Consider the following 57,671-nt stretch of genomic DNA (forward strand, 5'->3'; position numbering starts at 1 on the left):
GGCGACAAGTCGCTGATGGCCGCGACGATCCGGTTGGCCAGCTCGACCTGCCGACTGATGGCCGATGCGTCGCCTCCGCCGGCTGCACGCAGCGCCCGGCTGGCGAGCTCGGTGATGTGACGGGTCAGGGACTCGTGCGCATCTGCAGGGTCGAGCGTGCCCAGCTGGACGAGCTCGGGGTCCGCTGCGGACAGGTCCTTGGTGAGCCGATCAGTGACCAGATGCTCGTACAGCCCAGTGGGCGCGTCCCCCATGAGCCGAACGTAACCGGGCGGTCTCGATCTGGTGCATCCGACGCTCGGGTGAGGGACAGGTGCCTTTCGGTTTCGGGGCGACGCTCAAGCTCGGCACCCCTTTGGTCGACAGCGCCAACGTGAACCCAGCTCAGAGCGGAGGCGACGTGGGCGCTGTGAGCATGGAGCCATCCGACTTCTTCACGGGAGTGCTCGGCGAGGTCCTCGGAGAACTCATCGCGACCCAGTGGCTCCTGGGGCTCGTCGTGGTCTCGGCTCTCGCCGCCGCTGTCCGTGCTGCTCGTGCGGTGATCCACGGAGGCCGCCCGCGGGATCCGCAGCGCCGGTTCTCCCGGCCCGACAGGGCCGAGATCCTGGCGCGGGCTGGCAACCGGTGCGAACAGCACTCATGGCTGTATGGGCGGTGTCGGGAGACCGAGAGTCTGCAGGCGGATCACGTCCACCCGCACAGCCGTGGTGGAGTCACCGCCATCGAGAACGGGCAGGCCCTGTGCCGCTGGCACAACAAGCAGAAGTCGGCCCGTGTGCCGTGGAACTGGGAGCTCGCGCGCCTGGCGAAGCGCCGGGCTACCTACTTTCCGTCCGACGCGTCCAGGGTCGTCATCCGTCATCGCGCCTCTGCTGATCAGTCCACTGCGGCCTGAACGGCCCCAGCCAGTTCAGCCGGCGAGTGCCGCGCCCTGGAAGACCTGCTCCCGGTGCCACACAACGTGTCGCTCCGCCGGGAGAGCAGTTCCCGGACGGGGCCGCAAGCGGTGCCCGTGCAGCTCGTACACGGTCCGGCCCTGCGGCGTCCGGGCCGAAAAGCGGCGGGAGACGACCACGGCGAAGTTGTCGTCAAGGCCGAGCATCCCGCGGTCGAACAGCTTGTGGTGCAGGGAGCAGAGGGCGAGCCCGTTGTCGAGGTCGTCCGGGCCGCCCAGCTTGAACCAGCGGACGTGCGCCGCCTCGATGCCGACAACGCCGCCGCCGGCAGCGCCGTCGAAGCCGCAGAACGCGCACTGCCGGTCCCACGCCTCGATGACGGCGGCCGGCCACGTGCCGCTCCGTCGTCGCTCAGCGGGGCTCGTGCCACGGGTGAGCCCGCCGCCTTCACGCAACTCCGGATCCAGGCCGACCGCCACCAGGACGTCGGGTGCCACCGTCCCCGGGAAGTGACTCTCGACCAGTCCGCGTGCGGCCTCGGCGAGGAGCTCCGGACGGTCTCGTAAGGCTGCTTCCAGCGATGCCTCGAATCGCCCGGTCACGCCCCGGCGCAGCGGGCCGACGTTGTCCATGGGAACGTCGCGATCCAGCTGCCAGACCCCGTCGGCGCGTAGCCGGGTGAAGGGATACGCGGCGGTCTGAGCCCGGCCCGTCTTGGACGTCGGGCCGAACTCCTCGATGAGGTCGGCGAGCTTCTCCTCAGCCTCCGACCAGGGCAGATTGCTCGTCCCTGTGGCTGCCAAGCGGCCCAGCGCCAGGAGGACCAGAAGGGGCTTGTGCGGGGACCGCCGGCCGTCCTGTTGGTGCTGGCGGAGCGAAGACAACCGCTCGAGAACCTGTTGAGCGTCGGTCAGTGCCACGGCTGGCCACTATGCGGCACCGCGTCCTGAGGCTGTGCAACGGACACGGGTGCCGCGGTCTGCTACAGAGTCCGTGCCGTTGCAGCGAAGTTAGTCCCTCGTGGCCGCGAGCAGCTTCTCGACCCGAGCAACTCGAAGTTCGAGATCGGTGATGCGCGTAGAGACGTCGATCAACCGAGGCAAGACCAGGCGGCCAGCAGGTGGGTCGTGGAGCATCTGCTCGACGGAGTGGCGGAACACCGCTTCCTCGCGCAGCTCCAAGGCCTCCTTCCGAGGAACGCCACGGCTGCGCAGCGCCGGGTCGAGCACCTCGAAGGCGATCAACTCGGCGGCGTGCCTGCCGATGTCGTCGACGAGTAGATCGCTCTCCCACCACTGGACGTAGCGAACGTGCTCGATGTTGACGCCCACCGCCGAGGTGCCGGTCACGACGCTGCTGTCCCGTCGCACGAAGTGCTGAACCAGACGACTGTTGAGGTTCCCGGCGATACCCATGTAGGCCACCCAGGCGCGCTCCGTTTCGCCTCCGTACATCGCGTACAAGGCAGGGGTTCGGGGCACCTCCGCCCATTGAGTCACCCGCCGTGTCACTGCTGGCCTCTTCCGCTCATCGCCTCAGGTCCCTCTACCCCTGCGACGACCTCACGTATCCGCTCCGCGAGGTCGGCGTAGGGGATGCCAGCCCCGGCCAGAGCCTCGACGCGGGACAGACGCATGCTGCGCTGCCCCGTGCTGGCCACGACATGCTGCGGCAGCACCCAGAAGGACCACTGCCCGGCGTCGAGTGCGTCATACCGGTCGTGGTCGATGCTGGTGTGGACGGCGAAGACGTATGCATCGGCGTTGTAGGAAGTGGCCGCGCTGTAGCCGTCCGTCGACGACCACGTGCGTGCGCTGAGCCCGCCGAACACCACGGTCGACAGGCGGGACTGCTCCCACGCTTGCAGGTAGGCGCCGGACTTGACTTCCAGCCGGATGCCCTCCGGGGTCAGCACGTCGTAGGCGTCCCACTCGATGCGCGGTCTGCTGGCGGCGCCAACAGCGCGAGCCACGAGCAACTCGGCCAGCACAGACCGCACGGTGTTGGCTCGTAGGTCCGACATGCTCCAGGCCCAGAAGTCCCGTACCGCTGCACCGGCGCCAGTGATGTGCTCGTCTCCGTTGAGGAGTGTTGGCGTGGGTGGGCTTCCCCATGTCGTGCCGTCCATTCCGGCAGCTTCGTCAATGACGGGTCGCACACCTCCGTACCGCGCCGCAGAGGCCATGCCGGGAAGAAGAGCGGCCTCTCCCGTCACTTGCGGCGCATGACCCACGTGTCCAGGGCGGCCCTGTAGACATCGTCGTGGACAAGGGCGCAGCCGCGTATCGTACGAAGCGCCACGCACTTTCTGGTCACGTGCTCGGCGGGATGAGCTCAGCGGCCCTCGGCGTGGAGGCTTCGCCGGCGTCGGTGAACGTGACAGCCTCCGTGGGGCTCTGCACGCTGCACCACGGGGGAACGTTGCCGCACTCATCCCTGCCCGCCGCCGTCCGCTTGACGGAGGGCTGAGCCGTGTACCGCCTCGACGGGCGGCTGGTCCTCAGCCCCAGTGACCTGACCCGGCACCAGGAGTGCCACCACCTCACCGCGCTGAACCTCGCGGTGGCCGGCGGCACCCTGCAGCCGCTCGCCGAAGGCGTGAGCGATCAGACCGTGCTCGTCGCCGACCTCGGCATCGCCCACGAGCTGCGCTACCTGGAGTCGCTGGAGGAGCAGGGCCTCGAGGTCGTCCGCCTCCACCAGAGCCGCAGCGAGGCGGCCACGCTGGAGGCGATGCGCGCCGGCGTCGACGTCATCCACCAGGCGACGCTGTTCGACGGCACCTGGGGCGGCCAGGCCGACTTCCTCCTGAAGACGGCCACGCCGTCCGACCTCGGCGACTGGTCCTACGAGGTCGCCGACGCCAAGCTCGCTCGCCGCGTCAAGGTGCCGGCGCTGCTGCAGATGGCCACCTACGCCGACCGGCTCGCCACCCTTCAAGGCCGCGAGCCCGAGCGCATCTGCGTCGTCACCGGCGACGGCGAGTCCCGGCCGTGGCGGCTGGTCGACGTCGCCGCCTACGCCCGCCGCGCCCGCGCCCGGCTCGAGGGTTTCGTTGTCAACCCGGGCAGCACCGGCCCCGTGCCCATCGCCCACTGCGGCCAGTGCTCCTGGAAGGCGCGGTGCGAGGACGAGCTGCGCACCGGCGACGACCTCAGCCTCGTCGCCGGCATGCGCCGCGACCAGCGCGCCGCCCTCATCGGCGTCGGCGTCACCACGCTCGAGCAGCTCGCGAACGCCACAGACGACGTCCTGAAGGCCACGGGCATCACGAAGGGCACCCGGGAGCGCCTGCGCGACCAGGCCCGTGAGCAGCTCCGCGGCCGCCAGGCCCAGGCCCCGACCCGCACCTTGCTCCAGCCCAACCCCGCCCAGGGGCTCTCGAGGCTCCCCGCGCCCAGCCCCGGCGACCTCTACCTCGACTTCGAGGGCGACCCGCTCTCCGGCGACGGCCAGGGCCTGGAGTACCTCGCCGGCCTCGGCGACCGGCAGGGCCGCTTCACCGCCCTCTGGGCGCACGACGCCGCCGAGGAGCGCCGCATGGTCGAGGAGCTGATCGACCGGGTCATCGAAAGCTGGCAACAAGACCCCGGGATGCACGTCTACCACTACGCCGCCTACGAGGTCAGCGCGCTCAAGCGGCTCACCGGCCGGTACGGCGTCCGCGAGGCCGAGCTCGACCAGCTCCTGCGCGCCGAGCGGTTCGTCGACCTCTATCCCGTCGTCCGCCAGTCGATGCGGATCAGCAAGGAGTCCTACTCGATCAAGAAGGTCGAGGCCTTCTACGGACGCGAGCACACCGGCGACGTCGCCGACGCGATGTCCAGCGTCGTCGAGTACGAGAAGTGGCTGATCGACCGCGACCCCGCCCGCCTGCAGGCCATCCACGACTACAACCGCGACGACGTCGACTCCACCCGCGAGCTGCACGACTGGCTGGAGACCCAGCGCGCCGAGCTGGAGGCCGAGCACGGCGAGCTGCCGCGCCCGGTGCTGTCCGACATCGACGCGCCGAAGCCGCAGTCGGACGCCGAGGTCGCGGAGCTGGCGCTGGTCGACCAGCTGCAGACCAAGGGCCACGACCTGCTCGGCGACCTCGTGCAGTGGCACCGGCGCGAGGCCCGGCCCGGCTGGTGGGAGTTCTTCAGCCGCGGCGACCTCGAGGACGAGCAGCTCGTCGAGGACCGCACCGCGCTCGGCGGGCTCTCCGTCGCCGCCGAGATCGGCACCGACAAGCGCAGCAAGCTCTACGAGTTCACCTTCCCGCCGCAGGATGCCAAGCTCTCCGTCGGCAAGCCGGCCTTCGACGTCGACACCCAGGCCCGCATCGGCGAGGTGCGCGAGCTCGACGCCGTCGGCGGGCGGATCGTCGTCAAGAGCACCAAGCAGCCGGGCGCCGTCCGCGGGCTGGGCCCGGAGGGACCGCTCGACGACAAGCAGATGCGCGCGGCGATCGTCGCCACGGCGGACGACGTCCTCGCCGGCCGGCCGTGTCTCGGGCAGGTGCTGCTCGACCGCGTCGTCCCGGCCGACTGCCGGCGGCTGCCGGGGGAGGAGGCCGGGGACGCCGTCGTCCGGCTCGGGCTGGCGCTGGACGGGCAGGTGCTCGCCGTGCAGGGGCCGCCCGGGAGCGGGAAGACGCGGGCGGCGTCGCGGCTGATCCGGGCACTGCTGGACGCCGGCAAGAAGGTGGGCGTCACGGCGCAGTCCCACGCGGTGATCGGCAACGTGCTGCAGGCCGTCGGCCGGCCGGCGCTGCAGAAGTGCGAGGAGCACCAGGCCTGCGGAGCGCCGGGTGTGGAGTGGTCTAAGGACTCCGCCGACGTGGCTTCCCGGCTGCTCGACGGGACGGCGAACCTGGTCGGCGGGACGTCGTGGTTCTGGACGCGTCCGGATCTGGCCGAGGCGGTCGACGTGCTCGTGATCGACGAGGCCGGGCAGTTCTCGCTGGCCAACGCGGTCGCCGTGGCGCGTGCCGGGAAGTCGCTGGTGCTGCTCGGCGACCCGCAGCAGCTGGCGCAGCCGACGCAGGCCGTGCACCCGGGGGAGTCGGGGCTCTCGGCGCTCGAGCACCTGCTCGAGGGGCACCCGACCGTGCCGGAGGACCACGGCGTCTTCCTCGACCGCACCTACCGGATGCACCCGGCGCTGACCGCCTTCGTCTCCGACCTCGCGTACGAGGGCCGGCTGGAGTCCGCGGCCGACCGCGAGCGGATCGCGGTCGACGGCTGGGCCAGCGGCCTCGCCGTCCGGTTCGTGGAGCACACCCGCGCGGCCGCGGCGGCTTCGGACGACGAGGCCCGTGCGGTGGCCGAGCTGTGGCGGTCGCTGCAGGGCGTCGGCTGGGTCGACGCGGCGGGGGAGCGGTCGGTCATCGGTGCGGACGACGTGCTGGTGGTCGCGCCGTACAACAACCAGGTCGCCCGCATCCGCAGCCTGCTGCCGGACGGCGCGCGGGTCGGCACCGTGGACAAGTTCCAGGGCCAGGAGGCGCCGGTCGTCGTCTACTCGATGACGTCGACGTCGGCCGAGGACGCTCCCCGCGGCGTCTCGTTCCTCTACGACCTGCACCGGCTCAACGTGGCGGTGTCCCGCGCCAAGGCGCTGGCCGTGGTCGTGATGAGCGAGGAGCTGCTGGACGCCGCCATCCGGACGCCGGAGCAGCTGCGTCAGGTCAACGCCCTGTGCCGGCTGGTCGAGATGGCGTCCGTCGTCCGCTGACGTCCGGGTGAGAACCCAGCGAGTGGGTCGAGCCCGTCTCGAGGAGGGCTGACCGGCTCCACCACGAGGGGGAGCCGGTCAACCGGAAAAGATTGCGGCTTGGTGGCCGAGCGGGCAGCCGGCCAGATCAGAGGCGAGCGAGGAGTTCGGCCTTCTTGGTGTCGAACTCCTCCTGGGTCAAGATGCCGGCGTCTCTGAGTTCCCCGAGCTGCTTGAGCTGGCCCATGATGTCGGGCTGAGGAGCAGCGACCTGCGGTGCAGGCTGGCCCATGACGTGCTTGGCGTTCATCGCGGCCTTGACCTCCTCGGTCAGCCGGACGAGGTTCTCATCGGTCGGGATCCACTTGACGTGGACGCGGTTGCCCGAGGCATAGAACGTGATGTTGTGCCCCATCATGTTCTTGCCCTGCTCGAAAGAGGAGATGTTGCCGTAAGGGAACGACTCGAGGTCATAGCCGGTGAACTTCTTCGCGTAGAACACCACTCGCCGATCGGTGGCGACGAGGATTCCGGTGCGCACGGTCTCGCTACCCATGATCTTGGTCTCGTAGGTGCCTTGAACGGCGCCCTTGATGACCTCGCCCGGCTCAAGGTGCTCACGAGCCTGCTCGATCAACTTGTCCAGCTTCGCCATGGCGGTCCCCCGTGTGTTCAGGCGTGTGCATTCTCTGGGGGCATCTTCGTCCGGGAGACCCCGGAGCTTGAGTCGGGCACTCCCGCGGACGGCTCCCCGTGCCTCGCCGGTCGCAGCGACCACTCTCGTCAGACTGAGGGCTTGGCGAGGTGACGAGACACCCGTTTCTCCTGACTGGGCAACAGCCGCTCGCGTGCGCGCAGCTCCTTGATGCCCTGCCTCGACTCGTGACTGGGGGGTGTCCGGTCCAACACGTCGAGCAGCACGTCCGCGAAGGGCAGATCGGCCGGCACGGACCGCATCAGGATCAGCGCCTGGCGGAGATCCAGGAGCTCACGGGGATAGGTGTCCAGAGCAGCCCGCGCACAGCGCCCGTCAGGAAAGGGCAGGTCATCGTTGTGGACGGCGGACAGAAAGGCGGCCCCGCGTTCCAGCTCAGAGGCCTCCCCTCGTGCACGCGACACCGACCTCCGTGCACGGAACACCGTGTAGGCCGCGCGTTCCCACTCGACCGGCTCGGTCAACCGAAGGCTCTGGAACCGGAGTTCCCCGGGTAGCCGCCCGAGGTCTCCCAACCACTCGTGCGTTGCTCTCGAGAAGGCCCGGCCCGGCTCGTGCTGCCCTTGCTCCAGCTCGCTCGTGAGGACGGGACGGAGCTGGAGCCAGAGCCACTCGGGCATGGATGGCCAGCCCAGGACTCGCGGATCGACGCTCTCGTCGAGGAGCCGGGGGACCACGAGGGTCCGGGCCAGCTCGGTGACTCGTCGCTGCAACGGGCTGGTCGTCGCCAACAACGAGGCGATGTGCAGTAGTGCCCTGGGCGCGATGGCGCCTGCGCCGTCCACCCAGTCCAGCGCGTTCCGCAGGATCGTCTCGAGCTCGTTCTGCATGCCGGGCAGCAGGCCGGGGAGGGACGTGGGGACCGAGCGCCCCGTTCGCCGGTACTCGGCCGGGCCCGCCAACGCTTCGCGCAGGGGATCCACGCGGACCAGTTGCTCGACCAGGCTCTCGGACGCGTCCGGGGCGCGCCGGCTGATCGCGTTCGCGATCGTGTCCCAGTCAGCGTGCTCATGCAGCCGGTCGAGGAGCAGATTGATCGTCGAGACCTCCGCGTCGAGGGCGCGTGGCCAGCAAGCCAGCACGAGCTCGGCGGCGTCCTCGGCCAGCTCGTCCCAGGGCAGATCGTCGAGCAGCAGCACGGCCGCCCCAAGGGCCCACAGCGGCTCGTCGGTCGCCGACGCGCCGACTTCGTCAGCCAGCGCGTCCACGATCTCGGCGACTGCAGGCGTCAGCCCTGTCAGCACGACGGACTCCGCCAGTCGCGCCCACGGCCCTGCCACCAGCTCGCGACCATCGGGCAGCGTCCAGTGATCCACTCCACCGCGCAGCGGAGGCTCACCGTCCTGCAGCACGGCGAAGTGCGATCCCGGAAGGGCAGCGGCAGCCGCTCCGTCGGCGGCCGGCACCCCCACGATCGCGAACGGCTGGGCGGACCTGGCATCTAGGTCACGGGCCCGTTCGTACGAACTGAACGGCAGCTGCCACGCAGTCGCCGGCAGCACGAGAGACCCGACGAGGCGCATCCACTGCACGACCGACTCGGGATCGTCCCCTACGACGACGACAGGGCCACCCCCACCGACGAGGCGCCGTTCCACCGCTGCCAGCACCATGTCCCGCTGGTTGGGGTGCCGGCGCATGAACTCCTCGAGCGCCGCGTCGTCGAGCGCACCACGCGGGAGACGGGTGAGTGCTGGATCGGGCTGCGCGGTCTCCGCCTCCACCGGACCGAGCGGACGGAGCCAGTGGTCTGCGTGCCACAGATCCGCCGGTCGGAGGTAGGAGCCGTCGTCATCGTCCTCGTCGTCTCCTGGCTCCACGAGCAGGCCGTGGGCGAAGAAGTTCGCGCGACCGGAGTAGTCCGGCCCCGCCGCCACCACGTGACTGAGGCACACGAGTCGATCGTCGACGACGTCCAGGCGCAGACGTCGGGGCAGGGCGTCGACGTCGGCGCGGGATGCGAGCTCCGGCACGACCGGCGGGATGAAGCCGCCCGTGAAGCCAGCAGCCTGTCGCACCACCTCCTCAGACAGGGGCGCACGTCCGGGCACGGCGAGGACCGACTGGACCTTCCAGCCGGGGTGGTCGTCCCAGGGGCCCGGTCGCTGGGACGCCGTGTACGTGAACTGACCGCGCAGCATCGACCTCAGCGCCTCCGCGTCGGCCAACGACGGTCGACCAACCAGCGCAACGGGTCGGCGACCCGGAATGCGGACACCCCCGCGGCGGACAGCGTCGTCCCGCCGGCCGGTGCATGCCCCAGGGCGGACACGGCGAAGTACTCCGTCCGCGTGAAGGTGTTCTCCACCAGGTGCACGAACTGCGTGGCGCCCAGCGTGAGGAGGAGGCTCCTGGTCTCCTCGTGGACCTGACGGCGGTCGGAGGCGTCCAGGCGCAGGCTCTCCGCAGGGGTGGGGTCCTGCATGAGCGTGGACCCCCCGTTCAACAACCCGGTCACGTTGGTGCCCGGTGTCCGCACTGCCCGGTGGATGCCGTCGATCTTGCTCAGCGCGATCGCGACCGGGACGTCGATCCGGCTGCGACCGGTCCGCTGGCGGATCTCAGCGATCACGTTCTCCATCACGACCATGGGGTCACCGGCCCGAGGAGGCAGGGCGATCTGCCCGTCGAGCAGGTTCCGCACCTCCGGGAGCTGGAGCGGGTCGAGGAGGAACAGGATCGCGTCGGTCGAGGCCAGTGACGGCCCGTAGGGGCGGACGGCGCTCCGGTTCTCGACGTCCTCGCCGGCCACGTCGTACAGGGCCAAGGTGCGCTGCCGGCCGTTGTGCTCGTCCAGCCGTAGGACCATCGGCGCGAGCACTTCCGGGTTCTGCTCCGCCCGCACGGTCGACCCCACGGTCCGCCCGTGCTCGAACGGCTCCTGGAGCTGCCGTAGACGGCCGGCGCTGTGACTGTCCAGTGGTGCTGCCGACGCACCGTTCGCCCGCCCCCAGACCTCCTGGAGGAACGCCAGCAGGCTGAGGATGTACGTCGTCTTGCCGGTTCCCCGAGCCCCGACGACGGTCATGCTGACCGGGTCGCTGATGGCGCTCTCCGGCGGCAGGGAGGCGTGGCAGGCCCTGCACACGTGGTCCTCGGACAACGTGCCGCAGCGGGGGCACGCGGCCGCGGGTAGACGGCGATCGTCGACCTGGAAGAGCGGCCGGAGGTGCACGGCCTGCCCCAGGAAGGCCGATCGATTGGGGTCGGGTTCGGGAGCGCACGAGCCGGCGCAGCGGAAGAGCTGCGTGGCGTGGTCCTGCGTCGTCATGCACCGCACGCAACGCACGGCGGTCACACCCAGCGCGGGGGGAGCCGCGTCCGGCGTACGCGGTGTCATCGGCGGGTCGATCACGATGGGAGCAGCGTCCTGCAGATGCGCGAACAACCGGGTGTACCCGTCGGAGCGCACGGGGACCTCGCCGATGGTCACCCACTCGTTCTCCGGCAGCACAGCCCCGTCGACGGGCACCTGAGACGGCGTCTCGGGTGAGTCGTACACGTGGAGCGGGACTCGGTCGGCGCGGTGCGTGAGGGCCAGCCGGACGCCGCGCCACGGCCGGTCGACGTGCACCTGCAGACTGCGGCGTCGGCCCATCAGCCCGACCTTCTCGAACCGGTACCGCAGCACCCACCTGCCCGGGTACGTCAGAGGTGTGATGGGCCCGGTGGTCCACTCACCGGCGTAGATGACCGCCCCCCGGACGAAGAGTTCGCAGCCCTCCTTGGGCAGCTTGAGCGGCAGGCCGCCCTGACGCTCGTACTCGTCACGGGACACGCGGGTCGGCGGACTGCCGTCGGGGCCCACTCGACTGCCGCGCTCGACGAACGCGAACGTCGCGCCTTCCGGCCAGGCGAAGCGGAGGAGCTGCCAGGTGACGCGCTCGGTCAGCTCGAGCTCGGTGACCGGGCCCAGCAGGTTGACGACCGTGGCGGGACCGACGGCGGCCTGGTTCCCGATCAGCGTCACAGGGGTGTACGCCCGGCGTGCGCCGTGGGTGACATCGAAGGGCAGCCCGGCGATGGACGAGGTGCCCCCCTCATCGGCGACGGGTTCGCCGATGCGCGTTCCGAGCGCGAGACCGTCCAACTGGGCGGTCGTGATGACGCGGTTGGTCGCCGCGTGTTCCGGGACCGTGGACGACTGGTAGACGACCACGCGGCCGAGTGGCGGCGTGGGCCAGCGCAGTTCCACCCGGGCTCGCGGGCTCTCCCCGGTGACCTCGGCGGCGAGGGCAGCGACCGGCTCGGGGACGGCAGGGATCTCGGCGATCACCTCGAGGCCGGCCGACAGCGACTGGTCGCCGTTGCTGCTCACCGACTGGGTGAGCACGCGGTACTCGTAGCGGCGTCCGGGCTGGACGTCGGTGTCGCGGGCGTGGCCGGCGTAGGAGGGGATCTCCAGGGCGGCGTCGAAGCCTGCGGGCAGCGACTCCCGCTCGAGGCCGCGCATGACCCGGACGCGGTCGACGCCCGACGGCGTCGTCCAGGTCAGCACGATGGCGTCGGTGTGAGTGCTGACGCGCAGGTCCGCGACCTCGGGCACGACCCGCCCCGACGCGTGGTGGACCGGGGCCACGGCGACGAGGTCGTCAGCCTCCGGGGACACGTAGCTGAACACGGCGAAGAACGGGCCGCTGCCCACTGGCACCTGGGCGCGAGCGTCGTCGGTCAGCACGAGACGCGTGCCGGCGCTGGGCCGGACGGGAACGCCGGACGGCGAGCCGACGACGAGGTAGCGGAGGGCACCCCCGTCGGTGTCCAACGCCGGCCACGAGAGCTCGAGAGCACCACCCGGCACATGACGGAAGTCGACGGCGTGGTCCCGGATGGACCAGACGTCGACGTGGTCCGAGAAGACGTGGATGTCCTCGCCCTTCGGCTCCTCCTCGGCCTTCGGCTCCTCCTCGACGTCGAGCACGGGCGGCTTCGGGTCCTCCCGGACGTCGACGTCCTCCACGTCGTCCAGCGGCGTCTGAGGGTCCGCAGGGTCGGGCTCGTCGCTCGAGCGGACGGACGCGGCTTCTCCAGGAGCGGGCGCGGCAGCCTGCGACGGTGCTGCATCGGGCTCCACATCGCCCTGAGCCACGGGTGTCGACTCGGCGGTCGAGGCGCCCCTGCGCTTCTTGCGTCGAGAGGTGATGGACGTGGTCCGCTGGCCGGATGCATCCGTCGGCGCGACGACGGTCTCGTCCTCGGAGACCTCGCCCGCCCCGGGGACGACGGGGCGGTCAGCGCCTGCGCTCGTGTCGTCCTCGGTGGCAGAAGCGCGACTGCTGTGGATGACCCAGGCCAGCGCCTCGAGGGAACTCGGATCGAGGGTCAGTCCCTTGTCGGCGAGGACCTCCGCGAGGAGAGACGGATCGTCGGTCCGAGACTGGGCGACCAGCATGAGCGCGCCGTCGCTGGCGTCCGGCGCGATGCCGTGCTCGTCGCGAGCGGTGCGGAGCTGACGGTAGAGGGACGGAGCCACGGGCCGGTTCCTGTCGTGTTCGTGGGTGGGGATGCGCCAGAGCGCCAGTGCGGGGGTGTGCGAGCTGCTTGCTCAGGCGGACCTGGCGAGGGCCTCGACCACGGCGACCGTGGACAGGGCCGGCTCAGAGAGCACCACCGTGCCGCGCCGCTGGGCTCGGGGGGTCTCGCCTGTACCCGGAGCGACCAGGACGACCTGATGACGACGAACGGTCGGCGGAGCCGGTTCCTCATCGGGTTCCTGGTCGGAGATCGACACCACCAGGCCGGAGGGCGCCTGAGTAGTCACCCACTGCTCGGTGGTCCCTCGTACACCTGTGCGCAGGCCGATCTCCCGCACCCAGGCGCGGAGGAATGCTCCCGCGTCGTCGGACACGCCGAGCGGCCGCGGACCGTACGCGCGATCGCTGACGCCCACCACCTGCAGCTCGCGCTGGTCCGCCGCTCCCGCGACCGCCTGGAGCGCGGTCAGCACGCCTGCGACGGTGCCCGCGGCGAGACGCGGTCGCATCGACGCCGAGAGGTCGACGACGGCGGTCACCGTCTCTCCGCGGCGGACGAGGTTCTCGCGCCGCGCCAGGACCGCGGGCGCCTGGAGCGGAGCGTGGACGGGGATGGAGCCGCTCTCCTCACCTGAGCCGTCGACGAACGCAGCGTCGAAGGCCGCCGCGGTCCACTCCGCGCCCTGTCGGACGACCCGCAGCGCGAGCATCGGCGCACCGGGCACGGTGGTCATCCCGGGATGCTGGAGGACCTGCGCCGCGATCCCCGGTACGGAGCCGGCGACCTCGAGTCCCAACGAGATGCCGGCGGACGTGCGCGTCTCCACCACGAGGTCCAGTCGGCTGACCTCGTCACCCACCGCGGTCAGGTCCAGCAGCCACGTCCCGCGGGCCGCGTGCGGCTGAGGCCGCAAGCCGGTCACCGGCTCGCGAGGGAAGACGATCGCGGGTGCCTGCTCGGAGAGCAGTCGAGCGTTCACCTCGTCGTCCGGTCCGAGTCCCTGCCACTCGATGCGGCAGCGGGAGCCGACCAACACGTATCGCTGGTTCGGGGTCATCAGGACGGTCATCGGGCAGCTACCTCTTCCAACTGCCACGCCATCCACTGCGGCGGGCGACAGGACGTGTTGACGCGATGGCGGGGCAGGGTCACAGCTGGACCGTGATCCCCGTGGACGGTGGCTCCTGGATGCCGTGACCAGAAGTGGCCGGCTCCGGCTCAGCGCTGAAGTGGCCCACCTGTTCGAGCGTCAGCTGCCGCGTGGCGTCCAGCCGCGCGACGAACCGGTCCATGCTGGTCCGCTCCGCGCCCGGGAGTACGCCCAGCGATCGGGCGCCCTCCATCGACACGGGCACTCCGGCCGCCGCGATCGCCGTGTCCTGTACCTGGTTCGACAGCGCGGCCGCGCCCGTGGCGCTGAAGCCCAGAGCGTCGAGGCGGGTCGCCGGGACGAGGACCGGGGCGAGGAAGGCCTCGCCGGTGAGACGGCCCGGGACCGCGCCTGCGGTGACCTCCACCTGCGGGTGGAGCTCTGCCAGCGACCACTCGGCTGCCAAGGACCGCAGCCAACTGAGCAGCCGATCGTCCGCTTCGGCAGCGGCCTTCCGCTGATCGCCAGCGGTGCCCAAGGTGTCCACGAGCTCCGTGAGTGAGCCCTCAGCGGAGTAGCCGGTGTCGCTCCAGACCGTCCGGTGCTCCGGCCGGCCGTACTGCTTCGAGCGCGCAGCGAGTGCTCCCTCCACCCGCCGGTGCAGCTGCTTGCCGAGCCAGCCGATGCCCAGGTGGGCGCGCCGGGCCTCGTGCAACAACTGGCCCTGTGTCTCCGGGTCGAAGTGGGCGACGCCGATCGACGTGGCCAGCGGCAGGCAACCACTGAGCTCCGTCGGGTAGCCGTCTGGCTCGGCGGCGGTCGACGCGGTGCCGAACGGGTCGTGGACCACGGCACCTAGGGCGCGGGTCCAGAGCCGGCTCTGGCGGTAGAGGACGCCGAGGCGGTGCACCTCGCCGGCCACGTGCACCGAGCACTCCAGCGCCCACTGGCGTCGGCGGAGGGACTCCTCCTGCGAGTGCAGCCATTGGAAGAGGGCGCGCTGGTTGCGTGTGAAGACCCTCGTCGAGAGGCCGAGCCAGAGCAGGAAGAGCAGCACCGCGACAGCGGTGCCGAGCTCCCACGCGAACACGTCGTAGGCCACGAGACCACCGGCGACCGCCCAGAGGGCCACCAGAACGGCCAACGAGGCGAGGACGTACCGGCGGGTCCGGCGCTGGGCGTCCATCACCGAGCGTGGCGGCGCCCCCGTCAGATCAGCAGCTTCCCAGCGAACGGCCTCGGCGAGCGTGCGTCGCGCGCTCTCGAGCTCCTGGGCCAGTTCCAACCCGACCCGCCAGGCATAGCTGCGCTGCCGCCCGATCCAGCCCCCCAGCGAGTGACGAGCCCTGTCGATGACCGCGAAGCGGGACGGGTCGTCCGACGACCCGGCCGGGCGGCCCAGGTGCTCTCCGAGCAACCGGTGTGCCTGCACGGCCAGATACGGGTCGTCGAACTCGATCGTCAGCTGGCTCGTGCTGGGCAGCACCCCCACCGGCAGGCCGTGCGACTCGGTCGTCTCCGGACGCACGATCAGTTCAGGCCGACTGATCACCTGCCGGTCTGCCCCCAGCATCGGCATCTTGACCTGCGAGGGGACGTCCGAGCCATCGGCCAGGCTCACGCCCACGGCCGTCATCTCGGACCAGAACACACTGGTGTCGACGGCGGTGAACTCGGTACCGGGTGAGACGACGCCGGCCAGCTGCTGAGCTGAGTCGATCAAGGCCGCTACGTCGTCCTCGTGGTGCGAGGCGGGGGAGCCGTCCGGGCGCAGCCCGAGGACGACGACCTCGTAGGACGTCCCCTCCCCGAACAGTGCGGACGTGGCCGCTGCCGACAGGCGCTGTGCAGTTCGCCGGACGACCGCGTCAGCCCACGAGATCGGCGCCCTGCGCACGACTGTCCAGAGGAAGGAGAGGAACTGCCGCACCGCGTCGAACAGGCGGATGCGGCGCGGCGGCTGTGACTGGAACGGCGTGGGCGGGCGGAAGCGCGTGATCCCGGCGTGTGCGTCGACCACCGTGGTCGCCGCTGTCTCCGCCGTGGCGAGAGCGTGCACATCCGGGACCTCGGTCAGCCGGTCGCCGGAGACGGTCCGGGGCCGCGGCAGGGTCCCCTCGGCGCGGTACACCGACTCGGACAGCCCACTGAGGACGGCGCGCGAGTCGAGCACGCGAGCGTGGGCCCGAGCCACGACGACGTGGCGTCCCGGCCAGCTCGCGGATCCGTCGAAGGGCGCCTCGTCCATGGCCGACCAGAGACCGCCCACCACCGCGAGGCCGGAGGCGGCGTGCTGGGCCAGCTCGTCCCGGGGCACGGCTCGCGTCACTGCGCCCGGTCCCTGCCCGTCACGGGCCTGGAGCAGCACGTTCGGTCGCGACGTGAGCGTGGCCTCGACCGGGATGGACGTGCCGGAGGTGGCCGGTACGAGGAGGTTGACCAGCGGGTGCCCGCTGAGCCCGATCGCCTCGAGGAGTCCACGTGCGACCGCGTCACTGACCGGCACGGGCTCGCTGTCCGCGAACACCTGCAGCAGGACGATCCGCAGGCCGGTCACGCCGTTGAGCGCGAGCCAGGACTCGGCTCGGTGTGCTCGCATCCCGTCCTGGTCGAGCACCGACAGCAGGGCCGCGCTGGGGTCCTGGTCGACGTCGAGCCAGAGGGAGGGAGCGAGCAGCTCCAGCGTCGTCCAGTCGCGGACGACGTCCAGCACCTCGGCCACCGGCTCGTCCTGTAGCCGGCCGACGACGAGCGTGGCCAGCCGCTCGGGGGCCGTCACACCGGCACCTGGATGTACTCGGGGTTCACCGGGGGCAGCGGGCCAGCGCCGGTGTACACGGGCAGCTCGAGGTTGCTCAGGAGCTGCTGCGTCCCAACGACCAGCTGCCGGGCCAGTTCCCACTCCCGCGGGACGTCCCAGAAGTTGAACGGGGTGATGTCACTGAAGCCACCCCGCTCGCCGGGGAACTCACGGTCCTGAGGCAGCAGCTTGGTGGCATCCGCCTGCAACGCCTGGCACCACTGCTGCGCCGACGACAGGCGTTCCTGCACGGTCAACGCCGTCGGGGCAGCGCCCCGCGGCAGCTCGCCGCTGCGGCCCAGACCCGTGCGCAGCCAGGGGAGCAGCGTCTCGGACGGCTGGCGGTTCCGCGGATCCTGCAGGTGACGCCCGAGCTGGAACAGCGACTGGTACGGCCGGAGTGCGGTCAGCTGGGTGTCGCCGTCGCACAGCGCGATCGCCAGGGGCAGTGACTCGACGACCGCGCCGACCAGGCCCCAACCGGGGGCGTCGCGCTGCACGTTCTCCGCGCCCAGCAGGGGGTGAGGCAGCCGGGTCAGCTGCCGGTGCTCCTCCGACCACACGGCCACGCCGCCGTCAGCGACGGGCCCTTCCCCGGGGAGCAGGACCTCACCGGTGAGCCGGCCGATCAGCCACCCCGTCACCATGCACTGCACCCAGGCGCTCGAGACGGGTGTGAAGTCGATGAGTGACCTGCCGCGGCGCAACGTCCAGAAGGCGCTCCGCAGCTGCGGGGAGGCCGACTCGGTCCACTGCTTGCGGATCGGCTTCTGCAGCGACGAGAAGACGATCGGGTTGTACAGGTGGGCGTACGTCCCGATGATGTTGATCCGGTTGCGCGAGACCGCCGTCACCGCCTGCTCGAACCTCTCCACGGTCAGTGGCTCGACGGACTGCTCCGCCTTGAGCGACTCCACGAGCTGGGAGACCACGCCAGGCGAGCTCGCGAAGGGCAGCTCGCCGAACTGGTAGCCGACCTGGACGGGGCGGTCGTGGACCGCCCGCACCATCTGGGCATCGACTCCGACGAGGGGCGCAGCCAGGCGTAATGCGGCGTTGAACTTGGCGGTGAACGTCCGGGCGGTCTCAGCCTGCTCGAAGCTGCTCGCCCCGGGCCGGTTGAGGTAGGTGTCGAGCCCCTCGGCGATGAAGTTGCCGAGCACCTCGCCGCGACGGCCCACCCAGGCGCGTGCGCCGTCGAGGACTGCCTCGTGGTGGAGGTCGAGTTCGTAGCTGGCCGGACGCGACGGGCTCATCGCCGACAGGGCCTGCGGCCACCACTCCGATCGGCGTCCGATCCGTGTCGGGACGCCCTGGGCGTCCAGGCCACGCAGCCGGTCGGCGCTGCGCAGCTGTGTCCGGGAGTCGGCACGCAGCCAGGTGAGCACCTCGAAGAGGGCCAGCTCCTCGCTGCGTCCGGCGGACGGAGCCGCAGCGCCTCCGCCGTCGAAGCCGCTGAAGGTCTGGACCAGGTGGTCGGTGTACGAGCGCGGATAGCTGGTGATGTCCTCCAGGAGGACCTCGTTCTGAGCCGTGGCGAACCGGGACGGCACGTCGTCACCCGCCGGCCACTGCTGGACGAGGGTGGTCGCCACCGTGGCGACCGGCGCGGACCCCACCGACACGGCCTCCGCTGCCTCCAGCTCGGCCCGGCACTGACCGAGCGCCGTCGAGAGCGGCTGAAGGAGGTCGCCCTGCAGCTGCCCCAGGAGATCGCCGACCAGAGCGCCACTCCGGCGCAGCAGGACGTCGGCGTAGTGGGTGCGCACCTTGCCCGTTGCCTGGCCGATGGAGCCGTGGTGCGTGTCGATGGTGACCGTGATCGTCTGCAGTTCGGCGGTCACGTCCGCGGCGATCGCCTGCGGGGACTGGACGATCGACGACGCGTGGCTCAACTGCTCCGCCGCGTGCTGGAGATCGGCGGCGAACATCTGGAGGACCCGCTCCGCGGTCGGGATGCCACGTTCTCCGATCACCCGCACGGTGGCGGTCTCCAGGCGTGACTGGATCTCCGGGACCCAACGGACAGCTGCCAGCCGGAGGTCGGCGTCGACCCGATCCAGCACCTTCTTGTAGGACGAGACCACGAGGCTGGACAGGTGCTGGGCGAAGAAGTCGCCGCTGCCGGAGACCCCCGCCTGCAGCACCGGACCGACCGTGTCGCGGGTCAGCTCGGCGCTGAGCGCCTCGCGGAGGGGCTCGGACCACACGTCGTGCACGAGGCTGCGGAGCGACTGCCCGTTCCGGGCGTGCAGCTCGGGCAGTCCTGCCCAGGCGAGGAACTGGGGGTAGTACTCGGCCGCGTTCTCGCTGATCGCCTGCTGCGGGCTGCGCTGTCCCTGCTGGACGGCGAGGTCGACGTGCCCGCGTACGAGCCGCTCGACCCCCTGTCGCGACAGGCGCTGGGCGACGTACTCCGCGTAGCGGTCCCGGCCCAGCCCGATGGAGGCGAAGCCGATGGACCCGAAGACCAGCGGCTGGTTGGACTCGACGTCCGCCCCGCCCCGAGCCGGCTGCAGGCTCAGCATCGTCCCGTCCTGGACCGAACCGGCGATGACGCCGAGGTTCCCGATGGCGTACGCCATCAGCTGGGTCTGCTGCGCCTCGGACATGCAGAGCGCGGTCAGGGAGCGGGCGAAACCGCGGTAGATGGTGTCGGCCTTGCCGTCACCGAAGCGGGCGCCGCTGATGCCGTTGAAGGACCCGACGGGGAAGACCAGCTCCGGGCCGCGGCCAACACCAGAGGGACGGGGGACGCCGCCGTAGACGGACCACTCCGCCGACTCCCAGGGACGCTGGCGCGATGCCATCGCCGACATCAGTTCCGAGACGGTGCCGAGGGCATTGGCGTTGACGCCCGCGCGCTGACCGGGCTCGAGCTTGTCGAACACGTCGGGCGTGTAGAGGAACGCCAGCGACTCGGCGCGGAAGTTCGGCACCTGGGCGGCGACCGCCCGCAGCAGGTTGCAGACGTCGAGCGTCATGGATGCCCCGGTCCCGCCGGCGAGGGAGGAGACGACGAGCACCATGGAGCCCTGCGACGGTGCCGCAGGCAGGCCCAGCAGGCGCGCGACCTCAGCCAGGTCACGGTCTGCACTGCTCTGGTTGAGCCGCTCGGCGACCGGGACGAGCTTGTCGTAGACCATGCTCGCCCGCGCCAGTGTCAACAGCCGGCCGACGGCCCGGTACTGGCCGGCGCCGAGGGTGATCGGCGTCGTGACCCGGGCGGCATGCGGCCGCCAGCGGACCAGTTGGCGCAGCTGACTACCCGTCGGCTGGTTCATCAGGTTCGACTGCAGCGCACTGTCGAGGACCGCATAGCTGTCCGTCGGGCTGCTCACCGGGATGTACGTGCCGCCTAGAGCTGGAACGGTCGGCGGAAGACCCGCGCCCACGCCGTCGGGGGTCGGCGGGACGTCGACGTGGACGAACTCCCAACAGCGGGGGAGACGGTCCTCGGTCCAACCGTGCCGAGCGAGCTCCGAGCGGAGCTGGTCCATGAGGAACTGGAGTGTCTTCCCGCCCGAGCCACCGAGCCCGACGACACAGATCTTGTACACGTGAGTATCTCCTGGTGGTGGAACCGTCAGCGGTTGAAGGGGTCGTCGACCGCCGGTCGTGGCGGGGCCTCGACCGGGTTGGCGCGTGGCCTCGGAGGGATGAACGAGCTCGGACCGCCGGCTGCGAACGGATCAGCGGGCGCCGCACCGGCCGAGCCGTTCGAGCGAGGCTGCCCGAGGCCGAACGGATCGTCGGAACCGGCAGCCGGCGGCGCGGCCGACACCGTGGGCTCTCCCGATCGACGGGCCCGCGCGGCCTCCCGGAGGGACTCTGCAGCCGCCGGCGCCTCATCGCGGGCGCGGGCGATGACGTCGTCCCGCTTCTGCGGAGTGGCCGCGGAGTCCGAGACGATGAGGAGCTGAGCCGGCACATCGCTGTCCGCGGATTCGGCGTGCGCCCGGGTCATCAGCAGGGTCCAGCTGCCCTGGAGCGCGAGTGGTAGCCGTGCGCGCAGGGATCGCGGCGAGCGACCGCCCGGGGCTCCGGAGACGCCGACGCGACGCTCGTCGTCCACCTCGGCGAAGCCGGCGTCGGACAGTCGCCTGCCGGCCTTGGCGCGCACCGGGATCGACGACAGGCGGGTGCGACGACGCCCCGACTGCGCCGGCGGGACCAGGTCCCACCGGTCGGGCACGGTCAGGGGACTGCCGTCGGCGAGCCGGAGACCACCGGCCCCCACCCGCACGTCGATGAGCGCTGACTGGAGGGCTGCGGTGGGGAGGCGGGCGGCCCAGCGGCGGCCGAGGAGCAGCACCAGGACGGGGATGCCGATCCCGACCACGAGGGCCAGGACGAAGGCCAGGATGAACACAGACGTGTTCGCCACTCGCTCCAGTTGTGCCGTGAACGGAACCTGGACGATCCTGGCGCGACTGGTGTCCTCCAGCGGAGCTACGTGCACCTGGAGACTCCCGGCGAGGTCGCCTGAAGCCGACGTGTCCGACGAGAGCTGCAACTCGAGCTTGCCGGTCTGTCCCTCGGCGACCTCGAGGCAGCTCTTCTCGCTGCTTCCGTTCGCGGAGGTGACCGCCAGATCGTCAGGGGCGACGCCGAACGGATGCACTCCCAGCGTGAGTTGGTCTCCGCTCTCGACCCAGACACAGCCCGGACCGGTGACGTCGAGCGTGGCCGTCGCGGCCTCTTCGGTCGTCGCCGTGCGGAAGGCCACTTCGGCTGCGAGCGACGGGAAGCCGAACGCGGGGGCGACCGTGACCTGTTCCGTGCGCACCTGGGGCTTCAAGTCCAGGCCACTCACTGTCGTGACGGCGAGGCTGGTCCGCAGCTCGGCCGGTCCGGAGGGGAAGTCCTCCGGCACGGTCAACGTCCCGGGTGTCCGGAACCGCTCCGGCGTCAGGTCGGTGGCGAGGGATTCCTCGGTACCGGAGGCGGAGCGGAGGGAGACGTCGAGCCTGAGCGTCGGCGCGGGCTTGCCGAGTGCCGCCGGCTGCCCGTCGGAACGGACGAGGTCGAACACCGTCGACGCCACCGTGTCGCCGACGCGCCACTCGACCCTCTCGGGGTCGCGGATCGCCGCGAAGAGGTCGGCCTGGATGGTCAGCTGCGTCTTGCTGACGGCGTCCGGGTTGCGGCCGGTGGGGTCGACGAAGACGACCTGCCACGGTCCCGTCCAGTTGGCCCCACTGGCCGGCACCTGGACGTCGATCGCGAAGGCGCCGTTGCCATACCACTTGTAGGGGATGGTCAGTGCGCCTGTCGTCACGCTGCCCGTAGGGGCCGCCGCGGCGTAGGACAGCTTCACCCGGTCCGCACCCGGCGGCTGGATGTAGACGTCGATCCCGGCGGCGCTGCTCGTGCCGACCAGGTGGATGGAGTTGATGGAGCTGTCGAGCTCGAACGTGTGCGCCTGCTGACTGCAGACCTTCGCGACGCACACGCCCTTCTCGTCGACGGGCAGCGGGGGGTTGGCCGGGTCGCCGACGGCGTCGAAGGCGAGCACCAAGCCGGTGACGTCGGTTGCTGCCGTGAAGTACCCGTACGGCGGCTGCTCGCCACACCGCTCTGGCTTGCTCTCGGCGATGCGCTGCAGCAGGACCAGGTTGTCATTGCCCTCGGCGTTCAGGCCGAGGGCGATGAGGAGGATGCCGTCGCTGCGCAGCGCGTCCGTGACGCCGCCGGCCCTGCACAGCTCGTCCGTGCCGATCCGGATGACGTCTTTGACTTGCTCTGGAGACGTGAGGGGGATGTTCTCGGCACCGGGGATCGGCTTGGTCGTGCCGTGCTCCTGCCGGTCGGCCGCACTCACCCGGGGTGAGAAGTCGAACTGGCCGTCGGTGAAGAGCACGAGGGCCTGGCAGTGCCGAGCCGCTGCGGGCGCGCGGTGGTCGACGAGCATCTGGCGAGCCGTGGTGAGCGCCGTCCAGTAGTCGGTGTCGATCCCGTCCTGGCGGTCGGCGAAGTCGGCGATCGCCCGGGAAGCGGCGTCCACGGAGTCCGTGGTGAGCGGCTGCCAGCCGAGGGCGGGGCGGACCGCGGAGTCGAACCCGCTGACGGCGAGGTCGATGGCACCGCCTGAGCGGGCAGCAGTGTCGGCGAGTCGCGACAGCAGCAGCTGGGCGGCCGGGACCCGGACGTCGTTCGGATCGCTCCGGCCCAGACTCCTGCTCTGGTCGATCAGCAGGAGGACGTCTGCCTCGCCGGTCGCCGCGAGACAGGCGCCGAACTCCTGCAACGCCGCAGTGCCGGTTCCGGCGGGTGCTGCAGACGCCGTGCTGGTCGTCCCCAGCAGGACCAGCACGGCCCCGAACAGGGCCACGGCCTGTGCCCACCGTCGATGGGCGACGCGGGCCATCACGCGAACACCCCGAGGCGGGAGAACCAGTCGGCGAACAAGTAGCTGTGGGCCGCGGCAGCCAGCAGAGCCAGGAGGATCGCGGCGCGGCGGAGTCCGCGCACGGTGCCGTCGTGTCCCAGGTACCAGGCGCTGGCGCGACGGCCGGTGTCGATCAACGTGAAGGCGATCAGCAGTCCGGCCGTCGAGAAGGAGGCGACGGCCCACCCGGCCACGTGCCAGTACCAGGCGTCCAGCAGCAGCAGGGGCACGGTCAGCAGGGGGAGGGCGACCGCTGCTACCAGCAGCCCGACCGGCGGCTTCTCCGCCTGGCTGGACTGCCTGCTGGGGGCGGAGAACGACGCGCCTCCCAGAGGGTCACTGCTGCTCGCCGCTCCCGGAGAGCTCAGGCCGGGGAACGCGGGGCTGTTCAGGCCGGGGAAGGGACGGGCTTCACCGCCGAACCCGGGAAAGGGTGGAGTGCTCACCGCGCGGACACGACGGTCGATGCGTGCTTCCACCGGGACGTCCCGCGATCCGGCAGCGTGCTCCGCGGAGGACCTTCTAGAAGCTGGCCAGCTGGTGACACGAGTCCCCCTCTCTTTGCGGCAGGCCGGAGGGGCGAGAGGTCTGCCGACCACGGAACCGCACGGTTCCCCCTCCCCGGCGCACATGTCTTCTGTGCTCGTCGTCTCTATCGGCAGCCAGGGGCGGTTTCGGACCCGAACGATCCGTTGGTTTGGTCGCGTCGTCGCTCCGCTGACTGCCCACATGGCCCGGGCGGCTCAGCTCACGGCATCTCGATCGGGACGGCCGCGCGCTCGGTGCCGGCTGCGGAGAGCAGCTCGTCGACGGCGCGGTGCAGAGCCTCAGCGATCGAGCTCCCCGGAAGCCGCTCGGCGACCGCCCGCTCCACGCTCGTGTAGTACCAGAGCAGCTCGTCGCGGCTCGCGTTGAACGTCGACCAGAAGCCCTGCCCGTACCGGCGGACGTCGGCGGCGATGCAGAGCCCGTTGTGCGTCTTGTCGGCCGCGGTCACCAGCAGCGCGTCGAGCGGCTTGTGGGCGAGGCCGGCCACGTACGGGCGCTTCCGCTCGGGCCACGTCCCGCTGCGGTTGCCGTCGGCGTCCAGGCCGTCCGAGCACGCCCGCACGATGTCGGCGACGGCGTCCCCGAACCGCGACCGGATCTCGGCGAGCACGGCACCGCCGGTGCCGGCCGGTGCGTCCTCCACCGCGTCGTGCAGAAGGGCTGCGATCGCCTGGTCCTCTGACCCGCCGTGCTCCATGACCAGCGCGCTGACGCTCATCAGGTGCGTCATGTACGGCACCCGAGAGCCCTTGCGGAGCTGCTCCCGGTGGTGCCGCGATGCGAACAGCAGCGCCTCGTCGAAGCGCTCGGTCAGCGGGCCGGAGCCCATCGATCGGCGGGCCTCCAGAGACGTCGTCATGCCTTCTCCTTCCCATAGGGAACAGCGGTCTCCGTGGACTCGCCGTCCGAGCTCCAGCGGGACCGGGTGGGAGCGGAAACCCCCACCCGACCGCCTGGGGTCAGTGCTGCGCGTACGGAGCCGGCGCGTAGCCCGACATCGGCAGGCCGCCGACCTGCTGCGCAGGGATGGCCTGGCGGACGTCGGTCAGCGGCAAGGGAGTGCGGCTGCGGTCGAAGTCGGTGTGCTCCCACTTCCACTGCGTGATCCGCGGGCCGACCCAGAACAGGTAGATGCCGAGCGTGATGACGCTGAGCAGGAACCACTTGATCCAGTTGCCGAACAGCCCGACGGCCGAGCCGGTGAAGACCAGCGGGAAGCCGTCGATGTAGCTGTGCTTCGCACGCCACCGCTGGGTCAGGACCACCGCGAACGGGTAGCAGATGCCGAGCGTGCAGACGGTGATGAGGACGCCGAGGAGGGCGGTCCCCACGTAGGTGGCGGCGCCGCCGTCGAAGCGGAACCGGCCGGACTTGGACATGACGTACCCCCGTGGAGAGACGGTGATGGACTCCACCTCCATCGGCAGCTCGCCCCGCTCAGCGGAACCGAGCCGTCCCGTTGGTTCCACTGGCCTCAACGGGCTCGTGCGAGTCGTTCGAGCGCCTCGGCGAAGCTGCCGTTCCACAGCCCCAGGTGCTCCCACCGCTCGGCGACGTAGGCGGTCGCCTCCTCGACGGACATGCCCTCCTCGCGCACCAGCCAGCCGCGCAGGACGAGGCCGGTGCGCGAGGCGCCGCCGTGGCAGTGCACGAGCAGCCGGTGTCCCTCGGCCCGAAGAGCGGCCATGTCGTCGAGGACGTCGGCGAGGACGGCGTCCAGGTCGTGGTTGTGGTCGTTGTCCGCGATGTACGCCATCCGGTGCACGGTGTGCGGGAAGGGCTCGCCCAGCCGGCACAGCGAGATGACCGCGAAGTCCTCCTCGCTGTACCGGGCGCCGTCCAGGTTGCCGGCCCAGATGCCGGGGACGATCTCGCGCGGGCCGATCCGCGGGATGGCGCCGGGGTCGTACGGCCCGGCGTCCTTCCCGTCGAGCGCGGCCGCCAGCTGCTGCAGGTCGGCGAGCCGCCACACCTCCTCGCCGTGGCCGGGCACCCGGCCGTGGACGACCGACGCCCACCGCACCGGGATCCCGCCCATGCCGAACACCGCGCCGGCCAGCCCGCCGGCGACCGCGGCGACCGTGTCGGTGTCCCCACCCAGGTCGATGACCAGCCGCATCACCTCGGCGAAGTCCCGGCCGTGCCGCAACGCCCACACCGCCTGGCCGAGCGTCGGCCACACGGCGCCGTTGGACTCGGTCGCGTCCTCGGGCGACCAGTCCGGCGCGAGCACCGTCGCCCACCGCTCGCGGTGCTCGTCCGGCACCGCCATGAGGGCGAAGGGGATGAACGCCAGCGGGTCGTCGCCGTCCAGCGCCACCCGCACCAGCTCGTGGAAGATCGCGCAGCCCTCGCCGGCGGACGGGTCGCCGTGGGTGAGTGCCGAGATCCGGCGGGCGGCGTCCATCGTCGCCTCGCGGCCCTCGCGGGCGAACCGGATCGCGGCCGGCGTCGTCCGCATCAACGACCCGTTGCCGGCGGCGTGCCCGGACCGTGCGAAGTGCTCGGCGGCGGCGACGTCCCACGGCCGGCCGGAACCCAGCACGGCACGGGTCTGGTTGCCGACGTCCGGCGGGTCGCCGCCGAGCCAGGCGCGGAAGCGGCCGAAGAGGTCCGCCTCGTCCAGGCCGCCGCGCTCGACGAGGGACGTCGCGACGAGCAGCGCCATCTGCGTGTCGTCGGTGAACTCGCCGGGCTCCCACCCGAGCGCGCCGCCGCCGCACATCTCGGTGTGCGTGCCGCGGGCCGGCTCGGGGAAGCGGGCGGTGAACTGACCGGGCGGGCCGAACTCGAACGGGGCGCCGAGCGCGTCGCCGACGGCGGAGCCGACCAGCGCGCCGGCGACGCGGTGGGAACGGTGCATGCGCGGTGACATCCGGGCCTCCTCGTTAGCGCAACCTTGCGCCAAAACCAGATTAGACCAAATCTGCGCTAATGTCCACCACGTGTACCGCGACAGTTCGGGCAAGGCGCTCACCGACTACCCGCGGCCGTCGGTCGCCGTCGACACCGCCGTCCTGACCGTGCCGGACGACGACGCGCGACTCTGCGTGCTCCTCGTCCGCCGGGCGGGGGAGTCGCGCACGGAGGAGTGGGGGCTGCCCGGCACGTTCCTGCACGAGGGGGAGACCCTCGCCGAGGCCGTCCGGCGGTCGCTGGGGGAGAAGGCCGGCCTGACGCCGGACGTCGCTCCGCGCCAGCTGCACGTCTTCGACGAACCCGACCGTGACGACCGGGGCTGGGTGCTGTCGGTCGCGCACGTGGCCGCGCTGCCGTGGCGGGCGGTCGAGCCGGTGCTCGCAGCGTGGTCGGACGACGTGGTCGTGCGCTCGGTCGACGAGGTCCGTGGGCTGCTCTTCGACCACGACGAGATCGTGCGGCGGGCCGTGGCCGACATGCGGGCCGCATACGCCGCAGGTCCGGACCCCGACGGGCTCCTGGGCGAGCCCTTCACGATCCGCGAACTGCATCGTCTCCACGACGCGATCGCAGGTGGCCTGCCGTTCTCCGCGGACACCTTCCGCCGCGCGATGCTGCCGATGCTCGACGAGACGCAACGGAGGTCGGAGGGGACGGTCGGCAAGCCGGCGCAGCTCTATCTTCGCCGTCGCGCGTCAACCCGCTCGGACCACTGAAGCGCGGGCCGCGCTCAGCGGTCTCGCGACTCCTGTCGGTGGTACCTGCCACGATCCGCGCCCGGCCGTCACGGGGACGGTCGGTGAGATGGGAGTGGCATGGGGGAACGAGTCGGCGTCCAGGCGGGGCGGGTGTGCCCCGGGTGCGGACGGGAGGACTCGGTCCCGCTGGTGTGGGGCCTGCCCGGTGCCGAGGACTCCCGGCTCGCCGAGCGGGGCCTGGTCGCGCTCAGCGGCTGCCTCGTGCCGGAGGAACAGCCCGTCCTCGCCTGCCGATCGTGCGGGCTCGACTGGGGACGCGACGGCGACCCAACGACCGACGAGCAGGCGCTGGCCGACCTGCTGGACGTCCGGTACGCCGACGTCGTCCGCGCACTCGGTACCGGATGGCGTCGGGAGAGCGGCGCGGACGACCTGGTGCAGTGGTTCGTCAGCGGCGAGCCGGCGCAGGTCGCGGTCGGCGTGGAGGGTCCGTGGTTCGTGCTGGCCCGTCCGCTGACCCGCTGGGGTGAGCGGACGGAGCTGCAGTCGGCCGACCGGCACCAGTTCACCCGCGACGACCTCGTCTGGACGCCGGAGCTCGTCGCGGAGGCGGCGGAGGCCGTCGCCGCGCGCCGGCGCCGCTCGTTCCGCTGGTGCCGTTCGTGCCGCCGTGCCCACGCGCCCGAGTGGTTCGTCGGCGCGTCAGCGACCTGCCGGCAGTGCGCGGCGGTACTCGACGGCATCGAAGCCTGACACCGGTCGCCCCGAGGTCGTCGTCCCACCCGCGGACCGACGACCCCTCGGCCGACGTCTTCGGAGCGCTTGCAGGACGTGTGGAGGCCTCCGCCAGGAGGGCCGCGGTCCGGCTCAGCTCTCGGGCAGAGCGGCGCCGGGCTGCTCATCGGGCTCGGTGGGTCGCAGGTTTCTCTGCTTCCCCTCCATCCACGTGATGACGTCGTACACGCGGATCGCCGAGATCTCCTCCTCCAGGCCGCCCTCGCTCCGAAGGCGGAGAAGACGTTCGTGCAGTGCACCGTCATCCGCGCGGAGCTCGTTGCGCAGCGGCTCCCACTGGGCGAGCCGTGCGTCGGTCACGTCCCGCACGATCGAGTCGTAGATCGGGATCATCCGCGGGCGCTTGCGGGCGCACAGCTTGCTGGCGATGGTGGGCCCGACACCTCCCAGCCGATCCTGGAGTGCCCGGTTGAGCCGGCGCCCGGGCCAGCTGGCATCGATGGTCCGGTCCTCATCGACGAGGTCACGATCCGGGCCCAGCTCACGGAGCAGTTCGGCGAACGAGTCGGCTTCCTCCATCAGCAGTCGGTGAGCCGCCATCGGAGGGACGACGACGGAGAGGAACGTGACAGCGACGACGTCCTCTGCGGTGAAGCGGTCAGGGTCCTGCTCGCCGCCCCAGGCGTCGAAGTAGGAGCCGGTGTACGCGCTGCCTCCGTTCAGTCCGTAGTACGTGCGCAGGTACTCGAGCGCCCGGCTGTCATCCGCCGTCTGCAGTGCGCGGGGCAGTCGGTAGGTCATGCGGTCTCCTCGTGGGTGCGGCAGTGGGCCCGCTCGTAGCGGGTGGAGTACTCGGCCGACGGGGTGGCCGGGTGGTCGAAGAACGTGGGGTCGAGGGACACCAGCCGGTCAGGTCGCAGCAGTCGGGGGCCGCTCTCCGAGACCGCTTCCCCGAATCTCGGTGGGTTTGTCGGTCACACCCGCCTGGCGCGCGTCGGCCGGGGCAGCACGAGCACCACCCGCACCGCGTCGTCGCCCTCCGCTCGTCGTTGCTCCATCAAGAGAGCAGACCCAGCGCCTCACCGATCGGACGCGGTTCGGCGTCAGCCCACCCGCGCACCCAACGCGCGGTCCAGAAGACGTCGTCGTCCAGCGCGGCCGCGAGTGCGCGGGTGTAGGCGGGTACGCGCGGCGCGACGTCGGAGGCGGCACCGACTACGAGCGCCAGCCGGATCTGTGCGAGGTCGGACGCGCCCAGTCGGCTGACGAGCGCCGATCGGTACGCCCGCGCCCAGACCACGTAGTCCAGACCCTGCAGCACGAACAGCGGGTCGGCGTTCTTCTCGATCTTCGTCTCGGTGACGAGGACGTCGCCGTTGCCGTCGAGGCCGACCAGGTCGACATACCCGCGCGTCCACGGTCGGCCGCCGTCCGTCGGCCGCCAGGCCGGCACCTCGCGCATGGCCTGCTGCTCGATCCCGACCACGGAGGGGGAGCGGCGCAGCACCGACTGGAGCAGGTGCTCGTCGTCCCGGCGGATGGCCGAGTCCTCTCCGGCAGAACGCGCGGCGACGGCTCCGTCGACCACGTGGCGGATCTCCGCCAGCGCCCTGGTCGGGAGCGGACCGTCGAGCAACCACTCCTGGGGTGCCTGGTCGGCGGCGGAGTGGTGGATGCCCGCACGGACGCGGAGTCCAGCGCTGGAGCGGATGACGGACAGCACACGCTGTCCGCGGTGGTGCCACGACCGCTCGCTCTGGGTGTGGGCCGGGTCCAGGCGTTCGTCACTGGTCACCGAGTCGACGAGCGGTGTGACCCAGTCCGCCCGCTCTCCCAGGTACAGCGCGGTCGCGGCGCGGCGGAACTCGACATCGGGCTCGACGCCGCCGAGCGACTCGCGGACCGCCGCGATCGTCTCCCCGCGACTCCGAACGGGTGCGGGCGTCGCGGTGTGGCCGTCGTGCAACCAGAGCGTCGGCCGCACCTCCGGACGCAGCCAGGGGATCCGCTGGGCCGTCGCGTTCGACATGTACGCAGGCAGCGCCACGACGAGGCGCCGTTGGCTGGCCCAGGCGAGGCCGTACGCGAGGGCCAGCTCCGTGTTCCGCGCCTCCTGCTCGCCCGCGACGATCAGCAGGGTCGCGTCGTCGCCGAAGCAGGCGAAGCGGGCAGAGCCGCTCTGCTCGGGCACGAGTCGGTCGTCGATGGACGCGGCGATGCCTGCGGCGGGGGAGCCGTTGAAGGTCTCGCGCAACTCGGCGACGGTCATCATGAAGGGCTCCCGAGAGCGGGGGGACGCTGTCCGCAGCAGGCTCCCCGACGGGGAAGACCCGCGCGGCCTGCCGCGCCGAGGCGGAACCCCTGGGTCTCGTGTGCCGTCCGGAGTCCGGTGGAGCCGGTTGAGGCGGGGAGCAACCCCTGTGGCCCAGGCGTCTGCCGGGGTGGTGTCGGATCCGGCCTGCCCGGTTCCGGGACGCCGGCGTGTCACGGTCCCACCGCCAACCCGAGGAGCACACGGAGGCATGGCCGCTGCCGCGGTCACGGCACCGGCACCGGCACCTCGATCACCACCGCCCATACGGGGGAGTCCATGTCCCAGACCCACGCGCCAGTCGGTCCGCCGCAGATGCCCGAGCCGGCCCCGGCCAAGAAGCCCTTCTACAAGAAGGCCTGGTTCCTCATCCTGGCCGTCATCGTGGTCATCGTCATCGCCACCCAGGCCGGCGGCGGCGACTCGGCGACCACCGACTCGTCTGCCACCGGCGCTGCCGGCGCCAGCGCTGCGGCCGACGCGCCGGTGGACACGCCCGCTGAGGCGCCCGCCGACGCGCCTGCCGACACGGCTTCCGACGCTCCCGGCATCGGCCAGCCCGCTGCCGACGGTGACTTCAACTTCGTCGTCAACGGCATCGACTGCAGCGCCACCGAGATCGGCGACCAGTACCTCAGCACCACCGCGCAGGGCCAGTTCTGCATCGTCGACCTGACCATCTCCAACATCGGCGACGAGGCGCAGAGCTTCTTCGGTGACAACGCCACCCTGTTCAACGCCCAGGGCCAGGAGTTCTCGGCCGACTCCGAGGCGGCCATCTACCTGGAGAACTCCTCCTCCCTCTACGAGGAGATCAACCCGGGCAACACGCTGAACAGCAAGGTGGTCTTCGACGTGCCCACGGGTACGGCGCCGACCTCGATCGAGCTGCACGACTCGGCCTTCTCGGGCGGCGTGACCGTCAACCTGCAGTAAGCACCGCTCCCCACTGAGGGCCTCCCGCCGCTCCCGGCGGGAGGCCCTCAGTCGTCCTCGAGGCCAACGGCCCGGTACTCGCCCCATGGGGTGAGCAGCCGTGTCGCCGGTCAGCCTGGTGACGAGCGGGAGAGGACTACCGATCGGGTTCCGTAGCTCCATCAGACGACTCGCGCGGGCTTGACCCGTGCATCGGCGGAGACGTGTTCCGGGAACGGCTGCGTCGCGATCCGCTGCTGGAGTGGAGGTGCGCCGGGCGCCGTGTCCACGTGCCGGGCGTGGCCGAGCGTGCCGATAAAGAGGAGGCACCACCCCGCTGACCCAGGAGGTCTGCCGTGCCCAGGTCCACCGCGGCCCGGCCTCGCTCCGGGGCGAGCAGGAGCGGCCGCACGACGAGCGCCCGCACGACGAAGCGGACGCCGACGAAGCGGACGCCGCCGAAGCGGACACCGGCGAAGCGGACGCCGGCGAGGGCGAGCCGCCGCGCGAGGCCCCGGCGGGGCCTCCGAGCGGTCCTGCTCGTCGTGCTGGTGGCGATCGGCGTCGTCGCCTGGCCGGCACTGCGGCAGCAGCTGTCCGCGGTGCCGTTCCTCGACTCGATCGTCTCCGCGCTCCCGTCGTCGTCCCCGCCCGCCTGGCCGTTGACCGGGGTCCCGGTCGGCGCGGTCCCCGACCGGCCGGCGCTCGCGGTGAAGATCGAGAACTCCGTCGACGCACGCCCGCAGACCGGGTTGGACGCCGCGGACGTGGTCTGGGAGCAGGTGGTCGAGGGCGGCATCACCCGGTTCGTCGCCGTCTACCACTCCGCCCTCCCGCCCGAGGTCGGCCCGGTGCGCTCGATCCGGCCGATGGACCCCGCGATCGCCGCGCCGCTGGGCGGGCTGCTCGCGTTCTCCGGGGGTGTGCAGTCCTACGTCAGCGCGGCCCAGGACGCGGGACTGCAGGTGCTCAGCCAGGACACGGGCGCCGGCGGCTTCTCCCGGACGTCGACCCGCAGCGCGCCGCACAACGTCTACGCGGTGCCGCAGACCCTCGTCGACCAGGCCGACGCCGCGCATCGCGAGGCACCCGGCAACCAGTTCGAGCACGGCACGGACGAGCCGCCCACCGCCGTCGCCGCGGGGCAGCCGGCAACGGGTCTGGACCTCACACTGTCCCGGATCAGTTCCCCGCGGTGGACGTGGAACGCGGCGGACGGCCGATGGCTGCGCAGCGAGGGGAGCACCCCGGCCGTCGAGGCGGACGGGCGGCGGATCGGCGCCACCAACGTCGTCGTGCTGCGCGTCGACGTCGTCGCGACCGAGGCCCGGGACCCGGCGGGCAACCCCGTCCCGGAGACCATCCTGACCGGCACCGGCCGCGCCCTCGTCGCCTCCGGCGGGCACGCCGTCGAGGCCACCTGGTCCAAGTCGGGGACCGGGGACCGGGTGAGCCTCACCGGCGCGGACGGCGACCCGGTGCAGCTCGCGCCCGGGAACACCTGGGTCGAGCTGGTCCCCAACGGCGGAGGCGCGGTCGCCGCGGTGTGACCACGAGGACCCAGCCCGTCAGCGGACGGTTCCCCGCCCGCGGGGGTCGCTCTGTCCCTCCTCAGCGGTCCCGTGCCGGCGATGAGTTCCCCGGACTCCGGCGGTCTGACCGTCGTCGAACGCGCGAGGAGGAGCCACGTGGAGCAGCTGCTGCGAGTCCAGAACTTCACCGTCTCGAGTGACGGGTTCGGCGCGGGTGAGAACCAGAGCCTGGAGCGACCGTTCGGCCACGCCGATCCCCGCGCCCTGATGGCCTGGGCCGGCGCCACCGCGAGCTGGCCCAACCGCACCGAGCCCGGGGGGAGCCGTGGTCTCGACGACTACTTCACGCGGGACTTCACCCACAACATCGGCGCCGAGATCATGGGCCGCAACAAGTTCAGTCCCCACCGCGGTCCGTGGCAGGACCTCGAGTGGCAGGGCTGGTGGGGCGACGAGCCCCCCTTCCACACCCCCGTGTTCGTGATGACCCACCACGAGCGCCCCTCGTTCACGCTCTCCGACACCACGTTCCACTTCGTCGACGCCGACCCCGCCACGGTCCTCGCACGGGCGCGCGAGGCGGCCCAGGGCAGGGACGTCCGGCTCGGGGGCGGGGCCACCACCATCCGGGAGTTCCTCGACGCCGACCTCGTCGACACCCTGCACGTGGCGGTCGCGCCGGTGGAGCTCCGCTCCGGGGTGCGGCTGTGGAAGTCACCCGAGGAGCTGCTCGACCGCTTCCACCTCGACGTCGTGCCCAGCCCGAGCGGCGTGACGCACCACCTGTTCTGGCGGAAGTGACAGGGCGCCCCGGCCCCGCGGACAGCGGGACCGGGGCGCGTCAGGACACCTCAGGGACGGCGGCTCGTCCAGCCCGCCGCGGCGATGCCGACGCCGAACACGATGGTGCCCGGGATGATCCCCCAGCCCTCGACGGCCAGGGCGCCGGCGAGCACGCCGCCCACCGGCAGGGCGAGCAGCGACAGGGCCACCGGCGCCGGGAGCAGCCGACTGCGCAGCGCGCCGACGGCGATCAGCAGCGGGCCGAGCAACGTGGCGGTGCCGGCCAGCGCGGAGAACCACAGGGTCGCTTCCTCGATCGCGGCGAAGCCGTCGTGCATCGCCGGCGCGACGTAGGCCTCCGTGTAGCCACCGATCGGCATCAGCACCAGGCCGACCCACAGCACCGACAGGCCGATCGTGGCGACCCGGGACCGGCTCAACCGTGCGGCCAGCGCGCCGGCCCCGGCGGCGATCAGCAGGGCGCCGGCGCTGAAGACGACGTGCGCGGCCACCCAGGTCGCCGCGTGGTGGGCCGCCTCGTCGTGCTGCATCGGGTGCAGCGCGTTGCCGACGGCGAACAGCACGCCCCCGGCGGTGACGGCCAGCCCGCGCAGCGCGAGCGACGGGCGGTGGTCGGGGACGGCGGCGGTCGGGGAGACGGCGGCGGGCAGGGCGGTGGCGGTCATGGCACGTCCTCACGGTGAGTCGGAGTCCGGGGAACCCGGTCGGCGAGAACCGTGACCGGCCGCGCTTGCCGCGCCCTTGCAGTCGCGGCTGCAAGGAACCGGCAAGCGGACCGCGCGAAGGTCCGCGGCGACGGCCCACCGACCCGAAGGAGAACCGCGATGACCCGCTCCGGCCCCGCCCGCGTCCACCCCCGCACCGACGGCGACCCCGTGCCCGACGTCCTGGGCATGCGGCTGGCGCACCGCGCCATGCTCCGCGACGCCCGACGGCTCACCGACGTCGCCCAGCGGCTCGCTGCCGAGCCGACGACCGACGGGAAGCGCGCCGACGCCGTCGCCCGCTACGTCCGCGACTTCGCCGACTCGGTGCACCACCACCACAGCGTCGAGGACGAGGTCCTCTGGCCGGTGCTCGCCGCCTCCGCCGGCCCGCACGTCGACCTCACCGAGCTCTCCGACGACCACGCCGCCCTCGACCCGGCCCTGCACCGGCTGCGGGACACCGCCGACGCCTTCCGCGCCCGCCCCGGCGAGGACACCGCCACCGCCCTGGCCGTTGAGCTCGCCGAGCTGCGCGACACCCTCACCGAGCACATCGGCGACGAGGAGGCCTCGGTGTTCCCGGTGATCGAGAAGTACCTGTCAGTCGCCGACTGGGCCGCGGTCGAGGCCCGCATCCGCAAGCGGGCGAAGCTCTCCTTCGAGGCCCCCCGGGCGCTCGCCGTCGCCACCGACGCCGAGCGTGCCGCGATCGAGGCCGACGGCGGCCTGGCCCTCAAGGTCGTCCTCGCCCTCGTCGTCCCGACCTTCCGCCGCCGCGAGCGCGCCGTCTTCGGAGTCTGATCAGACGCCGACCGCGGCCAGCTGTGCGGCCAGATCCGCACGCACCCGCGCGGCACCGCGTCGCGCGGTGGCCGCGGCGCCGGCGTCCCCGAGGGCGTCGGCGACCGCGGCCAGCGCGTCGTCCACCGGGCCGACGACGAGCGTGCCGGAGTCCAGTCCGCCGATCCGCCCGGCCCAGGGCAGCAACTCGTCGCGGACCTGCCGCGCCACCGCGAGGTCACCGAGCCGCGCGGCGGCGTGCGCCCGCAGCGTCGTGGTGGCCAGCCAGTAGTAGTCGCGGCTGATCGGCCGGCGCACGGCCCAGGCCTCGCGCGCCTCGTCGACCCGCCCGGCGTCGAGCAGCCCGAGGACGACGGCGTCGGTGAGCGCCCCGGGCATCGCCGCGTGCAGCCACTGCAGCTCGGGCACGACGGGGGTGAGGTCGCCGCGGGCGAAGCCGGCCGCGAACCGGCCGATCAGCGCCATCAGCCCCCCGTTGGTCGCGCCGGTCTCCACCAGGTGCGCGGCCACCTGCTCGTAGCGCGCCTGCCCCTCGTCGTACCGGCCGGCCAGCACGAGCAGCGCGCCGGAGAAGACCTGCAGCGCGCCCAGCACGTGGCCCAGCTGGCCGGCGTCGGCCAGCGCGACGGCGGTGTCGACGTGCCGGCGGGCCGCCGCGAGGTCCGTGCGCGCCGCTGCGGCGAGGAACAGCAGCCAGTGCGCCACCGCCTGGTGGTCGGTCAGCCCCGCGGCGGCCGCGACCGCCCGCAGCTCCTCGGCCAGCGGCTCCCGGGCCTCGGCCAGGTCCGGGCCCAGCGCGGCGAAGGCCCGCACGTTGAGCGCGGCGCACAGCAGCCGGGCGGCGTCCGGACCGGTGGCGGCGCGGGCCAGCTCCAGCGCCTGCGCGCTGGCGGCGGCGGTCCGCTCGTCGTCGACGCCCTCCACCTCCCGCACCAGCGCCACCAGCAGCCGGCAGCGCACGTCGCCGGGCAGCTCCTCCCCGGCCGGCGTCTCCAGCAGCTCCAGCAGCGGGCCGAGCAGCTCGGGGTCCTGCGCGCCGTCGTCGCGGACCGTCCACACCAGCGGCGCATCCCAGGCCGCCAGCGCCGCGACCAACTGGTCGTCGCGGCCCAGCCGGCGGGCGATGCGGACGGCGTCCCGCTGCTGGACGCGGGCGGTCACCGCGTCGCCGGCGCGGGCGTGCGCGGGGATCGACGGCAGCAGGACGGCCAGCTCGTCCGCCGACCCGCGCCGGCCGGCCAGCTCCAGCAGCCGCAGCGCCGAGGCCCACTGCCGCGCCTCCTCAGCCGCCGCGCCCAGCCGGCCGGCCTCCCGTGCCGCCGCGGCCACGTACGGGACGGCGTCGGCGGCGGTGCGCGGCCCGGCGGAGGCGACCGCGTGGTGGGCGAGCGTGGCGGCGTCCACCCCGGCGGTCTCCCGGAGGACGTCCAGCGCGGCGGCGTGCAGCCGCCCGCGGCGCAGGAGCGGGGTGTCCTCGTAGAGCACGTCGCGCACCAGGGCGTGGGTGAACCGCACCCGACCCGGCACCGGCTCGTCGAACAGGCCGGCCAGCACCGCGGTCTCCAGCGCGTCGAGCAGCTCGTCCACGTCCCGCCCGGCCACGGCCGCCAGCACGTCCACGTCGGCCTCCCGGCCCAGCACCGCCGCCTGGCGGAGCGCGGTCACCGCCGGACCGGGCAGCCGCTCCACGCGGCGGCGCAGCACGTCGCGCAGCCCGGCCGGCACCCCGGTGCGCGCCGCGCCCCGGCCCTCCGCCGCCAGCAGCCGGGCCAGCTCGCGGACGTACAGCGGGTTGCCGTCGGTGCGCTCGAGCAGCAACCGCAGTTCCGCGGGCCCGACGTCCTCGAGCCCGGACTGCCGGGCCAGGACGGCGACGCCGTCGGCGTCCAGGCCGCGCAGCTCCAGGTGCCGCGCCCCGGCCGAGGCCAGCGCCGCGCGGGTGGCCGACAGCGCCTCGCCGGCCTCGGTGTCGCGGTAGGTCGCCAGCACCAGCAGCCGCTCGCCGGCGAGGGAGTCGACGACCTGGCGCAGCAGCTGCAGGGTCAGCTCGTCGGCGCGGTGGACGTCGTCGAGCACGACCACGAGCGGCTGCTCCCGGGCGGCGGCCCGCAGCCGGTCGGCGACCGCGCGGGCCAGCCAGAAGGCCGTGCCCTCCTCCAGCGGAGCGGCGCCGAGCGCGCGGGTGATCTCCGTCCAGGGCCAGGCCGGGGGAGCGCCGTCGACCTCGGGACAGCGGCCCTCGGTCACCCGCCAGCCGCTCTCGCGCAACCGCGCCGCGGCGGCCTCCACCAGCGTGGTCTTGCCTGCGCCGGCCTCGCCGGCGATCCAGACCATCCGCGCGCCCTGGGCGGCCAGGTCGAGCAGCAGCCGCAGCTCGCCGGCCCGGGCCGGCGCCGGCGGCGGCGGAGCGGGCGCGGGTGCCGCCGGCAGCGCGACGTGCGGGGCGGGCAGGTCCAGTGCCGGCTCCTGCGCGAGCACGGCGGCCTCCAGCTCGCGCAGGCCGCGGCCGGGGTCGATCCCGAGCTCCTCGGCCAGGTGCTCGCGGGCGCGGCGCAGCACGGTGAGCGCGTCGCCCTGCCGGCCGCTGCGGTAGAGCGCGAGCGCGAGCAGTCGCACGGCCTCCTCCCGAGCGGGGTGGTCGTGCAGGTGGCGCTCCAGTTCCGGGACGACGGAGGCGGCGCGCCCGAGCGCCAGGTCGGCCTCGGCGCGCAGCTCCACGCCGACCAGCCGCAGCTCCTCCAGCCGGGCCACCTCCGGCGCGGCCCACGCGGCGTCGGCCGACTCGGCGTAGGCAGGGCCGGACCAGCAGCCCAGCGCCTCCTGCAGCAGCTCCCGGCGGGCGGTGGCGTCCGGCGTGGCGTGCGCCCGGGCGACCAGGTCCTCGAACCACCAGGCGTCCACGGCCTCGCGGGGGAGGTGCAGCCGGTAGCCGGGTGTCGCGCTGACGATCACCGTGGCGCCGGTCCGCCGTCCGGAGGCCGGCTCCAGGGCCCGCCGCAGCCGGGAGACGTGCACCTGCAGGGAGGCCAGCGCCTTGGGCGGCGGCTCGCCCTCCCACAGGTCCTCCACCAGCCGGTCGGCGGAGACCACCTGCCCGCCGGCGAGCACCAGCCGGGCGAGGACCGACCGCTGCCGCGGCCCGCCCAGGACAGCGAGGTGCCCGGCGACGGTGGCCCCCACCGGACCGAGCACGGACACCGCGATCGGCGGGACCTCGGGCAGGGCAGCATCCATGGCGGGCAGAACCTAACCGGTGCCGGGCCTCCCGAGGGTCGCGCCTGTCCGGCAGGTGACCTTCGAACCTGGTCCCGTGCCGTGCCCGTTCCTACGGTGACGGGGCATGGCGAGCGCTCCGTTGCTGGTCGCGGTCGACGACGACCCCGCCCTGCTGGCCGACGTCGAGCGCGAGCTGCGCAACCGGTACGCGTCGGACTACCGCGTCTGCTGCCTGAGCTCGCCCGACGAGGCGCGCCGCACGCTGGACGAGCTCGCCGCGGCCGGCGAGGAGGTCGCCCTGGTGCTCGCCGGGGAGACACTCGCAGGCACACCGGGCACCGAGTTCCTGGCCGACGTCCCGGGGCTGTTCCCGCACGCCCAGCGCGGGCTGCTCCTCCCGTGGGCCCGTGTCGGCGACCCGGCCACTGGCGACGCCGTGTTCGAGGCGATCGCCCGCGGCCGCATCGACCAGTGGGTGATGCGACCGGCGGCGCCGCCCGACGAGCAGTTCCACCAGGCGGTCTCGAGCTTCCTGCTCGCGTGGGCCGAGGCGCGCCGCCGAGCGCCCCACACGATCGACGTCGTCGGCGAGACCTGGTCCGGACGCGCGTACGAGCTGCGGGACGTCCTCGGGCGCTGCGCCATGCCGCACCGGTTCTGCCTGGCCGGCTCCGAGGAGGGCCGCGCCATCCTCGCCGACGCCGGGCTGGACAAGCGGCTGCCGCTGCTCGTCATGCCCGACGGTCGGGTCATGGAGGACCCCACCGACATGGACATCGCCCGGTCGGCGGGGGAGACGATCGATCCCGCGGGGGACCGCTACGACCTCGTGATCGTCGGCTGCGGCCCGGCCGGCCTGTCAGCAGCGGTCTACGGCGCCTCCGAGGGGCTGCGCACCGTCGTCATCGACTCGGGCAGCATCGGCGGGCAGGCCACGGCGAGCTCGTCGATCCGCAACTACCTCGGCTTCCCGAGGGGACTCAGCGGTGCCGACCTCGCCCGCCGCGCCTACCAGCAGGCCTGGGTCTTCGGCGCCCGCTTCGCCTTCATGCAGACGGTCACGGACCTCGCCCGGGAGGACGACGGCGTCGTCCTGACCCTCAACACCGGCGGGGTCGTGGTGGCCCGCGCGGTCGTCCTCGCGACGGGGGCGAACTACCGCCGCCTCGGCGTCGAGTCGCTCGAGGAGCTGCGCGGCGCCGGCGTCTACTACGGCGCCGCGGCCTCCGAGGCGCCGCTGGTCGCGGGGGAGGAGGTCTACATCGTCGGCGGCGCGAACTCCGCCGGGCAGGCCGCCCTCCACCTGGCCCACTACGCCAAGCGCGTCACCCTCGTGGTCCGGGCCGCGAGCCTCGCCGCCGGGATGTCGCACTACCTCGTCCGCCAGGTCGAGGAGACGCCGAACATCGAGGTCCGGACGTCGACCGAGGTCGTCGACGGCGGTGGCGACGGCCGCCTGGAGCACCTGGTGCTGCGTGACCGCGGGACCGGTGAGCGAGAGACGGTGCCCGCCTACGCGCTGTTCCTGATGATCGGCGCGCGGCCGCACACCGAGTGGCTGCCACCGGCGGTCGCCCGCGACGACGCCGGTTTCGTCCTCACCGGGCCCGACCTGAGCGACGACGCCGTCCGGGCGCTGGGACGCCGACCCATGCCGCTGGAGACCTGCGTGCCCGGGGTGCTCGCGGCCGGCGACGTCCGGCACGGGTCGGTCAAGCGCGTGGCCTCCGCGGTCGGCGAGGGCTCCATCGCCATCCAGTTCGTCCACCGCCTGCTCGCCGTGTGACGCCGAGCGGTCACCGCCGAGGAGCCGTGCCCGAGCGCAGGCGCTCGGCGATCGGCTCGATGTCGTCCAGTTCTCCGGACGCGACCGCGATGGCGAGGTCGTACGCCTCGTCGTTCGACAGCGTCAGTCGCAGGCCGTTGACGCCGTAGAAGGCGATGGTCGCGGCCAGTGAGAGTCGCTTGTTGCCGTCCACGAGCGGGTGGTTCCGTGCGAGCGAGTGCAGCAGGGCCGCTGCCTTCTCGTGGATGGTGGGGTAGGCGTCCTCGCCGAACGCGGTGGACCGCGGTCGGGCCGCAGCGGAGTCCAGCAGACCGACGTCTCGCAGGTCGACCTCGCCGATCGCTCGCCCGGCGACGTGCAGGAGGTCGTCGACGTCCAGGAAGATCACTGGCCGAGACGCTCCAGCGCCTCGGCATAGCGGGGGAGTTCCTCGTCGAGCACGCGGTCCAGGAGCTCGCGCTTGCTGTTCCGCTCGATGTAGTCGCGGACCGCCTGCCGCGCGACGTCCTGCATCGACCGGCCCTCGAACTCGGCCCGGCGGCGGAGGGCTTCGGTCTCCTGGTCGTCCAGGCGCAGGGTCATGGCCACGATCGGATGGTATCGCTTGTGATACCACGCTCGACGGATCAGGACGGCGGCTGTGCGCCCACCACGCCGGCGACCACCGCGGCCGCCGCGTGCCCCCTGCGGACGGCGTCCAGCACCGACTCCCCGGCGCACCAGCCGGCCAGCACGCCGGCGGCGAAGGCGTCCCCGCAGCCGGTCGTGTCCCGCACCGACGCCAGGGGCTCGACCGGCACCTCCGCCGTCCCGGAACGGGTCAGCACCCGCGTCGGCCGGTCACCGGCGTGCACCAGCCTGAGCCCCGGCGCCCACGCGGGCAGGCCGCCGTCCAGCCCCAGCACCGACGCCTCGGCGGCGTTGGCGAACAGGACGTCGGGTCGCAGCCCGGCCAGCAGTTCGCCGTACTCCTCCACGCCCGACTCGCGGATCCGGGTCGCCGCGGCGACGTCGACGCTGACCGGCACCCCGGCGTCGTGCGCCAGCGACGCCGCGGCCCGCAGCGCGACGGGGAAGCGCAGCAGATCGTAGCCGTCCAGGTAGAGGACGGCCGCGTCGGCCACCCACTCGCGGCGGAGGTCGGCCGGCTCCAGCCCGCCCTCCCCGCGGTCGGCGAGCAGCGTGCGCTCGCCGTCCAGGTGGACCAGCACCGTCGTCAGCGGCGTCCGGCCGCGGCGCACCACCGCCGTCTCGACCCCACGCTCGGCCAGCCGCGCGAGCAGCCCGTCGGCTACCGGGTCCGCACCCGCCCAGCCGGCCAGTCGCGCCGGCATCCCCAGCCGCGCGAGGTTCGCCGTCACGTTGGCCGGTGCGCCGCCCGCGGACGTCGTCCGCACCACCCGCTGCTGCCCGCCGGTCACCAGCGGTCCGGACAGCTCCAGCACCTGGTCGGCCACCAGCTTGCCGAGCGCCACGACCGGACCTGCGCCTGGGGGACGGGGCCAGCGCGGGACGTCCACGGGGACAGACTGCCCCGACCGCCACTCGCCGACAGCCCCCGACGACGGCCGCACCGTGGGACCCTCCCTGTCCGGAGGGAGCTCCGCGCCCTCCGCAGCCGAGGTGATCGCCGATGTCCGGATCGTGGACCGCGCCGGGCCGGCTGCTGCGAGCACCGGCCGGCCTCGCGGCGTGCCTGCTCGCCGGGTGCGCCGCTGCCGGGGGCAGCGGGGCCGAGCCCGGGCCCTCCCCGGAACCGGCGCCCGACTGGTCCGACGCCATGTACAGCGTGACCTGCGACGGGATCGTCCCGGGCGGCTTCCGGGCGGACCTCGACGGCGGGGCCGCGCGTGTGCCCGCCGACGCGAGCCGGAGCCCGTACTACGAGTACTACGACGTCCGTTTCGTGGCCAGCGCGAGTGGTGACGTCGACGGGGACGGCGAGCCCGACACGGTCGTGCTGCTGCAGTGCTCCCCGCAGCCGTCCAACGGGATCCTCGACGAGGTCCAGGTGTTCGCCGCCGACGGGGAACGGCTCGCGGTCCTGCCCAGCCCGCGCACGCTGCAGGAGTCGACGGTCCTGACGCCGCTCTACGACCCGACCGCGCTGTCGGTCCGGGACGGCGACATCGTGGCCGGGATGTGGGCCTACGCGCCGGAGGACAACCGTGCCGAGGGCCCGTCCATCCCGATCACCGTGCGGTGGCACTGGAACGGCCGCGACTTCGTCCGCGTCTCGTAGCCGAACCTCACAGCCACGCCTCGATCTCGTCGAGCTGGGCGTGCGTGAGCCCGACGCCCAGGGTCGGTGCGACCACCAGCACGTGCGGGTGGGCGGCCAGCCACTCGCCGGTGTCGGCGGCCTGCTCGGCGAGGTCGTCGTCGATCCAGACGATGCGTCGTCCCGGCTCGGCCTCGGCGACGACGCGGGCACAGGCCAGCTTCCACCAGTCCGTCGCCCTCCCGAGCGGCCCGCGGAAGCCGGTGGGCGCGGCCCCCTCCCGGGCGTGCACCCTCAGCCCGCGCGGGAGCCCCATCGGCTCGGCCAGCAGCCGGTCGGCGTCGCAGGCCCAGGTCGTCAGCCACTGGATCTCCACCCGGCCCGACTCGTGCAGCTCGCGCAGCCGGGCGGTGACCGTCGGGTCCCACGACAGCACGAAGCCGTTGAACGTCCCGCGTCGCCAGCCCTCGGGGAGGTCCCTGCAGGCCGCGTTGAGCACGCCGTCGACGTCCAGCAGCAGGATCGGCACGTCTCCACTCGCGGCCATGGCCACCGTCGTACCCGAGCGCGGCCCCTTCCTGGCGTCGCGCCCGGCTGACCCGTCGCCGTCCGTCACCTCGACGGCAGAGCGGGCACCCACACGGGCGACTTCGCCGTCCGGGACGTTCGGCACCCCGGCGAGCGGGGCAGCGAGGTGGTTCGCTGACTGTCCGCCGGTCGTCCGGTGGAGCACGGAACCAGGGGGAGCCAGTGTCCGACCACCTCGAGTCACACCCGGGTTCGAGCCGCGTCGAGACGCCGATTCCCTGCCGCCGCCTCGCCCGCGGCCACGCCCCGCACCCGGCGCACGTCCGGCTGGCGCAGGCCGACGACGCCCACTGGCAGCCGGTCGTCGTGATGGGTGCCGTCGGGGACGTCGTCACGCTGGCCGTCGGCGACGAGCTGCAGCGGCACCGCAACCACGACACCGGCCACCTGGCGGACCTGGTCCGCGAGGCGGGACCCGAGGCGTTCGTCAACACCCGCCTCGGACTGCTGTTCCTGCACTCCTGGCCGCGCGACGCCGGCTCGGTCTTCTCGCTGCAGCCGGCCGACCAGCCGCCGGTGCCCTGCCGCCACTAGCGACAGGACACCGGCAGAGCAGGTCAGGCGATGCGGCGGGCGCCGGCGTAACTCGGCATGTAGCTCACGTTGTCGACCCTCACCGGCTGCCCCGGCCGCAAGGCGTGCACCATCTTGCCGTTGCCGATGTACATCGCGACGTGCGAGACGGGGCGGTAGAAGAACAGCAGGTCACCTGGCTGCAGGTTGTCGCGGGAGACCGCCACCCCGGCGCCGGACTGCGCCCGGGCGGTGCGCGGGAGCCCGACGCCGGCCGCCCGGTAGGCGAACGAGGTCAGGCCGGAGCAGTCGAACGCGTTGGGGCCGGAGGCGCCCCAGCGGTAGGGATCGCCCACCTGGGCGAGTGCGGTGTTCACGGCGCTCTGCGCCGCCGGGCTGGCGACCGCCGCGGCCGACACGGCGGTGGTGTCCGGGGCGGCCGAGGCGGTGGCGGGTGTGAGGGCGATCCCGGCGCCGGCGATCGCGGCGACCGCGATCCCACGGATGGTGCGACGGGCTGAGGACGTGCGGGCAGTCGTCATCGACGACGGTTCTCCTGTTCCATCCGTCCGCCTACCGGGTTAGCTGTCGGGTTCGGGCGGGAGGTCGCCCGGCACGGCAACAGGCCGTGTTTCACCCCTGTGCTTCGGTGGGTCCCCGGTCCGGGCGCGGCAGTGGCCACGCCCCTGTTCGGCGGGGTCCGACGGGTGTCGCCACGGTTTCGGCAACGGGGGCCCGTCGGGACCGCAGAGGACGCTAGACGCACGCGCGCGGCCACGCCGGGCGAGCGCCGGCGCGAGGGCGCCCGGGCGAGACGCGGGCCGACACGCGCGCGACACGCAGTCCCACCACGTCGGACACCGGGACCAAGGTCCCGTCGCTGCTGGCAATTGGGCAGGTCAGCGAAGTCAAGGGCAGTTGGACCCCATGCGGAGTGCCCTGACCGTCCGTAGGGACGACCCCACGTATCGCCACGGGAACCTCGGTGGTTGGCCGGGCCGTTGGGCGGGCACGATCAACGCAACCAACCGAGGAGGAACCACATGGCCGGCATGATCCGGAAGCTCGTGGCGTCGGGGATCGCGGCGAAGGTCATCCAGGAGGCCCGCAAGCCGGAGAACCAGGCGAAGATCAAGAAGTTCATCGCCGACTACCAGGCCAAGCAGAAGGGCGGCGGCAAGGGCTACGGCCGGGGCCGCGGCTACTGATCCACCGCCCGGCAGCGGCCCCTCCCGGATCCCCGGGCAGGGGCCGTTGCCGCATGCTCTGACCTGCGCCGCCGAGCTCGCCCGGATGAAGCCGACCGCGATCCTGGTCAACACCTCGCGCGGCCCGATCGTCGACGAGGCCGCCCTCGTCCGGGCCCTGCGCGACGGCCGCATCGCCGGGGCAGGCGTCGACGTCCACGACCGGGAGCCGCTGCCCGCCGACGCCCCGATCCGGACCGCGCCGAACACCGTCCTCCACCCGCACCTCGGCTACGTCACCCGCGCCACCTACGAGGTGTTCTTCCGCGACGCCGTCGAGGACGTCGCCGCCTTCCTCGCCGGCTCCCCGGTCCGCGTCCTCGCCCCCGCGTGAGCGCCGCCCGCCCCGGGTACCCACCCCCGCACCCAGGACGAGGAGGTCCGGAGATGACAGAGGGCAACATGACCGGCCGCCCCTACGGGGGCGCCAACGAGGCCACCGGCGGCAACCCGGGCGAGCGCGAGGAACCCGACCTGGTCGGGCCGCCGTCGCAGCAGGAGGAGCCGCGCGCAGCCCAGGGCGGCACCATGGGGACCGTCGACCCCAGTGTGCCCGGCAGTGACGGGCAGCCGCGCCCGGCGGAGCCGCCTCCCGGCGCCACCGGGAGCTGACCCCCGGTCAGCCGGAGGAGCGGGACAGCCGGCGGACGTCCGCCTGACTACGGCCGGCCGGCGTGGGGGACGTCGACCTCGGTCGCCAGCAGCACCGCCTCGCGCACCGGCGCGCGGTTGTGCTCGTAGAAGTCCGGCGCGCAGCACATCAGCAGCGTGCGGCCGTCGTCCCCGCCGAGCATGCAGGCGTACACCCCGAGCCCGGACGGCGCGGAGATCTCGTCGACCACCCGCCCGCCCTCGGCCACCCGCACCAGCCGGCCGCCCACCGCGTCGGCGGCCCAGATCAGGCCCTCGGCGTCCAGCGCGCAGCCGTCCGGGGCGACCACCAGCTGACCGAGCACCTCGTCGACCGTCGTCCCGGTGACCTCGGGGCCCAGCGACGCCCAGACCCGCCGGTTGGTCAGCGACCCGTCGGCGCCCAGGTCGAAGGCGGTGTACCGGTTGCCCAGCGTCTCGCCGACGACCAGCGTGCCGCCGTCCGGGGTGATCACCGAGCCGTTCGGGAACTGCAGCCCGTCGGCGGCGACGCTGACCGTGCCGTCCGGGTCGACCCGCTTGAGCGACGCGGTCGCCGCCGCGCCGCCGCCCATCAGGTCGAAGCCGAAGTCGCCGACGAACACGTGCCCCTGCGCGTCCACGACGAGGTCGTTGAGGTGCCCCCCGCAGTGCCGGGCGAGGTCGGCGTACGTGCTGAGCGACCCGTCGGCGTACCGGAGCACGCGGCGGTCCTTCATCGACACGACCACCAGCGAGCCGTCGGGCAGCCAGCCGAGCCCCGACGGCTGCTGCTCCACCTCGACCACGACCGTCTCCGCGCCGTCGGCGGCCACCCGGCTGACCGTGTGGCGGTAGAAGTCCGACACCCACCAGGTGCCCTCGTGCCAGCGCGGGCCCTCGAAGAACCCGCCGCCCTCCAGGACCGTCCTGAGCTGCCGCTCTGCCATGGTCGGGCACCCTAGGGGGACCCGACCCCCTGGAGGAGTACCGCATGCCCGACCCCGTGATCGCCGTCGTCGGAGCCACCGGACAGCAGGGCGGCGCCACCGCCCGCGCGCTGCTGGACGCCGGCGCCCGGGTCCGCGCGCTGGTCCGCGACCCGGCGAAGGCCCACGACCTCGCCGACCGCGGCGCCGAGCTGGTGCGCGCCGACCTGCAGGACCCGGCGAGCCTCCGGACGGCGTTCCGCGGCGCCCAGCGGGTGTTCGCGATGACGACCCCGTTCGGCGCGGGCGGCCCGGAGGTGGAGGTGGCCCAGGGGATCGCGCTGGCCGACGCGGCCGCCGACGCCAGCGTCGAGCACCTGGTGTTCACCTCCGTCGGCGGCGCGGAGCGGTCCACCGGCATCCCGCACTTCGAGAGCAAGCGCCGCGTCGAGGAGCACATCGCGATCCTCGGCCTGCCGGCGACGATCGTGCGGCCCGTGTTCTTCATGGAGAACCTGCCGTGGATGGTGGCGGCCGACGGCGCCGAGGTCGTCGTCCGGATGCCGCTGCCGGCCGGTGTGCCGCTGCAGATGATCGCCGTCGCCGACATCGGCGCGGTCACCGCCGCCGTGCTCGTGGACCCCTCGCGGGTGCCCGGCGGCAGCATCGAGATCGGCGGCGACGAGCGGACCGGCGAGCAGATCGCCGCGGCCTTCGGCGAGCGCGCCGGGCGGCCGGGCCGCTACGAGGCGCTGCCGCTGGACGGCCTCGACGAGGACTCCCGGGCGATGTTCGCCTGGTTCGCGCACCCGCCCGCCTATCGCGCGGACGTCGCGGCGACCCGCGCCCTGGCACCGGGCCTGCGCGACCTGCCGGCCTGGCTGGCCGGCGGCGGCTGGAGCGGCTGAGGCCGGCGCCGCACGTCCATCCCGACGCTCGAGCCCGGGCGCCGGGCGAGCCGGTTCTGCGACGATCCTGACGTGGGCTCTGCGCGTCAGGGACTCGTGGAGTGGATCGCCGCGCCCAGGCGGGCCGACGTACTACCTCAGTGGACCGAGCGCCTGTCCGTCGTCATCCCCGCAGCGCTCGTGAGCGTCGGTCTCGGGATCTTCGTCCAGGCGTGGTCCGCGCACATCGGGTTCTACGAGCAGTTCGGTCTCCGGCCCGAAGAGATCGGACTGGACTACACGATGGTCATCACCCAGGCCGGGACGGCTGCCGTGATGGTGACGGGTCTGGTCCTCATGATCGGGCTGTTCTTCCATGCGCAGGCGTCGTGGTTCTTCGCGAAGCGGCGCAGCAGGATCGCGCTCATCCGCATCGGCGTGGCCGCGGTCGTGATCAGCGCGTTCCTGGGCCTGGTCATCGCACCCTTGACGGTCGGCACTGAACGGCAGGTCCTTCTCTTGCTGTGGACCTCACTCGATCTCGTCGTGGTCGCAGGATTCCTGTTCTGGGGCTACACCACAGGACATCGGGGCCTGTCTCTGACGCTGGCGACGCTCGTGTTCGCCGGTGGACTGGTGGTGGCGTACCACACCGGCGTGTCGACAGGTCGCACCCTCATCCGTGATGCCAGTGCGGCGGTCCAGCAGAGCCAGGACATTCCGGTCATCGCCCCGCCTCCTCTGGTCAGGCTCGTGTCCTGGCCGACCGTGGACGTGGAGGTCTCCGTTCCCGCAGACGCGTCGCCGCCACGTCGGGGGACTGATCTGGAGTCACCGAGGGCGGTGGGCTTCTATCTGCTGGGCTCCAGAGACGGTTCGTTCGTCCTCTGGGACGTGTGCCTCGACACGATCGTCTTGATGCCAGGGGACACGACCGTGCTGACCCATCGCGACGAGAGCGTCGGAGTCAGAGCCGTGGCTGACCAACGAACCGAGGCCGACCAACAAACGGGGGGCAGCGGCTTCGCAAGCGGCGGCGGAGGCGGCTTCTCCTGTGGTGGCGGGGCCGGCATCTAGGACGGCGTCTCGACACGGAACTCCGTATGCGGGAGCTCGTGCTCTGCCCACGGTGGTGGGCAGAGCACGAGCTCCCGCAGGAGGAGGTGCCGCCTGGAGCGCTCAGTCGCCCTTCACGTTGACGATCTGCCGGAGCGTGTGCCGGATCTCGACCAGATCGGCGGCGTCGGCCATGACGACGTCCACCGGCTTGTACGCGTCCGGGTGCTCGTCGAGGAACGCGTCGGAGCGGCCCCAGGCGATGCCCGTCATGCGCCGGTCGAGGTCGGCCCGGGTGAACAGCCGCCGCGCCTGGCCGCGGGAGTGGTTGCGCCCCGCCCCGTGCGGCGCCGACATCAGCGACTCCGGGTTGCCCTTGCCGACGACGACGTAGGACGCCGTCCCCATGGAGCCCGGGATCAGCCCGTCCTGCCCCCGCCGCGCGGAGATCGCACCCTTGCGCGAGAGCCACACCGAGCGGCCGTAGTGCTCCTCGCGCTCGGTGTAGTTGTGGTGGCAGGAGATCTCCACCTGACGCTCGACCTCGGTGGTCAGGAACCGCGAGACCTGCTCGGCGACGCGGTCCATCATCTCCGCGCGGTTGAGGGAGGCGAACCGCTGCGCCCAGTGCAGCGCCTCGACGTAGGCGTCGAACTCCGGCGTCCCCTCCTCGAGGTAGGCGAGGTCGCGGTCGGGGAGGTCGAGCCTGCGGGCCCGGGCGATGTCCTGCGCCACCCGGATGTGCTTGGACGCCAGCCGGTTGCCCACCCCGCGCGAACCCGAGTGCAGGAACAGCCACACCCGGTCGGCCTCGTCCAGCGACACCTCGATGAAGTGGTTGCCCGAGCCGAGCGACCCCAGCTGCAGCGGCCAGTTGTGCGCGACGCCGTCGGCCTGCGCCACCCCGGGCAGGTCTCGCAGCTCGGCGACCCGCGCGGCCGCCGACTCGCGCAGCTTCTTGTTGTAGCGCCCGGCCGACAGCGGGACCGCCCGCGAGATCTGCTCGTGCAGCACCGACAGGTTCCGGCCGCGCACGTCGTCGCCGGTGAACTGGGTGCGGACGGCGTTCATCCCGCACCCGATGTCCACCCCCACCGCCGCCGGGATGATCGCGCCGTCGGTCGGGATCACCGACCCGACCGTCGCCCCCTTGCCCAGGTGCGCGTCGGGCATGAGCGCCATGTGTGGCTTGACGAACGGCATCGACGCCGTCCGCTCGGCCTGCAGGCGCGTGGTCGGCTCCAGGATCGACGCCCAGTTCAGCAGGCGGTCGCTGATCTTCTCCACCGCGGTGCCCTACCCCGGCCGGGGACCTCCGTCCCGTCCGCCACGGACCTCCGGACGCCGCGCTGCCGCGCCCGCGGGGCCAGCATCGGGACGACGACCGATGGAGGAGAAGAGCGATGACGACGGCACTGGTGGTCCACGAGTCCCTGTTCGGCGACGGCCGCACGATCGCCCGCGCGATCGCCGACGGGCTGTCCGCGCGGATGCCCGTGACGGTGGCGGCCGCGCAGGACGCCCCCACGATCCTCGGCCCGGAGATCGGGCTGCTCGTCGTCGGCGGTCCCAACCACGTGACCGGCATGGCCCGCCCCGCCACCCGCGAGGGGGCCAACCGCGACTACGGCCTGCACGTCGACCCGCAGGCGGGCCTGCGCGAGTGGCTGGAGGAGGTGCACATCGACGGCCCGGCCATCGCCGCGGCCGCCTTCGACACCCGCATGGACCACCCCAAGGTGGTCACGAAGCTCGACCACGCCTCGAGGACCGAGGAGAAGCTGCTGCGCCACCTGCACTGCCGGATCGTCGCCCCGGCCGAGCACTTCTACGTCACCTCGGTGCAGGGGCCGCTGCTGGCCGGGGAGGAGCAGCGGGCCCGCGAGTGGGGCGCCACGCTCGGCGCCCAGTGGGAGGCCCGGCTGGCCGCCGCGAACGGCTGACGACGACCGTCAGTCCCGCCCGCGGTCGCCCTTGTCCTTGTCCTTGTCCCTCCCGCGGCGGTCGCGCTCACCGTCGTCGCCGTCCTCGTCGGTCGGCTGCGGCTCGGTCGTCGGCGCGGCGGTCGTCGGTGGCGGCGGCGGGGCGACCGCGTGGGTCACGGCGATCGTCGTGCCCACCGGCACCTCGCCGACCGGGTCCAGCGCCATCACCCGCCCGGCGGGGACGTCGGCCGTCTGCACCGGCCGCAACTGCACGACGAGGTCCAGCCCGGTGAGCTCGGCCTGCACCTGGGCCACCGGCCTGCCCACGTACTCCTCGGCGGTCAGCCGCACCTGCACCACGCGCGGCGCCGGCGGGGTCGTCGGGGGAGCGGACGTCGTCGGTGCGGCGGGCGGGGGTGTGGTGGCGCTCGCGGGCGCCGGGTCGCCACTCCGCGCGGCGAGGAACACCGCGCCCGCGACGGCGGCGACCACGACGAGGGCCACGAGCAGCGGCACCAGCAGGCGCCGCGGCCGGCCGCCGTCCTCGTCGTGCACCTCGGGGGCGCCGGCCACGGGCGGGACCGGGCCGACGTCGGCAGCAGGCACGGCGCCGGCGGCGGGCACCGCGGGCAGCACCCGCGTCGTCGGCTCCGGGCCGACCGCCGGCATCACCAGGGTGTCGGCGCGGTCCGGCTCGGCCGCGGCCGGCGGCGCCCGGTGCCGCCCCGGGGAGTGCTCGGCGACGACGTCGTCCACCGCGGCCAGCAGCGCCGCGCCGTCCGGGATCCGGTCGGCCGGCTCCTTGGCCAGGGTGCGCTCGACCAGCCGGCGCACCGGCTCGGGGACGTCGTCCGGCAGCGGGTCCGGGGTGTCGCGCAGCTGCCGGAAGGCGACGTCGACCGGGTCGGGCCCGTCGACCGCCCGGCGGCCGGCCAGGCACTCGTAGGCCACCATGCCCCAGGAGTAGACGTCGCTGGCCGCGACGGCCCTGTCGCCCCGCACCTGCTCCGGCGCCAGGTACTGGGCGGTGCCGACGACGTGGCCGGTGCGGGTGACCGCCGCGTTCGCCGCCGACCACGCGATGCCGAAGTCGGTGATCTTGACGGTGCCGTCGGGGGCGACGAGCACGTTGCCCGGCTTCACGTCCCGGTGTACGACGCCCGCCGCGTGGGCGGCGGCCAGCCCTGCGGCCACCTGGCGCAGGATCGCCAGCGTCCGGTCGGGGGTCAGCCGGCGCTCCCGCTGCAGCACCGCCGCGAGCGGCTCGCCGTCGACGAGCTCCATCACGAGGTAGACCAGCCGGTCGCCGCCGGCCAGCTCGGGCTCGACCTCGCCGTAGTCGTGCAGGACGGCGATGTTCGGGTGCGCCAGCCCCGCCGACAGCCGGGCCTCGGTGCGGAAGCGGGTGAGGAAGACGGTGTCGCCGGTGTACTCGGGGCGCAGCACCTTGACCGCGACGGTGCGGCCCAGGACCAGGTCGCGGGCACGCCAGACCTGCCCCATCCCGCCGGTCGCGATGGGGGAGAGGAGTTCGTAGCGGTCCTGCAGAACCGAGCCCGGCAGGTGCATGTCCGCAGCGCTCAGCCCGGGTCCACGAGGCGCAGCGGCGGGGGAGAGGCCAGCCGCTTCTCCAGGGTCACCCGGTGCCGGCCGTCGGACTCGTGCCGGAAGTCGAGCCGGTCGACCAGCGCCTGCATGAGCAGCAGGCCGCGGCCGCCGTCCAGCGGCCCCCGGTCGGTGGCCTCGGGCAGCGCGTCGGGGTCGAAGCCCTCGCCGTCGTCGAACACGCTGATCCGGCACATCGCGTCGTGGATGGCGACCTGCACCTCGTACTCGGCGTGCTCCCCGGCGTGGTGGACGACGTTGGCGCACGCCTCGGTGAGCGCCAGCGTGACCTCGTCGACGATGGTCCGCTCCACGCCCAGGTGCTCCAGGGCCTGCCGGCACAGCCCGCGCACGAAGGGCACGCTGGTGCTGTCCACCGGCAGGCGGACGGTGAAGGCTATGTCCATCCCGGGCCGTCCATCCGAGGGCTGTCCGTCCGTGCGCTGTCCATCCGAGTTCCCCCTCCGTGCCCGATGGCCCTTACCCTGCAGTAGCAGGGCGACGACGACGAGGGGACCGAACCGTGCTGTTCGAGGTGGAACGGACGACGGTTCTCGGGCGACCGGCGCTGAGAGTACGCGGCGAGCTCGACCTCGCCACCGCCCCGCAGCTCGGTGCGGCAGCGGAGTCACTGCTGTCCCAGCAGCCCCGTTCCGTGGTCGTCGACCTGACCGAGACCACGTTCCTGGACTCCTCCGGAGCCCGGCAGCTGGTCCACCTCGCGCGGGCGGCACGGGCCGCCGACGTCGCGCTGCAGGTGGTCTGCCCGCGTGACAACCGGCCCGTGCGGCTGGTCGTCGAGCTCCTGGAGCTGCAGACCTCCGTGCCGATCGTCGAGTCGGCCTCGCTCACCGAGGGAACGGCCGGCCCGTAGGGTCGCGGCGGTGACGTCGACCGTCCCCCAGCCCGCCCTCCCCGACGACGCCCTGGCCCGCTGCGCCGACGAGCCGATCGCCGTCCCCGGTGCGATCCAGCCGCACGGCGCGCTGCTGGCCGTCACTGAGCCCGACCTCGCCGTCGTCGTCGCCTCGGCCAACGCCGCCGACCTCCTCGGCCGCGCGCCGGCGTCCCTGACCGAGCTGCTGGGCCCCGCCGACCTCGACCGCCTGCGCGCGGGGCTGGCGGGGGACCTCGCCGAGCTCAACCCGCTGCGGGCCACCGTGGACGGCGTCGAGCTCGACGTCGTCGTCCACCGCGCCGACGGGCTGCTGCTCACCGAGTGGGAGCCGGTCGAGGGCGCCGGGCAGGCCGGCGCGGGCTGGCACCGCCGGCTGCCCGCGGTGCTGCAGCGGCTGTCGGCGACCACTGGCCTCGATGAGCTGACCGCGGTGCTGGCCCACGACGTCCGTGAGCTCACCGGCTTCGACCGAGTGATGGTCTACCGCTTCGACGCCGAGTGGAACGGCGAGGTGGTCGCCGAGGACCGCCGCGCCGACCTCGAGCCGTTCCTCGGTCTGCGCTACCCGGCCAGCGACATCCCCGCCCAGGCGCGTGCCCTGTACGCGGTGAACTGGCAGCGGCTGATCCCCGACGCCCGCTACCGCCCGGTGCCGCTGGCGCCGGCGGCGAACCCGGCCACCGGCCGCCCGCTGGACCTCTCCGGCTCCGTCCTGCGCAGCGTCTCGCCGGTGCACCTGGAGTACCTGGCCAACATGGGCGTCGTCGCCTCGATGTCGGTGTCGCTGATCGACCGCGGCCGGCTGTGGGGCCTGGTCTCCTGCCACCACTACGCCGGTCCGCACCGCCCCTCCTACGCCGACCGCGTCGCCGCGGAGTTCCTGGCCCGCACCGCCTCGCTGCTGCTGCACACCGCCGTCGAGACCGTGGACCGCGACGAGGTCGTCGGCGTGGCGCAGCGGCAGGCGCAGCTGGTCGCCGCCGCCGGCCGCACCCCGCGCGACCCCGCCGCCGCGCTGACCAGGGGCGGGGTCACGGTGCTGGACCTGCTGCCCGCCGCCGGTGCCGCGGTGCGGCTCGGTGGGCGGCTGCACCTGCTGGGCAGCACCCCGCCGGCCGGCCGGGTGCCCGGGCTGGTCACCGCCCTGCTCGCGACTGGGGAGCCGGCCACCGACGCGCTGGGCCGGGTCGTCCCGGCCGCCGCCGACGTCGCGGACACCGCCAGCGGCCTGCTCGCCGTGGAGATCGGCGGCGGCAGCGGGGACTTCCTCGCCTGGTTCCGACCCGAGACGCCGCGCGAGGTCACCTGGGGCGGCAACCCGCACACCGCCAAGACCGTCGAGACCGACGCCGGGCCGCGACTGAGCCCGCGCCGCTCCTTCGCCGCCTGGAGCGAGACGGTGCGCGGGACGGCCACGCCGTGGCGCGCACACGAGGTCGCCGCCGCGCAGGCGCTGACGGCCCACCTCGCCGGGTCGGCGCTGCAGCGGGCGGGGGAGGACAACCGGCTGGCCGCCGTCCTGCAGCGCACGCTGCTGCTCGAGCAGCTGCCGAAGGTGCCCGGGCTGGCGCTGGCCGCGCACTACCGGCCCAGCGCCGCGGACGTCGTCGGCGGCGACTGGTACGACCTGGTGCCGCTGCCCAGCGGCCGGGTGTCGGTCGTGATCGGGGACGTCGCGGGCCACGGTCTGACCGCCGCGGCGATCACCGCGCAGCTGCGGCACGCGCTGCGGGCCCACCTGCTGCGCGACGCCGGCCCCGGCGCCGCCCTGTCCGGCCTCGGCGCGCTGGTGGCCGCCCTGCTGCCCGGGGAGCTGGCCACCGCCGTCGTCGCGGAGGTCGACCCGGCCACCGGCGCGGTCGCCGTCGCCAGCGCCGGGCACCTGCCGGTCCTGCACGCCACCGCCGGCGGGGCCACGCTGGTGACCGCCGGCCGCGGCCCCGCCCTCGGCCTGCTCGACCGGGCCGACTACCCCGAGGCGCGGCTGCAGCTGGACGCCGAGGACCGGCTGCTGCTGTTCAGCGACGGCCTGGTGGAGCGCCGCGACGTCCCGCTGCCCGAGCGGCTGGACGCGCTGCGGGCCGCGGCGACGGCCGGCCGCGACCCGGAGGCGCTGCTCGCCGACGTCCTCGCGGCGCTGGACCCCCCGGACGCCGACGACGTCACGATGGTGGGCCTGGGCCGCGCCTGACGTCAGGCCGGCACGCGGTCCAGCACGTAGAGGCCGGGGGCCGCCTCCTGCGGCGGGTGGTCCTCGCTGCCCAGCTCCTGCGGCGCGGGCACCTCGTCGCCGGACCGGGCGATCGTCCAGTCCGCCCAGTGCTCCCACCAGCTGCCGGTGTGCCGCTGCGCGCCGGCCCGCCAGTCCTCGGGGTCGGGGCCGAGCGGGCCGCCGGTCCAGTAGCTCATCTTCGGGTTGCCCGGCGGGTTGACCAGGCTCTGGATGTGGCCGCTGGAGCTGAGCACGAACTCGGTCGGGCCCGACATCAGGTGGGTGGTGCGGTAGGTGCCCTTCCACGGGGTGATGTGGTCGGTGAGGGCGCCGACCACGAACGTCGGCACGGTGATGCGACCCAGGTCGACCGGGGTGCCGAGCACCGTCTCCGCACCCGGGCGGGTCAGCGTGTTCTCCCGGAAGATGCGCAGGAACTGCTCGTGCAGCGCGGCCGGCAGGTTGGTGCCGTCGGCGTTCCACTCCAGGACGTCGAACGCCGGCGGCGCCTCGCCCATCAGCCACTGGTTGACCAGGTAGCCGAACACCAGGTCGTCGGGGCGCATCCAGGTGAAGACGCTGCCCATCGACCGCGCCGGGATCACCCCGCGGGTGCGCGACAGCCGCCGGGCCAGGCCGACGGTGGAGCGTCCGGCGAAGGCGCCGAGCGGCGCCGGGGAGTTGAAGTCCAGCAGCGTCACGCCGTACGCGGCGCTGTGGATGCTGTCGTCGCCGACGGCGGCCAGGTGGTTGAGCAGCGTGGTCTGGACGATCCCGCCGGCGCAGATCCCGATGGTGTTGACGTCGGGGGAGCCGGTGACCTGCCGGGCCACCGCGACCGCGCGGCGGATCCGCTCGGCGTAGGTGTCGAGGTCCCAGTGCGCCTGCTTCCGCGTCGGGTTCCGCCAGCTGATCATGAAGACCTGCAGGCCCTGGGCGACGGCGTGCTCCACGAAGCTGCGGCCGGGGGCGAGGTCCAGGAAGTAGAAGCGGCCGATCGGCGGCGGGACGACGACCAGCGGCCGCTCGCGGACCCGCTCGGTCGACGGGGAGTACTGGATGAGCTCGATGACGTCGTCGCGGTAGACCACGGCACCCGGGGTGATGCCGAGGTTGCGGCCGACGCGGTACGCCGAGCGGTCGGTCTGGGTGGGCAGGCCGCCGTTGTGCAGGACGTCGCCCAGCAGCGCCTTGGTCCCGCGGACGACGCTGCCGCCGCCGGTCTCCAGCGCCCGCTTGAGCGCCGCCGGGTTGCCCAGCAGTGTGTTGGTGGGCGCCGCCGCGCTGGTCAGCGCGTTGATGGTGAACCGGGCCCGCTCCACCTCGCGCCAGTCCGCGCCGTCGGCCTCCATGCGGTCGACCAGCCGCTGCAGCGCCGACCCCCACGCGAGGTAGCCCTGGCCCAGCCGCCGGTAGCCGGGGTTGTCCGTCCAGGCCGGGTCGGTGAAGCGCTTGTCCCGCGGGCTCGGCGCGATGCGGTCGGTGCCGCGCACGATCTCGACGAGGTCCTTGCCGAGCTGCACGCTCTCGGCCGCGATGGCCCGCGGCCGGCCGAGCAGTGCGGCGACCCCGCCGAGGCGGCCGACCGGCGCCGCGGCGGCGACGTCCTCACCACCCCCGGCGGGGACGGAGTGGAGGGGGCGTTCCTGCGCAGCCTGGCTCACGTGCTCTCCTCGCGTTTGGGGCCCGTGGGGCCGACGTTAACGAGAGGGAACCGTCCGCGACGAGGCCCAAAGTCCCTGGGGTGGGATGGGGTGCGACACACTCCCCGGGAGCTCGTGCTCTGCCCCCGCAGGGGTGGGCAGAGCACGAGCTCCCGCGGGGTGACCCGGGGTCAGTCGCGGCGGCGGCGTGGGGGGGGGGGGGGGGGGGGGGGGGGGGGGGGGGGGGGGGGGGGGGGGGGGGGGGGGGGGGGGGGGGGGGGGGGGGGGGGGCGGCGCGGGGGGGCGCCACCCCCACCCTCGCCCGGCGCCCCGGCCCCCCCGCCCCGCCGCCCCCCCCCCCCCCCCCCCCCCCCCGCGGGGTGACCCGGGGTCAGTCGCGGCGGCGGCGTCGGCGCGGGACGTCGTCCTCGGCGCCGCGGCTGCGGGCGAAGGACTCGGCCAGCTCGGCGGGCCAGCCGTCGTCCACCAGCAGCAGCGCCAGCGACCGGCCCAGCACCGTGTCGACGTCCCGCGCCGGCAGCTCCGAGCCGAACACCACCTCGCGCAGCGCCCACCCGTGCCCGGCGGTGCCGCCGGTGGCCACCGCGGCGGCGAGCTTCTCCACCCCGGCGACGTCCAAGCGCAGCGCGGCCCAGCGCAGCACCGGCGGCAGCGCGGACGCCGGCAGGAGCGACTCCAGCCGGCCCAGCCAGCGGACGTCGGCCACCAGCAGGTGCCCGAGCAGCGCGCGGTGCTCCTCGTCGAAGGCGCCGCCGTCCGCGCGCCACTGCGCCTCCAGCGCGTCGCCGACCACCCGTCGCCGGGACGCCAGCAGGGCCAGCTCCCACCGGTCGTCGGTCAGCCGCAGCAGGGGCAGCCGGACGCCGAGGCTGAGCGCCTGCTCGACGAGCAGCCCGGCCGCGCGGTCCAGGCGGGCGATCCGCCGGCCGCGGCCCACCTCCTCGGCCAGCGCGGCGCACAGGTCGCCCTGGGTGAGCCCGGCGAGGGTCACGGCGGTCTCGGCGGGCCCGTCGGCGCCGTCGAACACCTCGTCGAGCAGCGCGGCCAGCACCTCGGACCGCACCCGCCCGGCCACGTCCGCCGACCGGCGCACCGACGCCCGCAGCGCCGTGGCCACCGGCGGCTCGGCCGCGGCCAGCGCCAGCGCGTCGGCCGTGTTGTGCCCGCGGCCCAGCCAGCCCGTGGCACCGTCGGACTCCAGCACGCACGCCACCTGCTCGGGGGTCAGGTCGGCGGCGTCCTGCTCGGCCCACTCGTCGGCGAACAGCCAGGCG

The 57,671-nt window shown here is 73.3% G+C and carries 49 protein-coding genes and 1 riboswitch (2 of these 50 cut by a window edge); of the genes, 19 read left to right on the top strand and 30 right to left on the bottom strand.

Annotated elements, in window-relative coordinates; all coding sequences use genetic code 11:
- Positions 1-254: the start of a DUF3427 domain-containing protein gene (locus tag ACI784_RS11040; RefSeq protein WP_457013491.1), read on the bottom strand. 2,857 nt of this gene lie to the left of the window's left edge; 254 of the gene's 3,111 nt are visible here — the first part of the coding sequence; its start codon is at positions 252-254; the stop codon falls past the left edge of the window.
- Between the two features lie 59 nt (positions 255-313).
- On the opposite strand from ACI784_RS11040, the gene ACI784_RS11045 reads away from it, so the two are divergent.
- The gene (locus ACI784_RS11045; RefSeq protein ID WP_457013492.1) at positions 314-898 is read left to right on the top strand and encodes an HNH endonuclease; all 585 of its coding nucleotides are present in this window, start codon (positions 314-316) and stop codon (positions 896-898) included.
- Between the two features lie 15 nt (positions 899-913).
- On the opposite strand, the gene ACI784_RS11050 is transcribed toward ACI784_RS11045, so the two are convergent.
- The 3 genes from ACI784_RS11050 to ACI784_RS11060 all read right to left on the bottom strand — a co-directional run bounded on the left by ACI784_RS11050 (position 914) and on the right by ACI784_RS11060 (position 2,889).
- On the bottom strand, positions 914-1,819 hold the full coding sequence (locus ACI784_RS11050) for a phosphorothioated DNA-binding restriction endonuclease (RefSeq protein WP_457013493.1): 906 nt from the start codon (positions 1,817-1,819) through the stop codon (positions 914-916).
- A 90-nt stretch (positions 1,820-1,909) separates the two neighbouring features.
- Positions 1,910-2,353 carry a hypothetical protein gene (locus ACI784_RS11055; RefSeq protein WP_457013494.1) on the bottom strand — a complete coding sequence of 148 codons (444 nt, stop codon included), beginning with the start codon at positions 2,351-2,353 and terminating at the stop codon, positions 1,910-1,912.
- A gap of 53 nt (positions 2,354-2,406) precedes the next feature.
- Positions 2,407-2,889 (bottom strand): hypothetical protein, encoded by a 483-nt coding sequence (locus tag ACI784_RS11060; protein ID WP_457013495.1) that lies wholly within the window; start codon positions 2,887-2,889, stop codon positions 2,407-2,409.
- A 482-nt stretch (positions 2,890-3,371) separates the two neighbouring features.
- Here ACI784_RS11060 and ACI784_RS11065 point away from each other — a divergent pair, with 482 nt between their 5' ends.
- The gene (locus ACI784_RS11065) at positions 3,372-6,620 is read left to right on the top strand and encodes a TM0106 family RecB-like putative nuclease (RefSeq protein ID WP_457013496.1); all 3,249 of its coding nucleotides are present in this window, start codon (positions 3,372-3,374) and stop codon (positions 6,618-6,620) included.
- Positions 6,621-6,747: 127 nt separating this feature from the next.
- Here ACI784_RS11065 and ACI784_RS11070 read toward each other — a convergent pair whose 3' ends face one another.
- From ACI784_RS11070 to ACI784_RS11120, 11 genes are all read right to left on the bottom strand, one after another.
- Positions 6,748-7,254: a PH domain-containing protein gene (locus tag ACI784_RS11070; RefSeq protein ID WP_457013497.1), complete on the bottom strand. Its 507-nt coding sequence runs from the start codon at positions 7,252-7,254 to the stop codon at positions 6,748-6,750.
- 128 nt (positions 7,255-7,382) lie between these two features.
- Positions 7,383-9,482: a GAP1-N2 domain-containing protein gene (locus ACI784_RS11075; protein WP_457013498.1), complete on the bottom strand. Its 2,100-nt coding sequence runs from the start codon at positions 9,480-9,482 to the stop codon at positions 7,383-7,385.
- Complete coding sequence (locus ACI784_RS11080) at positions 9,461-12,274, bottom strand: TRAFAC clade GTPase domain-containing protein (RefSeq protein WP_457013499.1); 2,814 nt, start codon at positions 12,272-12,274, stop codon at positions 9,461-9,463. Before ACI784_RS11080 ends, ACI784_RS11075 begins: the two co-directional genes overlap by 22 nt.
- A 585-nt stretch (positions 12,275-12,859) precedes the next feature.
- On the bottom strand, positions 12,860-13,858 hold the full coding sequence (locus ACI784_RS11085; protein ID WP_457013500.1) for a hypothetical protein: 999 nt from the start codon (positions 13,856-13,858) through the stop codon (positions 12,860-12,862).
- Positions 13,859-13,937: 79 nt separating this feature from the next.
- Positions 13,938-16,658 carry a hypothetical protein gene (locus ACI784_RS11090; RefSeq protein ID WP_457013501.1) on the bottom strand — a complete coding sequence of 907 codons (2,721 nt, stop codon included), beginning with the start codon at positions 16,656-16,658 and terminating at the stop codon, positions 13,938-13,940.
- Positions 16,655-20,239: a tubulin-like doman-containing protein gene (locus ACI784_RS11095; protein ID WP_457013502.1), complete on the bottom strand. Its 3,585-nt coding sequence runs from the start codon at positions 20,237-20,239 to the stop codon at positions 16,655-16,657. Before ACI784_RS11095 ends, ACI784_RS11090 begins: the two co-directional genes overlap by 4 nt.
- A 26-nt stretch (positions 20,240-20,265) precedes the next feature.
- Positions 20,266-23,049, bottom strand: a complete 2,784-nt coding sequence (locus tag ACI784_RS11100) for a VWA domain-containing protein (protein ID WP_457013544.1) — start codon at positions 23,047-23,049, stop codon at positions 20,266-20,268.
- A complete protein-coding gene (locus tag ACI784_RS11105; protein WP_457013503.1) occupies positions 23,049-23,516 on the bottom strand; it encodes a hypothetical protein in 468 nt (155 codons plus the stop codon). The genes ACI784_RS11100 and ACI784_RS11105 overlap by 1 nt, the downstream gene beginning before the upstream one ends.
- A gap of 302 nt (positions 23,517-23,818) precedes the next feature.
- Positions 23,819-24,478, bottom strand: coding sequence for an HD domain-containing protein (locus ACI784_RS11110; protein ID WP_457013504.1), 660 nt, complete (start codon positions 24,476-24,478; stop codon positions 23,819-23,821).
- A 100-nt stretch (positions 24,479-24,578) separates the two neighbouring features.
- A complete protein-coding gene (locus ACI784_RS11115) occupies positions 24,579-25,040 on the bottom strand; it encodes a DUF898 family protein (RefSeq protein WP_457013505.1) in 462 nt (153 codons plus the stop codon).
- Positions 25,041-25,093: 53 nt separating this feature from the next.
- Entirely contained in the window at positions 25,094-26,494 is a 1,401-nt protein-coding gene (locus ACI784_RS11120) for an ADP-ribosylglycohydrolase family protein (protein WP_457013506.1), read from the bottom strand.
- A gap of 70 nt (positions 26,495-26,564) precedes the next feature.
- Between ACI784_RS11120 and ACI784_RS11125 the strand changes: the two genes are divergently transcribed.
- Entirely contained in the window at positions 26,565-27,254 is a 690-nt protein-coding gene (locus ACI784_RS11125; RefSeq protein WP_457013507.1) for an NUDIX domain-containing protein, read from the top strand.
- Positions 27,255-27,353: 99 nt separating this feature from the next.
- Positions 27,354-27,989, top strand: a complete 636-nt coding sequence (locus ACI784_RS11130) for a hypothetical protein (RefSeq protein ID WP_457013508.1) — start codon at positions 27,354-27,356, stop codon at positions 27,987-27,989.
- A 114-nt stretch (positions 27,990-28,103) separates the two neighbouring features.
- Here ACI784_RS11130 and ACI784_RS11135 read toward each other — a convergent pair whose 3' ends face one another.
- Entirely contained in the window at positions 28,104-28,772 is a 669-nt protein-coding gene (locus ACI784_RS11135; protein WP_457013509.1) for a DUF6308 family protein, read from the bottom strand.
- A gap of 256 nt (positions 28,773-29,028) precedes the next feature.
- Entirely contained in the window at positions 29,029-30,243 is a 1,215-nt protein-coding gene (locus ACI784_RS11140) for a hypothetical protein (protein WP_457013510.1), read from the bottom strand.
- Positions 30,244-30,561: 318 nt separating this feature from the next.
- Between ACI784_RS11140 and ACI784_RS11145 the strand changes: the two genes are divergently transcribed.
- The 3 genes from ACI784_RS11145 to ACI784_RS11155 all read left to right on the top strand — a co-directional run bounded on the left by ACI784_RS11145 (position 30,562) and on the right by ACI784_RS11155 (position 33,530).
- Complete coding sequence (locus tag ACI784_RS11145; protein ID WP_457013511.1) at positions 30,562-31,218, top strand: DUF4352 domain-containing protein; 657 nt, start codon at positions 30,562-30,564, stop codon at positions 31,216-31,218.
- Positions 31,219-31,742: 524 nt separating this feature from the next.
- Complete coding sequence (locus ACI784_RS11150; RefSeq protein WP_457013512.1) at positions 31,743-32,747, top strand: DUF3048 domain-containing protein; 1,005 nt, start codon at positions 31,743-31,745, stop codon at positions 32,745-32,747.
- 81 nt (positions 32,748-32,828) lie between these two features.
- Entirely contained in the window at positions 32,829-33,530 is a 702-nt protein-coding gene (locus ACI784_RS11155; RefSeq protein ID WP_457013513.1) for a dihydrofolate reductase family protein, read from the top strand.
- 50 nt (positions 33,531-33,580) lie between these two features.
- On the opposite strand, the gene ACI784_RS11160 is transcribed toward ACI784_RS11155, so the two are convergent.
- Positions 33,581-34,198 (bottom strand): hypothetical protein, encoded by a 618-nt coding sequence (locus ACI784_RS11160; RefSeq protein WP_457013514.1) that lies wholly within the window; start codon positions 34,196-34,198, stop codon positions 33,581-33,583.
- 159 nt (positions 34,199-34,357) lie between these two features.
- On the opposite strand from ACI784_RS11160, the gene ACI784_RS11165 reads away from it, so the two are divergent.
- Positions 34,358-35,041, top strand: a complete 684-nt coding sequence (locus tag ACI784_RS11165; protein ID WP_457013515.1) for a hemerythrin domain-containing protein — start codon at positions 34,358-34,360, stop codon at positions 35,039-35,041.
- Here ACI784_RS11165 and ACI784_RS11170 read toward each other — a convergent pair whose 3' ends face one another.
- Positions 35,042-38,275: a BTAD domain-containing putative transcriptional regulator gene (locus tag ACI784_RS11170; RefSeq protein ID WP_457013516.1), complete on the bottom strand. Its 3,234-nt coding sequence runs from the start codon at positions 38,273-38,275 to the stop codon at positions 35,042-35,044. It abuts the gene before it with no gap.
- Positions 38,276-38,381: 106 nt separating this feature from the next.
- On the opposite strand from ACI784_RS11170, the gene ACI784_RS11175 reads away from it, so the two are divergent.
- Positions 38,382-40,043: an FAD-dependent oxidoreductase gene (locus ACI784_RS11175; RefSeq protein ID WP_457013517.1), complete on the top strand. Its 1,662-nt coding sequence runs from the start codon at positions 38,382-38,384 to the stop codon at positions 40,041-40,043.
- 10 nt (positions 40,044-40,053) lie between these two features.
- On the opposite strand, the gene ACI784_RS11180 is transcribed toward ACI784_RS11175, so the two are convergent.
- Genes ACI784_RS11180 through ACI784_RS11190 form a run of 3 tightly spaced genes read right to left on the bottom strand, consistent with a single transcriptional unit; the run spans position 40,054 to position 41,518 of the window.
- Entirely contained in the window at positions 40,054-40,431 is a 378-nt protein-coding gene (locus ACI784_RS11180) for a type II toxin-antitoxin system death-on-curing family toxin (RefSeq protein ID WP_457013518.1), read from the bottom strand.
- On the bottom strand, positions 40,428-40,625 hold the full coding sequence (locus tag ACI784_RS11185) for a ribbon-helix-helix protein, CopG family (RefSeq protein ID WP_457013545.1): 198 nt from the start codon (positions 40,623-40,625) through the stop codon (positions 40,428-40,430). The genes ACI784_RS11180 and ACI784_RS11185 overlap by 4 nt, the downstream gene beginning before the upstream one ends.
- Before the next feature lie 44 nt (positions 40,626-40,669).
- The gene (locus tag ACI784_RS11190; protein WP_457013519.1) at positions 40,670-41,518 is read right to left on the bottom strand and encodes a carbohydrate kinase family protein; all 849 of its coding nucleotides are present in this window, start codon (positions 41,516-41,518) and stop codon (positions 40,670-40,672) included.
- A 158-nt stretch (positions 41,519-41,676) separates the two neighbouring features.
- On the opposite strand from ACI784_RS11190, the gene ACI784_RS11195 reads away from it, so the two are divergent.
- On the top strand, positions 41,677-42,285 hold the full coding sequence (locus tag ACI784_RS11195; RefSeq protein WP_457013520.1) for a hypothetical protein: 609 nt from the start codon (positions 41,677-41,679) through the stop codon (positions 42,283-42,285).
- Positions 42,286-42,292: 7 nt separating this feature from the next.
- Here ACI784_RS11195 and ACI784_RS11200 read toward each other — a convergent pair whose 3' ends face one another.
- Positions 42,293-42,811, bottom strand: coding sequence for an HAD domain-containing protein (locus tag ACI784_RS11200; protein ID WP_457013521.1), 519 nt, complete (start codon positions 42,809-42,811; stop codon positions 42,293-42,295).
- Positions 42,812-43,014: 203 nt separating this feature from the next.
- Between ACI784_RS11200 and ACI784_RS11205 the strand changes: the two genes are divergently transcribed.
- Entirely contained in the window at positions 43,015-43,386 is a 372-nt protein-coding gene (locus ACI784_RS11205) for a hypothetical protein (protein WP_457013522.1), read from the top strand.
- Between the two features lie 23 nt (positions 43,387-43,409).
- Here ACI784_RS11205 and ACI784_RS11210 read toward each other — a convergent pair whose 3' ends face one another.
- The gene (locus tag ACI784_RS11210) at positions 43,410-43,907 is read right to left on the bottom strand and encodes a C40 family peptidase (RefSeq protein ID WP_457013523.1); all 498 of its coding nucleotides are present in this window, start codon (positions 43,905-43,907) and stop codon (positions 43,410-43,412) included.
- A gap of 15 nt (positions 43,908-43,922) precedes the next feature.
- Positions 43,923-44,049, bottom strand: a riboswitch (cyclic di-AMP (ydaO/yuaA leader).
- A 359-nt stretch (positions 44,050-44,408) separates the two neighbouring features.
- Between ACI784_RS11210 and ACI784_RS11215 the strand changes: the two genes are divergently transcribed.
- The 3 genes from ACI784_RS11215 to ACI784_RS11225 are packed head-to-tail and all read left to right on the top strand — an operon-like array spanning position 44,409 to position 45,224.
- Positions 44,409-44,573: a hypothetical protein gene (locus tag ACI784_RS11215; protein ID WP_456923948.1), complete on the top strand. Its 165-nt coding sequence runs from the start codon at positions 44,409-44,411 to the stop codon at positions 44,571-44,573.
- Positions 44,574-44,619: 46 nt separating this feature from the next.
- Entirely contained in the window at positions 44,620-44,946 is a 327-nt protein-coding gene (locus ACI784_RS11220; RefSeq protein ID WP_457013524.1) for an NAD(P)-dependent oxidoreductase, read from the top strand.
- 53 nt (positions 44,947-44,999) lie between these two features.
- The gene (locus ACI784_RS11225) at positions 45,000-45,224 is read left to right on the top strand and encodes a hypothetical protein (protein WP_456923947.1); all 225 of its coding nucleotides are present in this window, start codon (positions 45,000-45,002) and stop codon (positions 45,222-45,224) included.
- 47 nt (positions 45,225-45,271) lie between these two features.
- Here ACI784_RS11225 and ACI784_RS11230 read toward each other — a convergent pair whose 3' ends face one another.
- Positions 45,272-46,171 carry an SMP-30/gluconolactonase/LRE family protein gene (locus ACI784_RS11230; RefSeq protein WP_457013525.1) on the bottom strand — a complete coding sequence of 300 codons (900 nt, stop codon included), beginning with the start codon at positions 46,169-46,171 and terminating at the stop codon, positions 45,272-45,274.
- 44 nt (positions 46,172-46,215) lie between these two features.
- Here ACI784_RS11230 and ACI784_RS11235 point away from each other — a divergent pair, with 44 nt between their 5' ends.
- Both ACI784_RS11235 and ACI784_RS11240 read left to right on the top strand, forming a co-directional pair.
- Positions 46,216-47,058: an NmrA/HSCARG family protein gene (locus ACI784_RS11235; RefSeq protein WP_457013526.1), complete on the top strand. Its 843-nt coding sequence runs from the start codon at positions 46,216-46,218 to the stop codon at positions 47,056-47,058.
- Positions 47,059-47,154: 96 nt separating this feature from the next.
- Entirely contained in the window at positions 47,155-48,114 is a 960-nt protein-coding gene (locus ACI784_RS11240; protein ID WP_457013527.1) for a hypothetical protein, read from the top strand.
- A gap of 102 nt (positions 48,115-48,216) precedes the next feature.
- Here ACI784_RS11240 and ACI784_RS11245 read toward each other — a convergent pair whose 3' ends face one another.
- Positions 48,217-49,380, bottom strand: a complete 1,164-nt coding sequence (locus tag ACI784_RS11245; protein ID WP_457013528.1) for an RtcB family protein — start codon at positions 49,378-49,380, stop codon at positions 48,217-48,219.
- 116 nt (positions 49,381-49,496) lie between these two features.
- On the opposite strand from ACI784_RS11245, the gene ACI784_RS11250 reads away from it, so the two are divergent.
- Entirely contained in the window at positions 49,497-50,036 is a 540-nt protein-coding gene (locus ACI784_RS11250; protein ID WP_456923941.1) for a hypothetical protein, read from the top strand.
- A 9-nt stretch (positions 50,037-50,045) separates the two neighbouring features.
- Here ACI784_RS11250 and ACI784_RS11255 read toward each other — a convergent pair whose 3' ends face one another.
- Both ACI784_RS11255 and ACI784_RS11260 read right to left on the bottom strand, forming a co-directional pair.
- Complete coding sequence (locus ACI784_RS11255; RefSeq protein ID WP_457013529.1) at positions 50,046-51,587, bottom strand: protein kinase domain-containing protein; 1,542 nt, start codon at positions 51,585-51,587, stop codon at positions 50,046-50,048.
- Positions 51,588-51,598: 11 nt separating this feature from the next.
- Complete coding sequence (locus tag ACI784_RS11260; RefSeq protein WP_456923939.1) at positions 51,599-52,030, bottom strand: ATP-binding protein; 432 nt, start codon at positions 52,028-52,030, stop codon at positions 51,599-51,601.
- 116 nt (positions 52,031-52,146) lie between these two features.
- Here ACI784_RS11260 and ACI784_RS11265 point away from each other — a divergent pair, with 116 nt between their 5' ends.
- Together ACI784_RS11265 and ACI784_RS11270 are read left to right on the top strand one after the other, a co-directional pair.
- Positions 52,147-52,497, top strand: coding sequence for an STAS domain-containing protein (locus tag ACI784_RS11265; RefSeq protein WP_457013530.1), 351 nt, complete (start codon positions 52,147-52,149; stop codon positions 52,495-52,497).
- Between the two features lie 10 nt (positions 52,498-52,507).
- Positions 52,508-54,712: a SpoIIE family protein phosphatase gene (locus tag ACI784_RS11270; protein WP_457013531.1), complete on the top strand. Its 2,205-nt coding sequence runs from the start codon at positions 52,508-52,510 to the stop codon at positions 54,710-54,712.
- Positions 54,713-54,714: 2 nt separating this feature from the next.
- On the opposite strand, the gene ACI784_RS11275 is transcribed toward ACI784_RS11270, so the two are convergent.
- Positions 54,715-56,397 carry a PHA/PHB synthase family protein gene (locus ACI784_RS11275; protein WP_457013532.1) on the bottom strand — a complete coding sequence of 561 codons (1,683 nt, stop codon included), beginning with the start codon at positions 56,395-56,397 and terminating at the stop codon, positions 54,715-54,717.
- Positions 56,398-56,767: 370 nt separating this feature from the next.
- Positions 56,768-57,671, bottom strand: partial view of a GAP1-N2 domain-containing protein gene (locus ACI784_RS11280; RefSeq protein ID WP_457013533.1) — the 3' portion only. The gene runs 764 nt beyond the window's last position; 904 of the gene's 1,668 nt are visible here — the last part of the coding sequence; the start codon falls outside the window, past its right edge — the gene reads right to left on this strand; the stop codon is at positions 56,768-56,770.

The organism is Geodermatophilus sp. SYSU D01186 (assembly GCF_054050215.1).

Bases quoted from the DNA above. Each gene is read 5' to 3' on its own strand.
- ACI784_RS11230 (WP_457013525.1), bottom strand. From the start codon at position 46,171: ATGGCAGAGCGGCAGCTCAGGACGGTCCTGGAGGGCGGCGGGTTCTTC.
- ACI784_RS11100 (WP_457013544.1), bottom strand. From the start codon at position 23,049: ATGGCCCGCGTCGCCCATCGACGGTGGGCACAGGCCGTGGCCCTGTTC.
- ACI784_RS11250 (WP_456923941.1), top strand. From the start codon at position 49,497: ATGACGACGGCACTGGTGGTCCACGAGTCCCTGTTCGGCGACGGCCGC.
- ACI784_RS11135 (WP_457013509.1), bottom strand. From the start codon at position 28,772: ATGACCTACCGACTGCCCCGCGCACTGCAGACGGCGGATGACAGCCGG.
- ACI784_RS11110 (WP_457013504.1), bottom strand. From the start codon at position 24,478: ATGACGACGTCTCTGGAGGCCCGCCGATCGATGGGCTCCGGCCCGCTG.
- ACI784_RS11200 (WP_457013521.1), bottom strand. From the start codon at position 42,811: ATGGCCGCGAGTGGAGACGTGCCGATCCTGCTGCTGGACGTCGACGGC.
- ACI784_RS11070 (WP_457013497.1), bottom strand. From the start codon at position 7,254: ATGGCGAAGCTGGACAAGTTGATCGAGCAGGCTCGTGAGCACCTTGAG.
- ACI784_RS11215 (WP_456923948.1), top strand. From the start codon at position 44,409: ATGGCCGGCATGATCCGGAAGCTCGTGGCGTCGGGGATCGCGGCGAAG.
- ACI784_RS11085 (WP_457013500.1), bottom strand. From the start codon at position 13,858: ATGACCGTCCTGATGACCCCGAACCAGCGATACGTGTTGGTCGGCTCC.
- ACI784_RS11155 (WP_457013513.1), top strand. From the start codon at position 32,829: ATGAGTTCCCCGGACTCCGGCGGTCTGACCGTCGTCGAACGCGCGAGG.
- ACI784_RS11170 (WP_457013516.1), bottom strand. From the start codon at position 38,275: ATGGATGCTGCCCTGCCCGAGGTCCCGCCGATCGCGGTGTCCGTGCTC.
- ACI784_RS11160 (WP_457013514.1), bottom strand. From the start codon at position 34,198: ATGACCGCCACCGCCCTGCCCGCCGCCGTCTCCCCGACCGCCGCCGTC.
- ACI784_RS11145 (WP_457013511.1), top strand. From the start codon at position 30,562: ATGTCCCAGACCCACGCGCCAGTCGGTCCGCCGCAGATGCCCGAGCCG.
- ACI784_RS11165 (WP_457013515.1), top strand. From the start codon at position 34,358: ATGACCCGCTCCGGCCCCGCCCGCGTCCACCCCCGCACCGACGGCGAC.
- ACI784_RS11235 (WP_457013526.1), top strand. From the start codon at position 46,216: ATGCCCGACCCCGTGATCGCCGTCGTCGGAGCCACCGGACAGCAGGGC.
- ACI784_RS11225 (WP_456923947.1), top strand. From the start codon at position 45,000: ATGACAGAGGGCAACATGACCGGCCGCCCCTACGGGGGCGCCAACGAG.
- ACI784_RS11255 (WP_457013529.1), bottom strand. From the start codon at position 51,587: ATGCACCTGCCGGGCTCGGTTCTGCAGGACCGCTACGAACTCCTCTCC.
- ACI784_RS11115 (WP_457013505.1), bottom strand. From the start codon at position 25,040: ATGGAGGTGGAGTCCATCACCGTCTCTCCACGGGGGTACGTCATGTCC.
- ACI784_RS11055 (WP_457013494.1), bottom strand. From the start codon at position 2,353: ATGTACGGAGGCGAAACGGAGCGCGCCTGGGTGGCCTACATGGGTATC.
- ACI784_RS11260 (WP_456923939.1), bottom strand. From the start codon at position 52,030: ATGGACATAGCCTTCACCGTCCGCCTGCCGGTGGACAGCACCAGCGTG.
- ACI784_RS11140 (WP_457013510.1), bottom strand. From the start codon at position 30,243: ATGATGACCGTCGCCGAGTTGCGCGAGACCTTCAACGGCTCCCCCGCC.
- ACI784_RS11130 (WP_457013508.1), top strand. From the start codon at position 27,354: ATGGGGGAACGAGTCGGCGTCCAGGCGGGGCGGGTGTGCCCCGGGTGC.
- ACI784_RS11175 (WP_457013517.1), top strand. From the start codon at position 38,382: ATGGCGAGCGCTCCGTTGCTGGTCGCGGTCGACGACGACCCCGCCCTG.
- ACI784_RS11195 (WP_457013520.1), top strand. From the start codon at position 41,677: ATGTCCGGATCGTGGACCGCGCCGGGCCGGCTGCTGCGAGCACCGGCC.
- ACI784_RS11210 (WP_457013523.1), bottom strand. From the start codon at position 43,907: ATGACGACTGCCCGCACGTCCTCAGCCCGTCGCACCATCCGTGGGATC.
- ACI784_RS11185 (WP_457013545.1), bottom strand. From the start codon at position 40,625: ATGACCCTGCGCCTGGACGACCAGGAGACCGAAGCCCTCCGCCGCCGG.
- ACI784_RS11120 (WP_457013506.1), bottom strand. From the start codon at position 26,494: ATGTCACCGCGCATGCACCGTTCCCACCGCGTCGCCGGCGCGCTGGTC.